Origin of the sequence: Variovorax sp. W1I1, from assembly GCF_030815625.1 — a bacterium.
GTDB lineage: Bacteria > Pseudomonadota > Gammaproteobacteria > Burkholderiales > Burkholderiaceae_C > Variovorax > Variovorax paradoxus_C.
Window position 1 is genome coordinate 2,187,319 of the sequence record NZ_JAUSWZ010000001.1, and the last position, 54,492, is coordinate 2,241,810.

Below are 54,492 nucleotides of genomic sequence, written 5' to 3' on the forward strand. Positions count from 1 at the left end.
TCGCGCTGCAGGTCGAGCATGAGGTTGACGATCTGCGCCTGAATGGACACGTCGAGCGCCGACACCGATTCGTCTGCCACCACCACCTTCGGGTTGAGCGCGAGCGCGCGCGCAATCGCGATGCGCTGCCGCTGCCCGCCCGAGAACTCGTGCGGATAACGCTGCGCCACTTCAGGCGGCAAGCCGACCTTCTGCAGGAGCCAGTCGACGCGCTGCTGCGCCTCGGCACCCTTGGCGATGTTGTGGATGAGCAGTGGCTCCATGATCGAGAAGCCCACCGTCACGCGCGGATCGAGCGAGGCGAACGGGTCCTGGAAGATGAACTGGATGTTTCGGCGCAGCGCCTGCAGCTCGCGCGTGGGCAAGTCGCGGATGTTCTGGCCGCCGAACTCGATCGCGCCGCTCTGGCTTTCGACCAGGCGCAGCAGCGAGCGGCCGGTGGTCGATTTGCCGCAGCCCGACTCGCCGACCAGCGCCAGCGTCTCGCCGGGGTACAGGTCGAAACTGATCTTTTCCACCGCATGCACGCGGCGCTTCACGCGGCCGAAGATGCCGCTGCGCACGTCGAAGCGCGTCACGAGGTCGCGCACGCGCAGGATCGGGCCGGCGTCGTCGCGTACGGTGGTCTGCGGCGTGGTGGGGGTGGAGGGCGCCGCCTCGGGCGTGCCCTCGGTGCGCAGCAGTTCGAACTTGGCCGGCAGGTCCGTGCCCTGCATCGCGCCGAGCTTGGGCACAGCCGACAGCAGCGCCTTCGTGTAGGGGTGCTGCGGTGCGGCGAACACGGTTTCGGAGGCGCCCGCTTCGACCTTGTCGCCGCGGTACATCACGAGCACGCGGTCGGCAATTTCGGCCACCACGCCCATGTCGTGCGTGATGAAGAGCACGCCCATGCGCATCTCCTTCTGCAGCTCGCGGATGAGCTGGAGGATCTGCGCCTGGATCGTCACGTCGAGCGCGGTGGTGGGCTCATCGGCGATCAGCAACTGCGGCTTGCAGGAGAGCGCCATCGCGATCATCACGCGCTGCCGCATGCCGCCCGAGAGCTGGTGCGGAAAGCGGTCGAGCACGTTGCGCGCTTCGGGAATGCGCACGAGTTCGAGCATGCGCAGCGCCTCGGCGCGCGCGGCCGCGTTGCTCTTGCCCTGGTGGATGCGGATGGCCTCGGCGATCTGGTCACCCGCGGTGAACACTGGGTTCAGCGAGGTCATCGGCTCCTGAAAAATCATCGCGATGTCCGCACCGCGGATGCCGCGCATCGTGCTGTCGCGTGCCTGCGCGAGGTCGAGCACTTCGCCGTTGCGGCGGCGAAACGCCATGCTGCCGCCGAGGATGCGCCCGCCGCCGTGTTCCACAAGCCGCATCAGCGCGAGCGAAGTGACCGATTTGCCCGAGCCCGATTCGCCCACCACCGCGAGCGTTTCGCCATGGTCGACGTGGAAGGACAGGTGCTTGACGGCATCGACGGTGCGCTCGGAGGTCGAGAAGCGCACGGTGAGGTCGTCGACGGCGAGAACGCGGCCGTCCGGCAGGTTGAGGGCAGGGGAGGACATGGGTATGCGAGAGAAAGAGGGGGCGTGCAGCGTCAGGCGAAGATGGCTGTGATCGGCGCTTCGTCGCCGCGCGCGTGGCCGCGGTACATGCCTTCGGTGTTGAAGGCGAGGCTCAGGTTGCCGTGGCGGTCGACGGCGATCAGTCCGCCGGTGCCGCCGATGGCGGGCAGCGACTGGTGCACCACGGCGTGCGTGGCCGCTTCGAGCGTCGCGCCGCCGTAGGCCATGCGCGCGCAGATGTCGTGGGCCGCAGCGACGCGGATGAACATTTCGCCGCTGCCGGTGCAGGAGATGGCGGCGGTGCGGTCGTCGGCATAGGTGCCCGAACCGATGAGCGGTGAATCGCCGATGCGGCCGACGCGCTTGTTGGTCATGCCGCCCGTCGAGGTGGCGGCGGCGAGATGGCCGTGCATGTCGAGCGCGACCGCGCCGACGGTGCCGAACTTCTTGTCTTCATCGAGCGGCGGCGTCATCGCCGCGCCTTCGTGGTCGGTGACCACGCGGCCGGTGTCGCGCACGCGGTAGAGCTGCTGGCGGCGCGCCTCGGTCGAGAAGAAGAAGGGCTCGACCATTTCGAGCCCGCGATCGCGCGCGAAGGCTTCGGCACCCGCGCCGGCCAGCAGCACGTGCGCGCCGTCTTCGAGCACGGCACGCGCAGCGCGCACCGGCCGGCGAACGTGGCACACGCCGGCGATGGCACCGGCGGCGAGCGTCGCGCCGTCCATCACGGCGGCATCGAGCTCGTGGGTTTCCTCGTGCGTGAAGACCGCGCCGTGGCCCGCGTTGAAGAGCGGGCACTCCTCGAGCAGTTCGACCGCGAGGCAGGTGGCGTCGAGCGCGGAGGCACCCTTGAGCAGCGCGGCTTGCGCGGCGCGCACGATGTTCTGCAGCGCGTCGTGGTACGCCTGCGCCTGCGCGGTGCTCGTCGTGGCGGCGCTGATGGTGCCGGCACCGCCGTGAATGGCGATGACGGGCGTGGTGTTCTTCATCGGGAAGCTTTCTTCTTTTTCTTGGCCGTGCCGTTCAGGGCGGCGGCGTCGGATGTGGCGGCAGTGCGCGCGGCGATGCCGTCGATGCGCGGCAGCCCGTTCGCGCCGTGCAGCCAGGGCCGCAGCACCTGCAGCGTGCGGCGGGCGGACTGCACCGGGTCGGGCGCCCGCAGCGCGACGGCGCTGGTCAGCGCCTCGACCAGCGCAAGCACGCTGGTCTCGCAGTTCGGGCGGTAGTTGGTTTCGGTCTGGCAATAGAGCGCCACGTCGGCCAGCGGCGCCATCGGCGAGGTAGGCCGGTCGGTGAGCGCGATCACGCTGCAGCCTTGTTCGCGCGCGATCTGCGCGAGCATCACCGTATCGGTCAGGTAGCGCGGAAAGGTGAGGCCGATGAACACGTCCTCCGGCCCCGCGTGCATCAGCGCGCGGGCCGCATGCGTGACGCCGCTCACGCCCGGCAGCAGGCGCACGTCGCGGCAACTGCTGTCCAGCCCGTGCTGCAGCAGGCCCGCGAGCCAGCCGCTCGCGCCGAAGCCCGCGATGTAGACCGAGCGCGCCTTGCCGATGTGTTCCACCGCGGCTTCGCAGGCGGCGTAGTCCAGCGTCTGGCGCGTGGCTTCGATGTTGCGGCGGCTCTCGTCGAGCGCGGTCGCGAACACCTCGGCCACCGTGCTCGGATGCTCGAGGTTGCCGCGCAGCCGCTCCACCGGCGCCACCAGCGACTCGAAGCCGCGCACGAGCTCGGCGCGGAACGTGGCGTAGCCGTCGAAGTCCAGCGCGCGGGCGAACCGATTGGCCGTGGCCACGGAGACGCCCGCGGCGGTTGCGAGCTCGTCGATGGGCAGCGTGGCGACCTGCAGCGGGTGCTCCAGCACGTAGTCGGCCACCTGCCGGTGCGAACGCGTCAGCCGCGGCAAGGCCTGCGCAATGCGCTGGGCCACGGTGGTGCCTGGGGTGTCGACAGGGGTGCTCATGAAGGTGCGGAGGAGCCCGAAAGTGTGCGGTTTTTGAAAACTGGTTTACAAATATAAGTCAGGACGGAAAATTTTCTGTCATTTTTGATCGAGTTCGCAAGGAACGGGCCAGCGGCGCAGAAGGCATGGGAAGGTGACGCCGGCACCTTTTCCCCTCTGGGAAGGCGTGTTCGAACTTCGCCGGTGGATCGGCTTCTAGGTGTTTCCCCGGGGGTGTGCGTTGGACGGGGCAATGAAGACGCGGGGCGCCGCGCCGAGTCGGCCTACGGACCGTTCATGCGATGCGCAAAGCGCTACCGGCACATCGAATACCCGCCCGTCTCCAGATGAAAGTGGTCCCTGTGCGCCGCGTTGTAGTCGGGACCCAGCACGCCATCGAAGAACCGGCAGGCACCGCGATGCGCATCGCGCAGCAGCAGGTCTGCCGGGTCGCCGTTGCCGGACCAGTCCCGCCGCACCGTGATGCGGCGGCCATCGGCGAGCGTGAGGCCGGCTACATCGAACGCATCCGCCGTCGCGTGCCGGCTGCGCGAGGCGCCCGGCACCGCGCCTTCGCCGCGATTCACGTTGCGGCACGCATAGCTCCCCAGATGCTCGATGGCCACCACCGGCTCGCCGAAGCGCTGCTTCGCGGCCGGCTGCAGCGCGTGCTTCTCCCACATGAAGAAGGACAGCGCCATCGGGCAGCTCAGCGAGGGTGATGTGCCCAGGCGCACACCGGCCGAGCGCAGGCGAACGGCGTTCTCGAAGCCGCAGCCTTCGCCGGTCACGCGATCGGGCAGCAGGTCGTATTGCATGCCGGTTCGTGCGAGCGCCGCGAGGCAGCGCGTCGGCTCGCGGCGGGCGCGTGCGAGCTTGAAGCCGGTGAGCCAGTCGGGCTCGGCCGCCACGTCGAGGGGCGCCCATGGATTGAAGCGCTCCGGAATGTCGACTGCGCCCGTCAGCACCGCCCACGCGCCCGCTGCAAGCGCTGCGCACAACGACAGGCCGGCCCACAGGCCGCGGCGCGATGAAGGCGCGGAAGGTGCGGGCAGGGGCTGCCTTCAGTAGCCGGCCGGAGGTCCGCGTCGGACGCCCCGGAAAGTGCCCGCTATCGACGGGCGGCCGTCGGGGGCGCCGCCGAACTCGGCGCGGCCGCCGTGCGCGCGGGCAATGCCGTGCAGCAGCAGCCGGCGGCGCACGCTAGAGAGCGCCGTGTCGGGCCGGTCGCTGCCGTGCGATTCAGGCGATGCGCCGCCCGCGCAGACCGCGACGCGGAACAGGTCGCCTGCCACCTCGCTGACGACGATCACCCGCGCCGGCAGCCCCGAACCGGCGAGTTCCTCGAACGCGAGGTTCAGGAACTGCGCGATGCGCGCCGGGTCGCCGCGGCAGTCGCCGTCGCCCAGCCGGTCGTGCTCGAAGACCGTGCTAGCGGCAAAGGGCGCTTCGGCGGCGTCGATCGCCTGCCGGACCACCTCGTGCAGCGAAAAACGCTGCGTGGCGATCACGAGGTCCTTGCCCGCCGCGATCCGGCAGACGTCCGCCAGTTCCTCGGACCGCTCGATCGCACGGTCCGCCGCATGGTCCACATGGGCGAGCACCGCGTCGGGCTGCTGCCGATCGCCCCGGCGCGCAAGCAGCTCGATGCCCAGGCGGATGGCGGACAGCGAGTTGCGCACGTCGTGTACCGCAGCGCCGATCAAGCGATCGAAGTCTTCCGTCGGCAGTTGCGGCGCCTGGGCAGGCCCCGGCCGCAAAGGTCTCAGCGCATGCGCCGGAGCGGACCAATTCGACAGCGCCCATTCGACCGTCGACTGGCGCATGCCGACAGCGCGAGAGGGTGCCGGCGGCGCGCCGGGCGTGCATGGGATCAAGCGCGAATCCTCGTGCGGCGGCGTGTCAGGCATGGCGTTTCTCTGCGGGCCGTGGGGTGGTTCCGGAGCGCCGTCGCCGGCCGGTCCGTGGTATCGAATGCCCGGACGGCAGGGGCCAGCGCATCGAGGCGCCATGGTGCTTGCTCGGCTGCCGGCGCGATGTCAGGTTTTGCAACACCGCTTGTAGGCGCATGCCGCGCCTGGGCACGGCGGCGTCATGCCGCGTCCTTCTGCATGAAAACACTCAGCGGATCTTCCGGATACCGCCCGAAGCGCTCGCGCCGCGCGTAGCCCGAGCGCGCATAGAACGACAGCGCCGCCGGTTGGCTCACGCCCGTCTCCAGCCTGAACACCGCGCAGCCCCGGGCCATCGCTTCCCCTTCGAGAAACGCCAGCAACTTGTCGGCGATGCCTTGCCCACGGTTCTCCGGCCGCACGTACATCCGCTTCAACTCGCCATAGTCAGGCTCGATGACGATGGCCGCGCAGCCGATGGCCGTGCCTGCTTCATCGCGTGCCACCGCGAACAGCACATTGGCCGCCGACAGCGCCGCAATGTCGATGCCGTAGTGGCTCTCCGGCGGATACAGCGGTTTCTGGTACGCATCGAGGTCGTCGATGAGCTGGATCACGTCGGGCTGGCCGGGGTTTTCAATGGCGATTTGCATCGGCCGATATTACTTAGCCGAATTCGACAAAGCCCGACGCGCAAAGGGGTTCAATGCCCCGGCGAAGAATGACCCAACGGCGTGCCGGTCGGCGCGTCGCTTCATTCATTCTTCGAAGGAGTAGCACTTTGGAATACCGTCATCTGGGCAAATCGGGCCTCAAGGTCCCCGTGTTGAGTTTCGGCACCGGCACGTTCGGGGGCAAGGGCGAGTTCTTCAGCGCCTGGGGCAGCACCGACGTGGCCGAGGCGCGCAAGCTCATCGACATCTGCATCGACGCGGGCGTCACCATGTTCGACAGCGCGGACATCTACTCCGACGGCGCCGCCGAATCGGTGCTCGGCGAGGCCATCAAGGGCCGCCCGCGCGACAAGCTCATCCTCTCGACCAAGGCCACGTTCCGCAACGGCCCGGGAGCGAACGAGGCGGGGTCGTCGCGCCACCATCTCGTGCGGGCGGTCGACAGTGCATTGAAGCGCCTGGGCACCGACTACATCGACCTGTTCCAGCTACACGGTTTCGACGCGAGCACGCCCGTCGAGGAGACCGTGTCCACGCTCGACGACCTCGTGCGCGCGGGCAAGCTGCGCTATGTGGGCGCGTCGAACTTCTCTGGCTGGCATTTGATGAAGTCGCTGGCCGTGTCGGAGCGCTACGGCTACGCGCGCTACGTGGCGCACCAGGCGTACTACTCGTTGATCGGCCGCGAGTACGAGTGGGAGCTGATGCCGCTCGCACAAGACCAGGGCGTGGGCGCCGTGGTCTGGAGCCCGCTGGGCTGGGGCCGGCTCACCGGCAAGATCCGCCGCGGCCAGCCGCTGCCCGCCAACAGCCGCCTGCATGTGACGGCCGACATGGGCCCGCCGGTGGCCGACGAGCTGCTGTACCGCGTGGTCGATGCGCTGGAAAAAGTCGCCGGGGACATCGGCAAGACGGTGCCGCAGGTCGCGCTCAACTGGCTGCTGCAGCGGCCGACGGTGTCGAGCGTGGTTGTTGGTGCGCGCGACGAAACGCAGCTGCGCCAGAACCTCGGCGCGGTGGGCTGGAACCTCACGCCCGCGCAGATCGCCGAACTCGATGCGGCCAGCGCGGTGACGCGGACCTATCCCTACTGGCACCAGCAGGGGTTTCTGGAGCGCAATCCGAATCCGGTCTAGGCAGGATTCAAACCGAGCACCCACTGTTTGAAGTGCTCGAGCGCCCCGGAGGCCGAACGGCCTTCGGGGTACGCGAAGTAATAGCCCTGCGGCACGTCGAGGTGCCGGTCCACGGGAATCACCAGCTCGCCGGTGCGCAGCTCGTGCTCGATGAGGATGCGCGGCGCAAGGCCCACGCCCATGCCCGCAGCCGTCGCCGCAACCACCATCGTGAAGAGCTCATAACGCGGCCCGCGCGAAGCGTGCACCGTGTAGCCCCAACCCTGCTGCGCATACCAGTCGCGCCACGCATGCGCTCGCGTGCTCAGGTGCACATGGCGGCAGCGCTCGAAACCCGCTTCGTCCCACGGGCCGTTGGCATCGCGAAAGGCCGGGCTGCAGATCGGCACCATCTCGCCCTCTGCAAAGATCAGCCCGCCGCGCGTGTTCGGCCAGAACTGGTCGCCGAAATAGATCGCCGCGTCGTACGCGTTTTCCTGGAACGAGAAGGGCTGCGAGCGCGCCGACAGGTTCACGGTGATGTTCGGATGCAGCCGGCTGAAATCGGGCAGCCGCGGAATGAGCCATTGCGTTGCAAAGGTCGGCACCACGGCAAGCTCCAGCACGAAGCCCATGTCGTGGCCGGCGCTGATCTCCAGCGTGTCGCGGCGGATCTGGTCGAGGTGCCGGCGGATGCGCGCCGCGTACTCGCGGCCCACGTCGGTGAGCGTGAGGCGCCTGCGCACGCGCGAGAAGAGGGGCACGCCGAGCCGTTGCTCCAGCATCGCCACCTGCCGCCCGACCGCGCTTTGCGTGAGCGCCAGCTCGGCCGCCGCGCGGGTGAAGCTCCCCAGCCGCGCCGAAGCCTCGAAAGCCTGCAGCGCGCCCAGGTTGGGAATGTCTTTTCTCATCGGTTGCCTGTTGTCTCTTCTGTGCTGCGTGGCGCATGCATCTGCCGTGCCCGGCGTCTCGTTGTCGCGGTCCTTCCGGCGCTGCACAACGTTGTGCGTATTTAGCGTTTGTTCCGCATGCCGCCGCGATCCTATTCTGCGTCCCGACCCCCGCCAACGATATGAGGAGACTTCCGATGATTGTTCTGCGCACCCGTCGCACTGCCCGGTCCACCGCCCTCGGCATTGCACTGGCTTCCGTCCTGGGTCTGCCCACCGCCGCGCTAGCGCAGGCCGAGCAGACCGTCACCATCGGCCACGCCGGCCCGCTCACCGGCGGCGCGGCCCACTGGGGCAAGGACAACGACAACGGCGCGCGCCTCGCGGTCGAAGACCTCAACAAGCAGGGCCTCGTCATCGGCGGCAAGAAGATCAAGTTCGTGCTGCAGTCCGAGGACGACCAGGCCGACCCCAAGCAGGCCATGGTGGTGGCCAACAAGCTGGCCGACATGGGCGTGAAGGGCATGCTGGGCCACTTCAACTCGGGCGCCGCGATTCCGGCCTCGGCCGTCTACAGCCGCGCGGGTCTGCCCGATGTGTCGACCGCCACCAACCCGACCTTCACCAAGCAGGGCTACAACAACGTCTTTCGCATCCTCGCGAGCGACGACGACGTGGGCATGGCCATCGCCGACTTCACGGTGAAGGATCTGAAGGCCAAGAAGATCGCGGTGATTGACGACCGCACCGCCTACGGCCAGGGCGCCGCCGAGGTGTTCACGCGCGGCGTGAAGGGCCTGGGCGGCACCATCGTCGCGCAGGAGTTCGGCAGCGACAAGGCCACCGATTTCATGGCCATCCTCACCAGCATCAAGGCCAAGCAACCCGACGTGGTGTTCTACGGGGGCATGGACGCGCAGGGCGGCCTCATCGCGCGACAGATGAAGCAGCTGGGCATCACGGCCAAGCTGCTGGGCACCGATGGCCTCTGCACCAACGAGGTCGCGAAGATCAGCGGCGGCGCGGTCGACGACCTCCTGTACTGCACGCGCGGCGGCAAGGAGATCGAAAAGACCAGCAAGGGCGCCGAGTTCGAGCAGCGCTACAAGGCCCGCTTCGGCGTCGAGGTGCTGACCTATGCGCCGTACCTCTACGACGCCATGATGGCGCTGGCCGCCGGCATGCGCGCGGCCAACTCGGTCGAGCCCGAGGCCTACCTGCCGGCGATGCGCAAGGTGAAGTTCGATGGCGTCACCGGTGCCATCAGCTTCGATGCCAAGGGCAACCTGCAGAAGCCGGACTTCACCGTCTTCACCTACAAGGACGGCAAGCGCGTCCGGGTGGCCGGCTCCTGAACGCCCGCATGCGGACGCTCGATGCGGCGGAGACGGCGGCGGCGCTGCCTTACGGGGCGCTGGTCGAGGCGCTGCTGCAGATGTTCGAGCGGGAGCGCCGGGGCGAGGCGCATGCGGCCACGCGCACCTCGGTGCCGCTCGCGGGCGGCGGCGTGCTGCTGCTGATGCCTGCAGCGGGTGCGCGCTTCGCGGCGATCAAGACGGTGACGGTGCATGCCGGCAACGCAGCCGTCGGGCTGCCGGTGGTGCAGGGCGAAGTCACGTTGATGGACGCCGTCACCGGCACCCGGCTGCTCGCGATGGATGGCAATGTGCTGACCGCCCGACGCACCGCGGCGCTCTCGCTGGCCGGTGCGGCAAGAGCAGGGCGCGAAGTTGGCGGCCGCATGCTGCTGATCGGCGCGGGCGTGCAGGCGCGTTCGCATGCCGAGGCATTTGCGGAAGTCGCGGGCGTGCGCCATCTGTGGATTCACGCGCGAACGCAAGCCCATGCCGAACATTTGGCGCAACACATGCGAACGCTCGGCGTGGACGCCACTGCGATCACCGATCCTGCGCAGGTCAGCGAAGAAGCCGACGTGATCGTCGCGACGACCAATTCTTCGACGCCCGTCATCCCACCGAAGGTGCGGCCGGACGCAACGGTGATCGCCGTCGGCGCCTACCGCCCCGACATGGCCGAAGTGCCGCCCGAACTCGTGCGCCGCTGCACCGTGTTTGTGGATACGCTGGAAGGTGCGCGCAGCGAGGCGGGCGACCTGATCCAGGCGGGCATCGACTGGTCCACCGTGCAGGCGTTCGCGAACGCGGAGCCAACAAGGCAAGGCCGGCCGGTGTTCATCAAGACCGTGGGCCATGCGCTGTGGGACCTCGCGGCGGCGCAATTGGCCTACACGCATCTGCAGCAACGATGAAGCAAGGAAAGCATTCATGCGTCGAGTGGTGATCATCGGCGGCGGGGCCATCGGTTCGGCCATCGCCTATTTCTTGACCAAGGACCCGCAGGCCGAGCCCTTCGAGGTCACGGTGGTCGAGCGGGACTTCTCGTACAAGCAGGCCTCGTCGGCGCTGTCGGCCAGCTCGATCCGCCAGCAGTTCTCCACCGCCATCAACATCGAGATGTCGCTCTACGGCATCGACTTCTTCCGGCACCTCGGCGAGACCTTGCGCGTCGGCGACGACGTGCCGGACATCGGCCTGGTCGAGCCCGGCTACCTGTACCTGGCCTCTGCGGCGGGCGTCGATGTGCTGCGCGAGAACCATGCGATGCAGAAGGCGCATGCGGTGGACGTGGCGCTGATGACGGCCGAAGAGCTGAAGGCGCGCTTTCCGTGGATATCGACGGAGGGCATCGAACTCGCATCGCTGGGCCTCTCGGGCGAAGGCTGGTACGACGGCTACAGCCTGCTGCAGGCCTTCCGCAAGAAGGCCGCATCGCAGGGCGCGCGGTACATGCAGGCGCACGCGACCGGATTGCGCCGCAAGGGCAGCACCGTGACCGGCGTGCAGCTCGACACCGGCGAAACGCTCGATGCCGACATCGTCGTCAACGCCGCCGGCGCCTGGGCCGCGAAGGTGGCCGGGTGGGCCGGCATCGACCTGCCGGTGCGCGGCCGCCGCCGCAGCGTGTTCAGCTTCTCGTGCCCCGAGACGCTGCCCGGCTGCCCGCTGGTCATCGACACCTCCGGCATCTGGCTGCGCCCCGAGGGCCGTCAGTTCATCTGCGGCTTCGCGCCACCGGAAGACCAGGACCCCGACGACGCGCCGCTCGATGTCGAGTACGCCGCGTTCGACGAACTCATCTGGCCCGCGCTCGCCGAACGGATTCCCGCTTTCGAAGCCATCCGCATGACCGGCGCCTGGGCCGGCTATTACGAGATGAACCTGTTCGACCACAACGCGATCCTCGGCCTGCACCCGGACTGCGACAACCTGTTCTTCGCCAACGGCTTCTCGGGCCACGGCCTGCAGCAATGCCCGGCGGCGGGGCGCGGCATCGCGGAGCTGATCCGCTTCGGCGAGTACCGCAGCCTCGACCTCTCGCCGGTTTCGTTCGCGCGCATCCTCGAGAACAAGCCCTTGCTGGAGAAGAACGTGATCTAGCTGCGAGCGGGGCGCGGGCGTACCATGCCCGCCAGAAAGGTGCCCCAATGACTGCACAGACACTGATCGATACCGCACAGGCGCTGGTCGCCGGCGACAAGGGCCTGCTCGCAATGGACGAGAGCAACGCCACCTGCAACAAGCGCTTCGCCGCGCTCAACATCCCGCAGACCGAGAGTGCGCGGCGCGACTGGCGCGAGCTGATCGTCACCGCGCCAGGCCTCGCCGACAGCATCAGCGGCGCGATCCTGTTCGACGAAACCATCCGCCAGACCACCAACGCCGGCAAGCCGTTCGCCAAGGCGCTGGCCGATGCGGGAATCATCCCCGGCATCAAGGTCGACATGGGCGCGAAGCCGCTGGCGGGCCATCCGGGCGAGACGGTCACCGAGGGGCTCGACGGCCTGCGCGAACGGTTGGCCGAGTACGTCGGCATGGGCGCCCGTTTCGCGAAGTGGCGCGGCGTGATCGCCATCGGCGATGGTCTGCCCACGCGGGCCTGCATCGACGTCAATGCCCATGCGCTCGCGCGCTATGCGGCGCTGTGCCAAGAGGCGTGCGTGGTGCCCATCGTCGAGCCTGAAGTGCTGATGGATGGCGACCATTCGCTGGCGCGGTGCGCCGAGGTGACCGAAGAAGTCCTGCGCGAAGTGTTCGTTCAACTGAACGCACAGGGCGTGCTGCTCGAAGGCATGCTGCTCAAGCCGAACATGGTGCTGCCGGGGCAGGGCAGCCAGACGCAGGACAGCGTCAATGCGGTGGCCGATGCGACGGTGACGTGCCTCTTGCGCACGGTGCCGGCCGCGGTGCCGGGCGTGGCGTTTCTCTCGGGCGGTCAGTCGGCGCAGCTGGCTTCCGCGCGGCTCAACGCGATGAACGTGAAGTTCAAGTCGCGCATGCCCTGGGCGCTGACTTTCTCGTTCTCGCGCGCGGTGCAGCAGCCGGCGCTCGATCTCTGGAAAGGCCAGGCCGCCAACGTCGCAGAGGCGCAGAAGGCGCTCGTGTTCCGCACCGGCTGCAACAAGGCCGCACGCGGTGGCCGCTACGACGCGCAAGCCGACGCGCCGCGATAAGCAGAAAGCCAGAAAGAGCGAATGACCGTCCAGGACCTCTACGCGAAGAAGCGCGTTTCCCCCGCCGATGCCGTGCGTCTGGTGCGCAACGGCGATCTCATCGTCGTGCCGACCGGCGTCGGCGAGCCGCCGTCGTTGCTCACGGCGCTCTCCGAGCAGCGCCGCGATTTCCGCGACGTCAAGGTCGCGCAGATTCTTGCGATGCGCAAGTACGCCTACATCGACCCCGAAACCGTGGAGCACGTGCGCCATGTCGCGCTGTTCTTCGGCGGCGCCACGCGCGCGGGTGGGCAGGAGGGCTGGATCGATTTCATCCCCAACTACTTCTCGGAAATCCCCGCGCAGATCGAGCGCGGGCAGATTCCCGCCGAGGTGGTCTTCAGCATGGCCTCGCCGATGGACGCGCACGGTTATTTCGCCGTGAGCCTGGGCGCGGACTACACGATGGCCGCCATCGCCAAGGCGCGCGCCGTGGTGCTGGAGGTGAACCCGAACGTGCCCTTCGCGCACGGCAACTGTCACGTTCACATCTCGCAGGTGGCGGCGTTCGTCGAAAGCGATGCACCGGTCATGGAGGTCGGCCTGCCGAAGATCGGCCCCGTGCAGGAGGCCATCGGCAAGCACGTGGCCGACCTCATCGACGACGGCTCGACGCTGCAGATCGGCTACGGCGGCATTCCCGATGCGGTGGTGATGCAGCTCACGCACAAGCACGACCTGGGCATTCACACCGAGATGATCGGCGACGGCATCCTGACGCTGGTGGAGAGCGGCGCCGTCACCAACCGGCGCAAGAACTACCTGCCGGGCAAATCCGTCGCGACCTTCGCGCTGGGGTCGGCCAAGCTGTACCGCTTCATGGACCGCAATCCGTCGCTGGAAATGCATCCGGTGAACTTCACCAACGACCCGGCGCTCGCGGGCCTGAACGACAACCTCATCGCCATCAACGCGACCATGCAGATCGACCTGCTGGGCCAGTGCGGCTCCGAGAGCCTCGGGCATGCGCCGTATTCGGGCACGGGCGGGCAGTCGGACTTCGTGCGTGCCGCGAACCGGTCACTCGGCGGCAAGGCGTTCATCGTGCTGCCCTCGACAGCGAAGGGCGACACCATCTCGCGCATCGTGCCCTCGCTCTCGCCCGGCACGCATGTGAGCACGAGCAAGAACGACATCAACTACGTGGTCACCGAATACGGTGTGGCGCAGTTGCGCGGCAAGTCGGCCAGGCAGCGGGCGCAGGAGCTGATTGCGATCGCGCATCCGGATTTCCGGGCGGAGCTGACGGAGCAGGCCCGGCGATCGAAGTTGCTGTAATTCAGCGGCTGGCTTGACCGGGGCTCGCATGCGCGAGGCGCCGACATCCGTGAGCCGTCAACGCGTCGGCGTAGCTCGACGCTTCAACCGGCGGTTTCGAGGAAGTCGCTGAGTTCCTGCCGCGTCGGCAGCGTGCTCTGCGAACCGAAGCCGCGAACCGCCAGGGCCGCCACGGCGCAGGCCCGCCGCATTGCCTCCGGGATACCGAGTGACCAATGGACGGCCAGCGCTGCGGCGAAGGCGTCGCCGGCACCGGTCGTGTCGAGCACCGGAACGTGGAAGACCGGCTGCTCATGGAGCGTGCCGTGCGCATCGACGTGCGCCGCGCCTTCGCTGCCGCGCGTCACGACGATGCGGCCCGGCCACCTCGCCAGCAGGGCACGCCAGTCGTCGCCGCCCTCGACGTTGCCATCTCCATTTCTATCTCCATCGCCATCGCCGAAGGCCGCCCTCAGTTCGTGCTGGTTGGCCAGGAAGAGATGCACGCGCCGCGCGAGCTCCGGCGGTACTGCGCCCGCCGGGGAGGGCGTCAACAGGAAGGGCTTGCCGAAGCGGTGCGCGAGTTCGGCGGCTTCCATCGCGGCCGAGCTCGGAATGCCCAGCTCGGCGAGCACCACGTCGCTCTGGGCGAACAGCGGTTCGGCGGCGCGCACATGGGCGGCAGTCAGGCGGTGGTTGGCACCCGGCACCACGGTGACGGCGCTTTCGCCCCGGCATGCGAACACGGCGGCGGCGCCGGTGGGCGCCTCGGATGTCATCGCCACGTGATCGGTACGCACGCCCTCGGCGCACAAATGTGCGAGCAACTCGCGCCCTTCGGCGTCGTCGCCGGCGCAGCCGACGAGCCAGGTTTCGGCGCCCAGGCGCGTGGCCGCCACCGCCTGGTCGGCGCCCTTGCCGCCGGGCGCGCGCCGAAAACTCTGCCCGCCCAGCGTCTCGCCATTGCGCGGCAGGCAGGGCGCCTCGAACACGTAGTCCATGTTGATGCCGCCTACGACCAGCAAGCGAGTCATGCCTGTCTCTTCCTTTTTTCTTTGCATCGCGGATTCGCAAGGCGCGGCAAGTATGCAGCATCCAATACGAACATAAACGGACAAATAAAGAGGGATTTCCCTGAGGTTATTTTCGAATTTGTGCGAATTGAAATGTTCGAATGAACAATAGAATCCTGTCCGTTCAACCGAACGAACGCACGCTGGCCTTCAGCGCGCACCTTCAGCAAGAGCATTCAAAAGGAGACCGATCCATGAAGAAGTCGATGACTCGCTGCGTTGCAGCCGCCACCCTCGCACTGTTGGCAGGCCACGCGCTCGCCCAGGACAAGCCGCTCAAATCCATCGGCATCACGCTGGGCGACATGGCCAATCCGTTCTTCGTGGCCATCGGCCGCAGCGCGGAAGCCGAGGCCAAGAAGATCAACCCGGCGGTGAAGGTGACCACCGTGTCGAGCAAGTACGACCTCAACACCCAGGTCGACCAGATCGACAACTTCATCGCCAACAAGGTCGACGTGATCGTGCTGGGCGCCGCCGATTCGAAGGGCATCGCGCCGGCCGTTCGCAAGGCCCGCGCCGCCGGCGTGATCGTGGTGGCGGTGGACGTGACGGCCGAAGGGGCGGACGCCACGGTGATGTCCGACAACACGATGGCCGGCGCCGAGTCGTGCAAGTTCCTGGCCGAGCGCATCGGCGGCAAGGGCAACTTCGTGATCGTCAACGGCCCGCCGGTGTCGTCGATCATGGACCGCGTGAAGGGCTGCAAGGCGACGCTGGCCAAGTACCCGGGCATCAAGCTGGTGTCGGACAACCAGGACGCCAAGGGCAGCCGCGACGGCGGCCTCGCGGCCATGGCCAACATCCTGACGGCGCAGCCGAAGATCGATGCCGTGTTCGGCATCAACGACCCGACGGCCATCGGCGCGGAACTCGCGATCCGCCAGGCGCGCCGCACCGACATCAAGGTGACCGGCGGCGTGGACGGCTCGCCCGACGGCGAGGCCGCGCTCAAGGCCAAGGACTCGCTGTTCGTCGTCACGCCCGCGCAGGACCCCAACGAGATGGCCGCCGAGAGCGTGCGCGTTGCCTACGGCCTGCTCAACGGCCGCAAGCCCGCCAAGACCATGAACCTCATGGCAACGCCGCTCACCACGCGCGACAACATCGCCGGCTACAAGGGCTGGGTGCGTTGAACGCGCAAGCCGTCATGAGCGAGGCCGGCGAGGTTGGCACGGCGGGGGAGTTCGTGCTGGAGATGTCCGGGATCCACAAGCGCTTCGGCGCGACCCGGGCGCTGCACGACATGCACCTGCAGGTGCGCCCCGGCGAGATCCACGCCCTCATGGGCGAGAACGGCGCGGGCAAGAGCACGCTGATGAAGATCCTCTCGGGGGTCTACCAGCCCGACGCCGGGCAGATCCGGCTGGCCGGCGAGCCCGTGGCCATCCGCAGCCCCGCCCATGGCCAGCGCGCGGGCATCAACCTGATCTACCAGGAACTGAGCATCGCGCGGCATCTCACGGTGGCCGAGAACGTGTTCATGGGCAACGAGCCGCGCGCGGCGCTCTGGCTGGTCGACCGCGCGCGGATGCTGCGCGAGACCGAGCGCGTGCTGCAGCAGCTCGGTGCGCAGTTCGGCGCCGACTGGCCGGCCGGGCGGCTGTCCATCGCCGAGCAGCAGCAGGTGGAGATCGCGCGGGCGCTGGTGCACAAGGGCCGCATCCTGATCATGGACGAGCCGACGGCCGCGCTGTCCGACCGCGAGACGGCGCACCTCTTCCGGGTGATGCGCCAGTTGCGCGACGCCGGCATCGCGATCATCTACATCAGCCATCGCATGGCCGAGGTCACGGCGCTGGCCGACCGCGTGACGGTGCTGCGCGACGGCTGCCACGTGGCCGACCTGGCGCGCGACGAAATCGACGAGCAGCGCATCGTGCAGATGATGGTCGGCCGCGCGCTCACCGACTTCTACCAGCACCGCGGCCAGCGCAAGCCCGGCCGTGTGATGCTGGAACTGCGCGATGTGAGCGGGCCGCGCAACCGCCCGAGCAGCCTCAAGGTGCATGCGGGCGAAGTGCTCGGGCTGGCCGGGCTGGTCGGTGCCGGGCGCTCCGAACTCGCGCGGCTCGCGGTGGGTGCCGATGCGCGCACCGGCGGCACGATCCTGGTCGACGGCAAGCCGGTGGATGTGCGCCGTCCGCTCGACGCCATCCGCCTCGGCCTGGGCTATGTGCCCGAAGACCGCAAGGGGCAGGGCCTGTTCCTGCAACTGAGCGCGCTCACCAACGTCGCGATCAACGTGCTGCCGAGGCATGCGGTCGCTGGCGTGCTGAACCACGGCGCGCTCGACCGCCTGACGCGCCAGGCCATCGCCCGTCTCAACGTGAAGATCTCGGGGCCGCAGGGCATCGTGGGCGCGCTGTCGGGCGGCAACCAGCAGAAGCTGCTGCTGGCGCGCTGGCTCGAGATCCAGCCGCGCGTGCTGATCCTCGACGAGCCGACGCGCGGCGTGGACGTCGGCGCCAAGAGCGAGATCTACAAGATCATCGGCGAGCTGTCCGAGGCCGGCGTCGCCGTGGTCGTGATCTCCAGCGAGCTGCCCGAGATCGTCGGCGTGTGCGACCGCGTGCTCGTGATGCGCGAAGGCGCCATCGCGGGCGAACTCGCGGGCGATCGCATCACCCAGGAAAACATCATCCAACTCGCAGTCAACGCTCCCGAGCCGGAGCGGCACATCGCATGAACGCAACGAACCCTTCTTCTTCCTCTTCTTCGTCGCTGCAGGCGGTGGTCTTCGACATGGACGGCGTGCTGATCGACACCGAGATCGTCTGGCAGCGCGTGCGCGAAGATTTCGCACAGAGCATCGGCGCGCGCTGGACCACCGAGGACCAGGAGTCGACGATGGGCACCAACACCGCGGCCTGGTCGCGCATCATGGTCGAGCGCCTGCAACTGCGCGAGCGCAACGGCATGGACGAAGCGGCGATCGCGCGCGAGATCGTGGGGCGCATGCTGGCGCAGTACCAGCGCCATCTTCCGCTGCGTGCCGGCGCCATCGAGGCGGTGCGCATGGCCGCGCGCTCGCATGTGGTGGCGCTGGCCACCGGCTCGCCGGCCGAGCTCGCCCGCTACGTGCTGGAAGCCAGCGGCCTCGCGCCGCTGATGCAGGCCGTGGTCTGCGGCGACGACGTCGAACACGGCAAGCCCGCGCCCGACATCTACCTGCTCGCGCTGTCGCGCATCGGTGTCGCGCCGCATGCGGCCGTGGGCATCGAGGACAGCGCCAACGGCCTGCGGTCGCTCAAGGCCGCGGGCATGGCGGCGATTGCCGCACCAAGCCCGGACTATCCGCTGTCGGCCGAGGCGCTCGCGCTGGCCGACCTGCGCATCGACACCATGCAGGCCCTGACGCCCGAACTGCTGCAGCAGGCGCATGCGAATTCGGCGCGCACGCCGCGCTGATCCCGCGCGCCGCATCACACACCTTCACGAGACCACCATGTCCAAGACCCTCACTTCCACAGCACCCCCGGCGGCGTCCCCGCCGACCAGCGCGCCTGCCCGCACCGGCCGCGCAGCCGGCGTCCTCCAGCGCCTGGGCATGCTGCCCGCGCTGCTGATCCTCTACGTCGTCTTCTGGGGCCTCACCGTGTACGTCTCGGGCGACGGCGGCTCGAACTTCGCGACCACCGCGAACACGATGAACATCCTGCGTCAGGTGTCCATCAACCTGGTGCTCGCGGCCGGCATGACCTTCGTGATCCTCACCGCCGGCATCGACCTCTCGGTGGGCTCGATGCTGGCCGTGTCGGCGGTGCTGGGCATGCTGACCTCGCTCACTTCCCATGCGGGCCTGTCGCTGCCGGTGTTCCTTGCCGCGGGCCTTGCGATGGGGCTCATCAACGGCACGACGGTGGCGCTGCTGAAGATCAACCCCTTCATCGTGACCCTGGGCACCATGACCGCGCTGCGCGGCGCCGCCTACCTGTTCGCCGATGGCACCACGGTGCTCAACAGCGAGATCCCCAGCTTCGGCTGGATCGGCAACGAAGACTTCCTGGGCCTGCCCTGGCTGGTGTGGATCGCCGCCGGCGTGACGCTGCTGTCGTGGGTCATCCTGCGCAAGACCATCCTGGGCCTGCACATCTACGCGGTGGGCGGCAACCCCGAGGCAGCGCGCCTCACCGGCATCGGCGTGGGCGGCGTGCTGCTCTTCGTCTATGCGATCAGCGGCCTGTTCTCGGGTCTCGCAGGCGCGATGTCGGCGAGCCGGCTGTTCGGCGCCAACGGCAACTGGGGCACCGGCTACGAGCTCGATGCGATCGCGGCGGTGGTGCTGGGCGGCACCAGCCTCATGGGCGGCGTGGGTTCGATAGTCGGCACCGTCATCGGCGCGCTGATCATCGGCGTGATCAACAACGGCCTCACCATCATGGGCGTCTCGTCCTTCTGGCAGTACGTGGCCAAGGGCGCGGTGATCCTGCTCGCGGTGATCATCGACAGATGGCGCCAGAAGCAAGCGCAGCACTGAGGGCCATGATGACCAGAACCCATGTCATCGGCGTCGACTTCGGCTCCGACTCGTGCCGCTGCGTGATCGCGGACGCCGCCACCGGCGAGGAGCTCGCCAGCGCGGTGGCGGCCTTTCCGCGCTGGGCGGCCGGCCTGTACTGCGACCCCACGCAGCGCATCTTCCGCCAGCATCCGCAGGACCATCTCGATGCGCTGACCCAGGTGGTGCGCGCCGCGCTGTCGCAGGTGTCGCCCGAGGTCCGTGCGAGCGTGCGCGGCCTGTCGATCGCAACCACCGGCTCGACCTCGGTGCCGGTCGACGAAGCGGGCTGCCCGCTCGCGCTGCGGCCGGCCTTCGCCGACAACCCGAACGCGATGTTCCTGATGTGGAAGGACCACAGCGCCACGCTCGAAGCCGAGCAGATCACCGACGCCGCCCGCACCTGGGGCGGCGTCGACTACACCGCGCACATCGGCGGCGTCTATTCGGCCGAGTGGTACTGGGCCAACCTGCTGTGGGTGTTCCGGCACGACGCACAGGTGCGCGAGGCCACCGCGAGCTGGGTCGAGCATTGCGACTGGCTGCCGGCCGAACTCACCGGCACCACCGCACCAGGCAGGCTGCGCCGCAGCCGCTGCGCCGCCGGCCACAAGGCGATGTGGAACGAGGGCCATGGAGGCCTCCCGTCGCAGGCTTTCCTCAGCCACATCGACCCGCTGCTCGACGGCATTCGCGACCGGCTCTACGAAGAAACCTGGACCGCCGAAACCCCCATCGGCGCGCTGACGCCCGCCTGGGCCGACCGGCTGGGCCTGCCCGGTGACGTGGTGGTCGGCGTGGGTGCCTTCGATGCCCACATGGGCGCCGTCGGCGCGGGCATCCGCCACCACACGCTGGTCAAGATCATGGGCACCTCGACCTGCGACATCGTGCTGGCGCCGACCGACGACATCGCGGACCGCGTGGTCGAGGGCATCTGCGGGCAGGTCGATGGCTCGGTGATGGCCGGGGCCATCGGCCTGGAAGCAGGGCAGTCGGCGGTTGGCGACGCCTTCGCATGGTTCGCGCGGGTGCTGGAATGGCCGTTGCCCGAGGGGCCGAACCGCGAGGCGCTGCGCGCCGATCTGCTGCCGCGGCTCGAGCGCGCCGCCGCGCTGGAACCACCGGGCGCGCACGGCGTGGCCGCGCTCGACTGGCTCAACGGGCGCCGCACGCCCTATGCCGACCAGACGCTGCACGGCGCGCTGTTCGGCCTGTCGCTGGGCAGCTCGGCGCCGCAGCTCTACCGCGCGCTGGTCGAGGCCACGGCCTTCGGCGCGAAGGCCATCGTCGACCGCTTCACCGCGTCGGGCGTGCGCATCGACGAAGTGCTCGCCATCGGCGGCGTGGCGCGCAAGTCGGCGTTGCTGATGCAGATCCAGGCCGACGTGTTCGACCAGCCCATCCGCGTGGCGAAGTCGGACCAGGCGGTGGCGCTGGGCGCCGCCATGTGCGCGGCCGTCGCTTGCGGCATCCACGCCGACATTCCGGCCGCGCAGCGGGCCATGGCCTGCGGCTTCGACCTGGTCTACGAGCCGCGGCCGGCGGAGGCCGAGGCCTACCGCGCGCTGTTCCGGCGCTATATGGAAATGGGCGCCCTGGTCGAGGGCATGAAGAAAGAGAAGGCGATCCATGACGCTGCATAAAGAACTCAAGCGCGAGGCCTACGAGGCCAACCTGGAAATCCCGAAGCAGGCGCTGGCGCTGTACACCTTCGGCAACGTGAGCGCCTTCGATGCGCGGCAGGGCGTCTTCGCGATCAAGCCCAGCGGCATGCCCTATGACGAGATGACGGCCGACGACATGGTGGTGGTCGACCTCGACGCGCGCGTGGTCGAAGGCACCCTGCGGCCCTCGAGCGACACCAAGACCCATGCGGTGCTCTACCGCGCCTTCGAAGGCATCGGCGGCGTCTGCCACACGCACTCGGTGCATGCCGTGGCGTGGGCGCAGGCGCGGCGCGCCATCCCCATCTACGGCACCACGCATGCGGACCACCTCACGGTGGCGGTGCCGGTCACCGAGGTCATCAGCGACGAGGCCGTGGCGCGCGACTACGAGGAAGAAACCGGCCACCAGATCGTGCGGCGCATGCAGGGCATCTCGCCGCAGGAGGTCGAGATGATCGTGGTGTCGTGCCACGGGCCGTTCACCTGGGGCAAGAACGCGATGAAATCCGTGTACAACGCTCGCGTGCTCGAGGAGCTGGCGCAGATGGCCTACCTCACGCAGTCGATCGACCCGCTGGCGCGCGAATTGCCGCCCGCCGTGATCCGCAAGCACTACGAACGCAAGCATGGTGCCGGCGCCTACTATGGGCAGGCCCGATAGACAAACAACCTCGCGATGACCCGAAACGCTTCCCGCCCCGCACCGATGGCCTCCGAGGCTCCCCCCGATCCGTCCCGGCAAGAAGCCTTGCAGGCGACGACGGCGGAGCATCGGCACATGCTGATCCTGAAGGTGCTCGCGCAGGAGGGCGCCTGCCGGGTCAGCGACATGGCGCGCCGCTTCACCTTGTCGGAAATGACGCTGCGGCGCGACCTGCAGGAGATGCACGATGCCGGCCTGCTCAAGCGCGTGCACGGCGGCGCGCTGCCGCTCGGCCGCGACACCGAGTTCGGCGTGCGCATCCAGGAGGGCTCCTCGCAGAAGCAGCAGATCGGCGCGGCGGCGGTGGGCCTCATCCAGGACGGCTGGTCGATCTACCTCGATGCCGGCACCACCTCGATGGAAGTGGCGCGCGCGATCCTGCAGGGCCTTCCGAACGTGAAGCGGCTGGCGATCGTCACCAACGGCATCAACATCGCCGCCGAGCTGGTGGGCCGCACGCCTTACGACATCTATGCGATAGGCGGCGAGATCTACGCCACCGGCGTGAGCGCCGTGGGCCCGATGACGCTGGCGCAGGTCGCGAACTTCCATTTCGACCTCTTCTTCATGGGCGCGCGCGGGGTCGATGCCGAGGTGGGCTGGACCAACACCAACCACCTGGAAACGCAGGTCAAGCACGCGGTGATGGAGCGCAGCCGCCAGGTGTGCGCGATCGTGGACAGCAACAAATGGGGCCAGCGCGCGCTGGTCTCGGTGGTGCCCTTCGGCGCGGTGACGCACTGGGTCTGCGATGCGCAATTGCCGCAGGACGCGCGCGATGCGGCCAAGGACCAAGGTCTCGAACTGGTCATTGCCCGCGACTGAGCCGGCGGCCGGGCCCAGGAACACCGCATCGCGCCGAATCGACTATCCGGCCTTCGCGCCACGCACCAGCGACGGCGTCGCCTTGTAGCTCTCCGGGAACAGCTTCTTCAAATCGTCGATCTTCGGCATGTCGTTGATCGCGATGTAGGGCTGGCTCGGGTTGAGCGTGAGGTAGTCCTGGTGATAGTCCTCGGCCGCATAGAAGGGCTTGGCCATTTCGATGGTGGTCGCGAGCGGCTTGCCGAAGGTCTTGGCCTGGTTCAGCTGCGCGATGTATTCCTTGGCGATGCGGGCCTGCTCGGCGTTTTCCGCAAACACGGTGGAGCGGTATTGCGTGCCGGTGTCGGGGCCCTGGCGATTCAGCTCGGTGGGGTCGTGCGCTACCGAGAAGTAGATCTGCAGCAGCTTGCCGTAGCTGATCTGTTTCGGGTCGTAGGTGATGCGCACCGATTCGGCATGGCCGGTGCGGCCCGATCCCACTTCGTCGTAGCGCGCGGTCTTCGCATCGCCGCCGGCGTAGCCCGACACCGCGTTGCTCACGCCCTTGACGCGCTGGAATACGCCCTGCACGCCCCAGAAGCAGCCGCCTGCGAACACGGCGGTTTCGGTTTTTGCAGCGGCTGGTGCGGCCAGGTCGGCGGTGGGAGCGGGCACGCGTTTCGCCGGTTCGGCGAACGACGGCACCGCATACCAGACGAGGGCCGCGGCAGCCAGTGCGCCGGCAGTGAGTGCGAGGGATTTCATGGTTTGTCCTTGAGGGGTGCGCTGAATGCAGAAAGCCGGTGGCGGCGACATTGCCGCCGAATCCACCGGTCGTCAATGGCGCTTGCCTTACTTCTTCATCTCGTCCTTGCCCATGCTGTCCTTCTTCATGGCGTCCTTGGACATCGAGTCCTTGGCCATCGAATCCTTCTTCATGCCGTCTTTAGCCATGGAATCCTTGGCCATCGAGTCCTTCTTCATGCCGTCCTTCGACATCGAATCCTTGGCCATGCTGTCTTTCGCCATGGTGTCCGCGGCGAAGGCCGAGGCGCCGGCGAAGGCCATGCAGGTTGCGAGCAGGGTTGCGGTGAGCTTGTTCATTGGAAGTCCTTGAGTGAGTTGAGGTTGAGTTGAGGTTTTTGCTTTCGCGCTTTTCATCGGCAGTCGAGTTGTCATGAAGACGCCTCAGCTCCCTCCGAACCAGTTGTAGCCCTGGTCTTCCCAGTAGCCACCTGTGTAGGTGTTGGTGACGAACATCGCCTTGATGTGCTTGGGGTTCTTGTAGCCAAGCTTGGTGGGCATGCGCAGCTTCATCGGGAAGCCGTACTTCGGCGGCAGCGTTTCGCCGTCGTAGGTCAGCGCCAGCAGCGTCTGCGGGTGCAGCGCGGTGGGCATGTCGATGCTGGTGTAGTAGTCGTCGGCGCACTTGAAGCCGACGTACTTGGCGGTGGTGTCCGCGCCGATGTGGCGAAGGAAATCCGCGAAGCGCACGCCGCCCCACTTGCCTATCGCGCTCCAGCCTTCCACGCAGATGTGCCGCGTGACCTGGTCGTGCTGCGGCATCGCGCGCAGCTCCGGGAGCGTCCAGCTGCGCTTGTCGGCGACCATGCCGGTCACTTCGAGCTTGTAGGTGGCTTCGTCGACCTCGCGGATCTCGTCTTCGCCGTAGTAGGCGTTGAACGGAAAGGGCCGCGTGATCATCGATTCGGGGTACGTCTCCGCGAGTTGCGTGGGGCTGAAGATCAGGCCCTGCACCTTGTCGTTGAAGCGCGAGATCTTCGAGAGCGCGGCCTCGACATGGCTGTCGTCGCTGATGCTGCATCCTGTGAGCAGCGAGAGCCCGCCCAGCGTGAGCGAGCGCTGCAGGAAGGCGCGGCGCGCGGGCTGGTCGAGGTTCTTCGCGATCAGCGTGCGGGCTTCGCGCACCACGGCATCGCCATCGACGCCGGTCATCTTGGGGGCTTTGAAGATTCTCATGTCAGGCTTTGGGCGCACGGCCGCGGATCATGGTGAGGAGGGTGCGGGGCACGAGGGCGACCATCACCAGGTGCAGGGCCACGAAGGCGACGAGCGAGGCCATGCCGAAGAAGTGAATGCGGCGCGCGAACTCATAGCCGCCCAGCAGGTCGCGCAGCACGGCGAACTGCACCGACTTCCACAGCACGAGGCCCGAGAGCACGATGACGACGATGTCGAGCATCACGAACAGGTAGGCCAGGCGCTGCACGCTGTTGTAGCGGCGCGGGTCGGCATGCGAGAGCTTGCCCTTGAGGGCGGCCAGCGCGTCGTGCCAGATGCCGGCCGGCGTGACCGGGAAGAACTTGTGGGCCAACCGTCCGCTTGCGATGTTGATCGCCAGGTACACGAAGCCGTTGAACACCAGCAGCCACATCGCCGCGAAGTGCCATTGCAGCGCACCGCCGAGCCAGCCGCCCAGCGTGGCCCCGTTCGGAAAGCTGAAGGGAAAGAACGGCGCCGCGTTGTAGATGCGCCAGCCGCTGGTCACCAACACCAGGATCGCCAGGGCGTTGAGCCAGTGCGTGATGCGCATCCACAGCGGGTGGATGGGGCGGGCATCGGGTGCAATGCTTGTGAGGGCGGTGCTGTTCATGGGCTGGATTCTTGGGCGCACCCCATGGCCGATTCATCACGCAAAGTTCAATTAATCGTGATAACTCGAAAATCCGTATCGCGGGACAATCGGCGCCATGGACACCCCCAAACGCGTGCTGATCGTCGAGGACGACGCCCACATCGCCGAACTGCTGCGCATGCACCTGCGCGACGAAGGCTATGCCATCGAACACGCCGCCGACGGCCATGCGGGCCTGCGCGAACTGGAGCGCGGCAACTGGGACGCGCTGGTGCTCGACCTGATGCTGCCCGGCGTCGATGGCCTCGAGATCTGCCGCCGCGCGCGGGCCATGGCGCGCTATACGCCGATCATCATCATCAGCGCGCGCTCGAGCGAAGTGCACCGCATCCTCGGGCTGGAGCTGGGCGCCGACGACTACCTGGCCAAGCCTTTCTCTGTGCTGGAGCTGGTGGCGCGCGTGAAGGCGCTGATGCGGCGCACCGATGCGCTGGCGCGCAATGCGCGCATGGAGTCGGGCAGCCTCACGCTGGGCAACCTGGACATCGAACCGCTGGCGCGCGAGGTGCGCGTGGACGGCAAGCTCATCGAGCTCACGCCACGCGAGTTCGACCTGCTGTACTTCTTTGCGCGCAACCCCGGCAAGGTGTTCTCGCGGCTCGACCTGCTCAACCAGGTGTGGGGCTACCAGCATGACGGCTACGAGCACACGGTCAACACGCACATCAACCGGCTGCGCACGAAGGTGGAGACCGATCCGGCGGAGCCGAGGCGCATCCTTACTGTGTGGGGGCGGGGCTACAAGCTTTCGCCGACGGGCGCGGGCGAAGAGGGCGCGACATGATGGCTTGGGCCACGCTTTCTCGCCGTCTCTCGATGGTGTTCGCTGTGCTGCTGCTGGCTTGCTACGGCGCATCGGCGTGGCTTCAGATGCGATCGAGCGGACTGCATGAGCAGGAGGTGGTGCAGCGCCTGTCGGGTGGGCTCGCCGCGCACATCGCCGAGAACTCCGAACTGATGCAGCCCGGTGGCTTGAACCAGGCCGCGGTGAAGGATCTGTTCGACAAGCTGATGGCCGTGAACCCCAGCGTCGAGGTTTATCTGCTGGGCCTGGACGGCCGCATCGAGGCGCAGGCCGCGCCGCCCGGGCACATGAAGCGCGAGCGCGTGGCGCTGGAGCCGATCCGCAAGCTGCTCTCGGGTGCGCCGCTGCCCATCCTCGGCGACGACCCGCGCAGCGCCGATGCGGCCAAGGTGTTCAGCGCCGCACCGCTGAAGATGGGCGGCCGCGATGCCGGCTATGTGTACGTGGTGCTGCAGGGTGAGGACTACGACGCGCTCGCGGCCAACGTCGCGACCGACAACGTGCTGCGCACCACGCTCTGGTCGATGGCGCTGGTCGCGCTGCTCGGGCTGATCGCGGGACTGGCGGCGTTCAGGCTCATCACGCGGCCGCTGCGAGAGCTGACGAAGGCGGTCAAGCGCTTCGAGACCGAGGGCATCGCTTCGCTCGAAAGCGAAACGCCCACGCTGGAGCGGCTTTCTCACGGCACCGACGAGATCGCCTTGCTGGGCCAGGCCTTCACGCAGATGACGCGCCGCATCGCCGAGCAATGGCGCGAGCTCACGCTTTCGGACCAGCAGCGCCGCGAGCTCTTCGCCAACATCTCGCACGACCTGCGCACGCCGCTCACCTCGCTGCACGGCTATCTCGAAACCCTGCTGCTCAAGGCCGGCACGCTCAGCGACGAAGAGCGCCGCCGCTACCTGGAGATCGCACTCGGCCAGAGCCGCAAGGTGGGCCGGCTCGCGCAGGAGGTGTTCGAACTCGCGCGGCTCGAGTACGGCGTGGTCAAACCCGAGAAGGAAAACTTCGCGCTCGCCGATCTCGTGCAAGACGTGTTCCAGAAGTTCGAGCTCGCGGCCGAGGCCCGGCACCAGCAGCTCAGGCCCGACATCGCGCCGGGCCTTCCGGTGGTGTCGGCCGATCTCGGAATGATCGAGCGCGTGCTGACCAACCTGCTCGACAACGCCATCCGCCACACGCCGGCCGGTGGAGAAATCGAAGTGCAATTGCGCGCCGCGAACGCAGGCGTGGCGGTGCAGGTGAGCGACACGGGCCCCGGCATTCCGGGCGAGCTGCAGAAGGGGCTGTTCGTGCGGCCCGTGTTCATGAGCGGCGCGCGCAGCGACGGCTCGGGCAGCGGCGGACTGGGGCTGGTGATCGTGCAGCGCATCCTGCAACTGCATGGCAGCGACATCCGGCTGGTGCCGCAGGCGGGCAAGGGGGCGGTGTTCCGCTTTCAGTTGGGCGGAGCGGCGGGGGCCTGACGCGATTCGGGTCTCCGGGCCGGCGTGACGGTTCAGCCGCTCGATGCGGTCACCGCGTGGTACTCCCCTCGGACTCCCCCTGGGTTTGCCTGTGCCGGCCGGCGCGGGCGCGATGCTACAAAAGCAGCGCGACACAACCCAAGGAGACACAAGACCATGCCCGCCTTCAAGACCGTCCTGATCGACAAGGACCCGCAGCATCCGCGCATCGCGCGCCTCGTGCTCAACCGCCCCGAGAAGCTCAACGCCATCGGCGACACCACGCCTTCGGAAATCCGCCAGGCGGTCGAATGGGCCGAAGCCGACGACGAGGTGCACGTCATCGTGGTCGAAGGCGCGGGCCGTGCGTTCTGCGCCGGTTACGACCTCGGCGACTACGCCGAAGGGCACGGCCGCGAAGGCGAGGCCGACCACCCGTGCCGGCAGGAGAAAACGCCCTGGGACCCGATGCTCGACTACGCCGCCATGAAGCGCAACACCGACGACTTCATGGCCCTGTGGCGCTGCCGCAAGCCCACCATCGCCAAGGTACACGGCTACGCGGTGGCCGGCGGCAGCGACATCGCGCTGTGCTGCGACCTGCTGACCATGGCCGACGATGCGCGCATCGGCTACATGCCCACGCGTGTGTGGGGCTGCCCGACCACGGCGATGTGGACCTACCGGCTCGGCGCGATGCGTGCGAAGCAGCTGATGTTCACCGGCGACACCATCCCCGGCACGCAGGCGGCCGAATGGGGCCTCGCGAATTTCTCGGTGCCGGCCGACCAGCTCGACGACGCCACGCTGAAGCTCGCACAACGCATCGCGGGCGTGCCGCGCTCGCATCTGATGATGCACAAGCTGGTGGTCAACCAGGTCTGGCATTCGATGGGGCTGGAGCAGACGCAGATGTTCGCGACGGTGTTCGACGGCATCACGCGGCACAACCCCGAGGGGATGTGGTTTCGCCGGCAGGCGGAGGCGGAAGGGTTCAAGAGCGCTGTCGCATGGCGCGACAGCGGCCGGGATATTCCGGAAGGCGACGAGGCGAGGGCGCTCGTCGCTGAATTGGAGGCGAAGCTCGCGGCGGCGCGGGCGGCGCTGCCGCCCGCGCGCTGATTACTCCCTCGTCGCTCAGGGTGGGCAGGGACGTGCCGCTGCGGCGCCCGGACGCGTCGCTTTGCTCGTGCCGCTTTCATCGATTGCGCCGAGCGGCCGCGTGAACGTGCACCCGTAGGCGGGCGCCGCCACCGTCGCGGCCGTGACCACGTCGTCGCCCGCCGGCTTCACGCCGTCGCGTTCCCACTTGACCATCGCGTCGAAGGCTTCGACCTGCTCGGCGATGGTGAAGTCGCAATGCGAGATGCCGCGAACCGCGCGCTGCACCAGCCAGCCGCTGTTGCCCTTGGCCGCCACGCGCTTGTTGTAGATCTGTTCCATGCTGAACGGCACGTACAGGTCGCCCAGCGTGTGCAGTGTGACGACCGGGATCTTGAATTCGCCGTTGGCCTTGGGAATCCAGCGCAGTCCGTCGGTGCGCAGGCGGTTGGCGTCGGCGGCTGCGGTGAGCTTGATCACCGAGCCGTTCAGCGCCGTCGAGCCCGGCGCGTCGCTGTCGATGGTGTAGGTGAAGCGGTTGGTGTCCAGCGTGTTCCTGTTCAGGATGCCGTTCACGGTGCCATCGCTTCCGAACACGCCCCACACCGCCGCGAATGAACCGCCGGCGGCGAGACCGAGGTCGAACATCGGGCGCTCGCCGCCGGTGAGGTTCTTCACGACCGAGGCGAACTTCAGGCCCGTGGCCGTGGGCGTCGAGGGAAAGGTGGTGAACAGCGTGCTGGTGACCTGCGCGGAGATGTCCGACCAGTTCGGCGTCGGGTATTTCGGCAGGCCCGCCAGCGCTTGCGCCGTGACCTGCGCGCCGGCGAAGTAGTCGAACAGTTCGGTGTCGCCGACCACGCCGCACATCGGCACCGCGCCGTTGTACTTCACCTTGTGGTTGGCGGTGGCGAAGGCCTCGTCCTCGATCGCCGCCGCGGTGATGTGGCCGCCCATGGAGTGGCCGGTGATGTAGGTCTTCGTCGGCGCAGCGAGCTCGCGGCCGTTGGCCTTGGCGATCTTGTTGAACTCCAGCGCCAGCGCGTTGGTATCTTCCACCCCCACACGCACGTCATAGAAGTTCTTGCTGTAGCTCGATGCGGCCCAGGCGTAGCCGTTCTGGATCAGGAAGCGGCGGATCGACGGGGCGGTCACCGACAGCACGTTGGTTTCGCCGGCATAGCCGTGCGCATACATCACGAGCTTGCCGTTCCAGGCGGCCGGCACTTCGACGTGGTACTGGGCGCCGCCCAGCATGCCGGCCCAGCGGCTGGTGGTGGTGTTGTCGATGACGTCGCTGCCGTCGGCCGCGAGCGCCGCGAAGGTGGTGGCCGAGGGGTCGGCTGGCGCGAAGGAATTGCGGGTGTCCTGCACGCGCGTTTCCTCGGGGGCTGGCGGCGGTGCGGGCGGAGGCGGCGCTGGCGGCGCGGGCGCGGGAGCCGGCGGCAGCGGCGTGAAGGCAAAACCGTTTCCACCGCCCCCACCGCCGCAGGATGCGACGGCAAGGCTGGTGGCGAGGGCAAGGAGTGTCAGGCGCGCGGAATGCATGGGATGTCTCTCTCCGTTTCTTCTGGGTTCTTGGTTGAAGATCGCCGGCGCAGCGCTGCCCGGACGGCCATGAAGAACGACCGTGCTATTTCGCTGACCGGCGGCGCAGCGTAGGGGCGATGCCGGGCGCATCGGCCCGGGCTTTCCCGTAGCTGCTATCTCCTGCGCGACACCGTGCGCGACACCGACGCAGAACCCTGGGGAGAGATCAGCCCTTGCGGCGGGTGACCACCACCGTGGCATCGAGGCCTTCGTACGCCTCGGCATCGCCATACCAACTGCCCGAGATCGGCGCAGCCTGCGCCGGGTCGCGCGTGACGCCCACGCGGATGAGCTGCCCGCTGCCCATCAGGTTGTTGGTCGGATCGAACGCCAGCCAGCCGATGCCCGGCAGGTACGCCTGCAGCCAGGCGTGCGTGGTGCCGGCGCCGGTCATCGATTCGCCGGGCGCCTGCGCTGCGCGGTCGAGTGCGGCGTCGTAGAGGTAGCCCGAGACAAAACGGGTGGCGATGCCCAGGCGGCGCGCGGCTTCCATCATCAGCAGCGCGTAGTCGCGGCAGCTTCCGCTGCCGAGCGCGAGCGTGGCCAGCGGCGTCTGCGTGCCTTCCTCGTCGCGCGCCTTGTATTCGAGGCTCTGGCCAATGTGCGCGTTCATGCGCGTGAGCACTTCGCGCGTGTTGTTGGGCTTGTCGCTGTGCAGGAACTGGTGGGCCCAGCGGATCAGCGTGCCGCTGGCATCGTCTTCGTGGTGCGGGCGCAGGTAGTGTTCGAGGTCCAGGCGCTCCTGCACCGAGTAGGCGAAGGGCAGGAATTCGGCGGCCGGATCGAGCGCGAGCTGGTCTTGCTGGGCCGGCACATGCTCGATGGTGAACGAGCACACGATGCGCAGCTCGGTCGCCTCGCCCATCGGCTGCACCAACGCGACGGAGTTGGAATGCGGGTCTTGAATCAACCGCGTGAAAGCCTGGGGACTCACCTGCAGGTCGGTGGCGAGCACGCGCAGGTCGTGGCTGTCGCGGGGCCGGAACATCACCCGGTGCAAACCGAAGGTGACCGGCTTGTTGTAGCGATAGATGGTGGTGTGCGTGATGTCGTACTGAATGGCCATGGGGCATTCTCGTGCGTTCGCGGCGTGCGCAGTGGCTTGTTCTTGTGGGCGAATGCCGCAGAATCGGCGCCCGCTCGATCTTCGGGCGCCTTTTCTCTTTCTTTGTCACAGGGATTCCGGCCGCCATGTACTCCGCCACCTTCATCTTCGCCAAGAAGCAGTTCGACGACGAATTCCATCGTCTCGACCAGACCATCGCCGCGGCCGCGAAATCACTGCCCGGCTACCTGGGCGAGGAAACATGGGAGAACACGGGCAACGGGCTGGTGTCGAATGTCTACTACTGGGATTCGCTCGACAACCTGCAGGCGCTGATCCGTCATCCGGTGCACCAGCAAGCCAAGGCGGCGCAGGCGAACTGGCTGGATGGCTACAAGGTGGTGATCTCCGAAGTGGTGCGCACCTATGGCGACAGCCGGATCGACCATCTGCTGGCACCTCCGCCTTCCGGCGCGACGCCCTCCTAGAGCCGCTGGGTCCCGAGTGCCTTGGCCAGCGCTGCGGGCAACGGCAGCGGTTCGCCATGCCACTGCGCGGCCAGGAGTTCGGCGCAGATGGCCGCGAAGCTGAGTCCGCGCGAACCCAATGCGGTGCAGGCCCAGAGGCCATTCGCCCCCTCGGTCAGCGGACCGACCAGCGGCCGACGATCGCCCGAGGCGCAGCGCACACCGACCCAGGCGTTGACCTCGCCGCGCTCGAAGGCCGGCGCCAACGCGGCCGCGGCAGCGGGATGCAGCCGCGTGAGGCGGTCGCGGTTCGCGGCGCTGTCATCGGTATTCGGAGCGAGATCGGTGCTGTCGCGGTCGAAGGTCGCACCGGCCAGCCAGAGCAGGGCGCCTTCGGCATCGGGCACGTTGGCGATCAGGTGGCCGTCGCCGTTGAGCGGCTTGGCTGGAAGGGCGCTGTCGTTGACGTGGCCCCACGCGACCTGTCCGCGCACCGGCTGCAGCGGCAACTCCGGAGCGAAGCGGCCCGATTCGAAGCCGGCGGCGACGACCACGCGGTCTGCATCGATCAGCAGTTCGTCCGCTGCATCGAACAGTTGCCAGCCGTCGGCGTTTCGCGTGACGCGCGCCACGGATGCATTGCCGCGGAATTCGACACCTGGCTGACGCAGCCAGGCCTCGATCAACCGTGACGGGCGCACCCAGCCGGCACGCGCATGCCAGATGGCAGGCGCATCGGCCGGCAAGCCGGCTGCGCTCAACTGATCGGCGCTTGCCGGCCACGATTCGTTGGGGCCGTTGTCGCTCCAGCCGGCAGGCACACGCACGTCGCCTTCGGGTCGCCGTTCCAGCACGCCGCTGGCGCGCCAGTCGCGGCCTTCTTCCAGCAGTCGTTCCAGTTCGAGCCAGGTGGCACGGATGCCCGCTCGCGTCAGGCGCGAGAGCAGGGCGTCGTCAGGCGACACATGGGGCGCCAGCACGCCGACCGGCAGGCCGGAAGCGCCCGAGGCAGGACGTGAGGCCGCATCGAGCACCGTGACCTGCCATCCGCGCCGCGCGAGGCTCGCGGCCACGGCTGCGCCCGCGAGGCCGGCACCGATCACGGCGCAGCGGCCCGGCGCCTCGATCCGCTCGGGCGCTGGCCCGCGGCGCCGCACCGTCCAGGCCGGCGCGAAGACGCCGCCAAGGCAGTCGCGCCTGGGCGGCAGGCCAGGGCGCCTTTCGAGCTGGAAGCCGTTCTGCGAGAGCGCATCGCGCACCTCAACTGCATAGGTCCAGGTGGCAAGGCCCGTGCCTTGGCGGGCGAATCGCGACACCGCCTTCAGCGTGTCGGGCGACCACATCGCCGGATTCCGCTCGGGGCTGAAGCCGTCGAGGAAGATGCTGTCGGCCTCGAAGCGCTGGCCGCGCAGCATGGCCTGCACGTCGCCGATGCACAGGGTGAGCAGGACGCGGCCTTCGTCGAAGGCGAGGCGGTGAAAGCCCGGCAGCAGTCCGTGCCACTGTGCGACCAGCTCGCCGGCCAGCGAGGCCAGTTCCGGATACGCCTCGGCAGCCCGCAAGAGATCACCGGCTCCGACCGGATATGCCTCGACCGAGACGAAGTGCAGCATCCGCGGCCGGCTGGCGTCTGCACGCCACGCCTGCCAGGTTGTCAGGAAATTGAGGCCCAGCCCGAAGCCGGTTTCGAGAATCCGCCATTGCGGTTGCCCGGCCCAGGCTTGCGGCAGTCCGCAGCCGTCCAGGAACACATGGCGAGCCTGCGCCAGCGCCCCGGTTTCGGTGTGATAGATGTCGTCGAAGCGTTCGCTGCGCGGGACGCCGTCGGCGGGCCAGGCCACCGGCTCAGCGGTCACGGCGGGCAGGAAAGTTCAGGCCGCTGGAGGAGGAACGTAGCCTTGCGCCACGTCGGCGCCTTCGCCGAAGAAATGCTTTTCCATCTGCCGCGCCAGGTACTGGCGGGCGCGCAGATCGGCCAGGTTCAGCCGGTTTTCATTGACCAGCATGGTCTGTTGCTTGAGCCAGGCGGCCCAGGCTTCCTTGCTGACGTTTTCCCACAGGCGCTTGCCCAGGTCGCCGGGGTAGGGCGGGAAGTCGAGCCCTTCGGCCTCTTTGCCGAGCTTGATGCACTGAACCATGCGTGCCATTTTTTTGCCTCTTGGGTGGGGTAAGCGTGTCGCTTAGTTGATTTAGCTATTTAGAACTGAAAACTTGGTCGTTCCAGTTTCTATATGTCGTATTGAGAATACGCAGCTTCATTGATATGCCTTTTTAGAGCAAGACACCATGAGCTTTCGCCGCGACTTTATCAAGCTTTCCCTGGGCGCCGGCGTGGCCGGTGCCTTGGCCCTGTCGGCGTTGCCGACGTTTGCCCAAGGAACTGCGGCCGCCAAGGGCCCCGTGACGCTGCTGAACGTCTCGTACGACCCGACGCGCGAGCTCTACGTGGACTACAACCAGGCCTTCGCCAAGTACTGGAAGGGCAAGACCGGCCAGGACGTGACGGTCAAGCAATCGCACGGCGGCTCGGGCAAGCAGGCCCGCTCGATCATCGACGGCATCGATGCCGACGTGGCCACGCTGGCGCTCGGCGGCGACATCGATGCGCTCGTCACCCACGGCGGCCTCGTCAAGGCCGACTGGCAGAAGCGCCTGCCGCTCAATTCGGCCCCCTACACCTCGACCATCGTGTTCCTGGTGAAGAAGGGCAACCCCAAGGGCCTGAAGGACTGGGACGACCTGGTCAAGCCCGGCGTGCAGGTGATCACCCCCAACCCCAAGACCTCGGGCGGCGCCCGCTGGAACTACCTGGCCGCATGGGAGTTCGCCAAGCGCAAGTACGGTGGCGACGCCAAGGCCAAGGAATACATCGGCAACCTGTTCAAGAACGTGCCCGTGCTGGACACCGGCGCGCGCGGCTCGACCATCACCTTCGTGCAGCGCGGCGTGGGCGACGTGCTGCTGGCCTGGGAAAACGAAGCTTTCCTGGCGCTGAAGGAATTCGGTCCGGATAAGTTCGAAATCGTCGTGCCGTCCATTTCCATCCTGGCCGAGCCCAGCGTGGCCGTGGTCGACAAGGTCGTCGACAAGAAGGGCACCCGCGCCGTGGCCGAGGAATACCTGAAGTACCTGTACTCCGACGAAGGCCAGGACATCGCAGGCCGCAACTTCTACCGCCCCACGTCCGAAAAGGCCAAGGCCAAGTACGACAAGCAGTTCCCCAAGCTGACGCTGGTGACCATCGACCAAGCCTTCGGCGGCTGGGCGAAGGCGGACAAGGAGCACTTCGCAGACGGTGCTTCGTTCGACCAGATCTACACAACCAAGCAGAAGTAATCCGCGCTGCAGAGCCGGTTGTGATGGCGCCCGTTTCGCGAGCGCCGCGACCCGGCACGCCCTGAATTTCCGAAGAAAACCGAAAGCCTCCCGTGTCCGTTCTCCTGATTGCCGGCAGCCCCTCGGCCCCGTCCCGCTCCACCGCCTTGCTCGAGGCCGTGGGCGAGCGGTTGGCCAAACGCCATGCCCGCATCGAGCGGCTCGCGATCCGCGACCTGCCGGCACAGGCGCTGCTGCTGGCCGAATGGAACCATCCGGCCATCGAGCGGGCCATCGCCCAGGTGGCGGCGGCCCGCGTGATCGTGGTGGCCACGCCGGTCTACAAGGCGGCCTACAGCGGTGTGCTGAAGGTCTTTCTCGATCTGCTCGCGCAGAACGCGCTCAAGGGCAAGACCGTGCTCCCGCTGGCCACCGGCGGCAGCCCCCATCACATGCTCGCGCTCGACTACGCGCTGCGGCCCGTGCTGCAGTCGCTGGCGGCGCGCCACATCCTGCCGGGCGTCTACGCGAGCGATTCGCAGATCGTGCTGACGCCCGAGAACGCCTACCAGGTGCACAACGACCTGGCCGAGCGACTCAACGAGGCCGTCGAGGTGCTTGCGACCGAAGGCCTGAAGCTGCCCGCAACGCACGGATTCGAACCCGTACCGTTTTCTCGCGTGCGATGTAGCGTCTGACGACCGGGCTCACCATCGAGCCCGAGTTCAGCCAGACCCATCCCCGTCCCTTTTTCAAAGCCGCCTGTGTGTGGCAAGGGGACAGCTTTGCCCAAAAGTTTTGCACCAAGGAATCCCCGCATGAACCCCGTCGCCACCGAAGACTCCGCCCTCGAAACGCCGCCGCGTTCCTTCTGGCACGCGCTGGGCGATCTCGTCGTCAGCGCCATCGTCGTCAGCGCCATCGCGCTGATCGTGAGCTTCATTTCCGCCGCGTGACCGCGTGGCGCCCCAACACCCCAGGACAGCCATGAACCGTATTTCCATTCCTCGCCGCCGCCTGATCCAGGGCGCAGCCGCAGCCATTGCGCTGCCTTCGTTCGCCGCACTGGCCCAGGCGCCCACGCGCCAGTTCCGCATCGGCAACCAGAAGGGCACGCTCAACATCCTCAAGGGCCGCGGCACGCTGGAGAAGCGGCTCGCGCCGCTGGGCGTCACGGTCAAGTGGACCGAGTTCACGGCCGGCCCGGTGCAGCTCGAAGCGCTGAACGTCGGCTCGATCGACTTCGGCGATGTCGGCGAAGCGCCGCCCATCTTCGCGCAGGCCGCCGGTGCACCGCTGGCCTACGTGGCCGCTACGCAGCACCGCCCGCAGACCGAAGCCGTGCTGGTGCCCAAGGGCTCGGCCATCAAGACCGTGGCCGACCTCAAGGGCAAGAAGATCGCGCTCAACAAAGGCTCGAACGTCCACTACTTCATCGTCAAGCTGTTCGAGAAGCACGGCCTGTCGTACGCCGACCTGAACCTGGCCTACCTGCCGCCGGCCGATGCGCGCGCCGCGTTCGAAAAGGGCTCGGTCGATGCGTGGGTGATCTGGGACCCGTTCCTCGCAGCCGCGGAGAAAACGCTCGACGCGCGCATCCTCGCCGACGCCACGGGCGTGGTGGGCAACCGCGCCTACTACTTCTCGTCGCTCGACTACGTGGCGAAGAACGCCGACGTGATCGCCATCGCGGTCGAAGAGATCAACAAGGTCGAAGCCTGGGGCTCCGCGAACAAGGGCGACCTGGCTGGCGAACTGGCCGCCTTGTGGGGCCTGCCCAAGCCGGTGGCCGACATCACCACGGCCCGCACGCCCTACGGCATCACGCCGATCACCAAGGCCATCCTCGCCGAGCAGCAGAAGATCGCCGACACCTTCTTCGAACTGAAGCTGATCCCCAAGAAGATCAACGTGCTCGAAGCCGCCGGCGCGGGAGTCGCGTGATGCAGATATTCTGGTTCCTCCCCACGCACGGCGACAGCCGCTACCTCGGCACGAGCGAAGGCGCGCGCCCCATCGACCTGGCCTACCTGCAGCAGATCGCGGGTGCAGCCGACAACCTCGGCTACGAAGGCGTGCTGATTCCCACCGGCCGTTCGTGCGAAGACCCGTGGGTGATCGCCTCCAGCCTGATCGGCTCGACGAAGAAGCTCAAGTTCCTGGTCGCTGTGCGGCCGGGCCTGCACCAGCCCAGCCTCGCCGCGCGCATGGCCGCGACCTTCGACCGGCTCTCGGGCGGACGCCTGCTGGTGAACCTCGTGACCGGTGGCGACCAGGCCGAGCTCGAAGGCGACGGCGTGTACCTGGATCACGCATCGCGCTACGAGCAGTCGGCCGAGTTCATCCGCATCTGGCGCGAGATTCTCACGCGCAGCCACGATGGCCAGGGCTACGACTTCGAAGGCAAGCACCTGAGCGTGAAGGGCGCCAAGCTGCTGTATCCGCCGGTGCAGACGCCGTACCCGCCCGTGTGGTTCGGTGGCTCGTCGGCCGCTGCGCATGACCTCGCGGCTGAGCAGGTCGATGCGTACCTGACCTGGGGCGAGCCACCCGCCGAAGTCGCCAAAAAGATCGCCGACGTGCGCGCCCGCGCCGAGAAGCAGGGCCGCCGCGTCGAGTTCGGCATCCGCCTGCATGTGATCGTGCGCGAGACCGAAGACGCCGCGTGGAAGGCGGCTGAAGAACTGATCAGCCGTGTGGACGACGACACCGTCATCCGCGCCCAGGCCGCCTTCGCGCGCATGGACTCCGAAGGCCAGCGCCGCATGGCCGCGCTGCATGCGGGTGGCGCGAAGCGTTCGCGCGCCGAGCTGGAGATTTCGCCGAACCTGTGGGCCGGTGTCGGCCTGGTGCGCGGTGGCGCGGGTACGGCCCTCGTGGGCGACGCGAAGACCGTCGCGGCGCGCATCGAGGAGTACGCAGCGCTCGGTCTCGACAAATTCATTCTCTCGGGCTATCCGCACCTCGAAGAGGCTTACCGCTTCGCCGAACTGGTGTTCCCACTGCTCTCGCGCAAGGCGAAGAAGCAACTGGCCGGTGGCTCGTTGAGTGGCCCGTTCGGCGAGGTGGTTGCGAACCTCGATGCACCTTCGCGCCTCGTCTCGCAAAGCTGAACCCAAAGGAATCCTCATGACTGAACAAGTACAGGAGCTCCCGGTGGCTTCGACCGATTCCGATGCAGCGTCCGGCAACGCCCTCAAGGCCTTCGGTCTCAACGTTCTGGGCCGCCTCGTTCCCTGGCTCGTGCCGGTGGGGCTCATCGTGTTCTGGCAGATCGCCTCGTCGCTCGGCTGGCTGTCGACGCGCGTGCTGCCGGCACCGGTCGATGTGGTCAAGGCCGCGTGGTCGCTCACCGTGTCCGGTGAACTCTGGACGCATGTGAAGGTCAGCGCGGGCCGTGCGCTCGCGGGCCTGGCCATCGGCGGCGGCGCCGGGCTGGCGCTGGGCCTGCTCACCGGCTCGGTGAAGTTCGCCGAGACGCTGCTCGACTCGACCATCCAGATGGTGCGCAACATCCCCGCGCTCGCGCTGATTCCGCTCGTCATCCTGTGGTTCGGCATCGATGAATCGGCCAAGCTGTTTTTGATCTCGGTGTCGGTGTTCTTTCCGATCTACCTCAACACCTTCCACGGCATCCGCAACGTCGATCCGCAACTCATCGAGATGGGTCGCACCTACGGCCTCACGCGCTGGCAGCTTTACCGCGAGGTGATCCTGCCGGGCGCGCTGTCGTCGATCCTCGTGGGGCTGCGGTTTTCGCTGGGCCTCATGTGGGTGATCCTGATCGTGGCCGAGACCATCTCGGCGCAGGCCGGCATCGGGTATCTGACGATGAACGCCCGCGAGTTCCTGCAGACCGACATCGTGCTGGTGGGCATCCTGCTGTATGCGCTGCTCGGCAAGCTGGCCGACCTGTTCGCGCGCGGCCTGGAGCAGTGGTGGCTGCGCTGGCACCCCGGTTATCAGAAGAAGCCGAAGTGAGGGCAGGGCAAATGAACCATTCCATGTCCCGCCGCACAGCCATTGCGACGCTGGGTGCGCTGAGCGCAGGTGCCGTGCTGGCGCAAGGCGCCGCACCGCGGCCCGTTACCGTGCGCTTCGGCTACCAGAAGTCATCGACGCTGACGGCACTGCTCAAGGCCCAGGGCACGCTCGAAAAGCAGCTCGCGCCGCTCAACGCCACGTTGAGCTGGCACGAGTTCACCAGCGGCCTGCCTCTGCTCGAGGCGTTGAACCTGGACAACCTTGACATCAGCGCCGACGTGGCCGACACGGTGCCCGTGTTCGCGCAGGCTGCCGGTGCCGAGCTGACCTTCATCGCGCAGGAAGCGCCTTCGCCCGCCGCACAGGCGATCGTCGTGCGCGAAGACTCACCGATCACGACCGTGGCCGACCTGAAGGGCAAGAAGGTCGGCTTCGCGAAGGCGGCCGGCGCGCACTACCTGCTGATCGCTGCGCTGGAGAAGGCTGGCCTCTCGTTCAAGGACATCGTGCCCGCTTACCTCACGCCCGCTGACGGGCGCGCCGCCTTCGAGAAGGGCGCGATCGACGCGTGGGTGGTCTGGGACCCGTTCCTCGCCGCCGCGCAGCGCCAGTCGAAGGTGCGCATCCTGGCCGATGGTGCGGGCATAGCGTCGTACCAGCGCTACTACCTCGCGAGCACCAAGTTCGCGAAGGCGCGGCCCGACGTGCTGCGCGTGGTCTACGCCGAACTCGAGAAGACCGGCAAGTGGGTCAAGCAGAACCCGAAGGAAGCCGCGGCGCTGCTGTCGCCCGTGTGGGGCCTGGACGCCGCCACCATCGAGCAAGCCAACAGCCGCCGCAGCTACGCGGTGCGCCCGGTCGTGGCCGATGGCCTCGTCGAGCAGCAGCGCATTGCCGATGCCTTCTTCGGCGAAAAGCTGCTGCCCAGAAAACTCAATGCGCTCGACGTCGCGCTGTTCAAACCCGGAGCCTGAAGCCCATGAGTGCCGTTCTGAAAGACATCCAACCCCGGGCCCAAGCCCAGGCCATTGCCGGCGGCGTGCGCCTCGAAGCGCGCGGCCTGCACAAGCGCTATGGCACGCGAGACGTGCTGCGCAACACCAAGCTCACCATCGAGCCCGGCCAGTTCATCGCCATCGTGGGGCGCAGCGGCTGCGGCAAGAGCACGCTGCTGCGGCTGATCGCGGGGCTCGAAGAGGCGACCTCCGGCGGCCTTTACACCGACGGCAAGGCCGTGAACGGCCTGCACGACGACACCCGCATCATGTTTCAGGAGGCGCGCCTCCTGCCCTGGCGCCGCGTGCTCGACAACGTGACGCTGGGTTTGTCGAACGACGCCAAGCCGCGCGGCAAGGAGGTGCTCGCGCAAGTCGGTCTGGCCGACCGCGAGAACGAATGGCCGGCGCGCCTGTCGGGCGGACAGCGCCAGCGCGTGTCGCTTGCACGGGCGCTGGTGCATCACCCGCGCCTGCTGCTGCTCGACGAGCCGCTGGGCGCGCTCGACGCGCTCACCCGCATCGAGATGCACCGGCTCATCGAGAACCTATGGCAGCGCCATCGCTTCACCGCCTTGCTGGTGACGCACGACGTGCAGGAAGCCGTGGCCCTCGCAGACCGCGTGATCCTGATCGAAGACGGCCGCATCGCGCTGGACGAAAACATCGCGCTCGCCCGCCCGCGCTCGCAGGGCGACCCGGCCTTCGCGGCCATCGAAAAACGCATCCTCGACAGGGTGCTGCAAAAGCCCGGAACTCCCGAAGAGGCTGATAGCAGCGCCGACGCCAGCTGGCTTGGAACTCCCGCGCACGCGTTGCGCTGGGCGATCTGAGTCTTCCTTCTTCTTGTCCCGAAAGGCAGTCCCCATGTCGCAGAACTGGAAATTCGAAACCCTGTCGGTCCACGCCGGCTACTCGCCCGAACCGACCACGCGCGCCGTCGCACCGCCGATCTACCAGACGGTCGCCTACGCGTTCGACAGCGCGCAGCACGGCGCCGACCTGTTCGACCTGAAGGTGCCGGGCAACATCTACACCCGCATCAACAACCCGACACAGGACGTGCTGGAGCAGCGCGTGGCCGCGCTCGAAGGCGGCATCGCGGCGCTCGCGCTGGCCTCGGGCCAGGCGGCCGTGACCTACGCGATCCAGACCATCGCGGAGGCTGGCGACAACATCATCAGCAGCACGGCGCTCTACGGCGGCACCTACAACCTCTTCGCGCACACGCTGCCGCAGTTCGGCATCACCACGCGCTTTGCGGACCACCGCGATCCGACGAGCTTCGAGAAGCTCTTCGACGACAAGACCAAGGCAGTGTTCGTCGAATCGTTGGGCAACCCCGCCGGCAACGTGACCGACATCGCCGCCATCGCCGAGATCGCGCACCGCCACGGCGTGCCGCTGATCGTGGACAACACCGTGCCTTCGCCATACCTGAGCCGGCCCATCGAGCACGGCGCCGACATCGTGGTGCATTCGCTCACCAAGTACCTGGGCGGCCACGGCACCAGCATCGGCGGCGCGATCGTCGATTCGGGCAAGTTCCCGTGGGCCGAGCACAAGGCGCGCTTCAAGCGCCTGAACGAGCCCGATGTGAGCTACCACGGCGTGGTCTACACCGAGGCGCTCGGCCCGGCCGCCTACATCGGCCGCGCGCGTGTGGTGCCGCTGCGCAATACGGGCGCGGCCATCTCGCCGTTCAACGCCTTCCTCATCTTGCAGGGCATCGAGACGCTGGCGCTGCGCATGGACCGCATCAGCAGCAATGCGCTCAAGGTGGCGCAGCACCTGAAGACGCACAAGGCCGTGAATTGGGTCAACTACGCGGCGCTCGAAGACCATCCCGACCATGCGCTGGCGCAGAAGTACTTCGGCGGCAAGTCCAGCGGCGTGCTGACCTTCGGCATCGGCAGTGGACGTGAAGGCGGCGCGAAATTTCTCGATGCGCTGAAGCTCTTCACACGCCTCGTGAACATCGGCGACGTGCGATCGCTGGCGACGCATCCGGCCTCGACCACACACCGGCAGCTCTCGCCCGAAGAACTCGCCAAGGCCGGCGTGACGGAAGACACCGTGCGCCTGTCGGTCGGCATCGAGCACATCGACGATCTGATCGCGGATCTCGACGTGGCGCTCGCAGCCGCGTCCTGACCGCTCCGATGAACGGAAAACCATGACAACACTCAACGCCATTCCCGAAGCGGCGCTCGACCAGCTGTTCCGCAAGGCGCGCACCGTGCACGCCTTCAAGCCGGTGCCCGTCACCGACGAGCTGATCCACAAGCTCTACGACCTCGTGAAGTGGGGACCGACCGCCTACAACGCGCAGCCCGCGCGCTATGTGTTCGTGCGCAGCGAGGAGGGCAAGGCGAAGCTGAAGCCCGCGGTCTCGTCCGGCAACACGGCGCAGACGCTGGCTGCGGGCGTGACGGTGATCGTGGCGCACGACACGCGCTTCTACGAGCACCTGCCCACGCAGTTCCCCGCCTACGACGCCAAGCCCTTTTTCGAGAAGAGCGCCGAGGCTGCAGCGGCCACGGCCTTTCGCAACAGCAGCCTGCAGGGCGCCTACCTGATCCTGGCGGCGCGCTCACTCGGCCTCGACGTGGGGCCGCAGTCGGGCTTCAACGCGGACCTGGTCGACAAGGCCTTCTTCCCCGATGGCCGCTATCGCGCCAACTTTCTCGTGAACCTCGGCGTGGCCGACCACGCCGGTACGTTCGAGCGCGGGCCACGGCTCGCGTTCGAAGAGGTGGCGGAAATCGTCTGATCTCCCTCCCTCCGATCAATCCCATCCTTTTTTGCTTTATTTCTTCAATCTGAAAGAGAAACCATCATGTCCATCCAAGCCATCAACGTGCGCAACCAGTTCAAGGGCAAGGTCCGCGAAATCATCCGCGGCGACGTCGTCTCCGAAGTCGATGTCGAAACCGCCTGGGGCATCGTGACCTCGGTCATCACCACGCGCTCGGTCGACGAACTGCAATTGAAGGTTGGCTCCGACGTGGTCGCGCTCGTGAAGTCGACCGAGGTTTCGATCGCGAAGCTCTGACGGACCCTCGGGCGATTGCGAACAACCCGGTGTCCTAGTGACGCCGGGTTTTTTTACGTCAATGCAGCTTCGGCAGGAACGACGTCTCCATGTGATAGCGCTTGGGGTTGTTCCGATCGATGTAGACCGGAATCCATTCCTGCACGTAGTCCGTCGGATCGAACCAGAGGTTGGCGCTGCGGAACACGTGCAGGCGGTTGTTCGATGTGTCGTGCCATTTGGCGACGATGCGGTAGGGGTGCTCGCCGTTCACCTCGATGCTGCCGTTCTGCTCGACCTCTTGGAACTCGGCCTCGATGAGCTGGCCGTTCTGGCGCAGGTCGGCTTCCTTCTGTGCGCTCCAGCGGCCGAAGGCGATGATGCCGCCGCCGATGCTCGCGAAGATGACGCCCATGATCGTGAGAGCCAGCTTGGCCTCGGGGTCCACGAAGATGGCGCCGACCAGGAGCAGAAGCCCGATGGCCAGGAAGAGCCACTTGATGAGGGTGATGACTTTGTGATCCATCGCGCGACTTTGCCTTTGTTTCGCACAGGTCGATATAGCCAACATGGCTTAGTCGAATGGGGCATGAGGAACTGCGAACAGCTTCGTTCCGGCCCGGGAAGGCGCCTCACAGAATCTTTGGAATCAACCCCAAAGAGGACCTTCGATGAGCGCTGTTCTTTCTTCCCCCGTCGTTGCAGAAGACAACAACAACAACGAACTCGATATCGTCCGACACGCCGGCCACATCGGTGCCGAGGTGCGCGGCGTGCGGCTCTCGGGCGAGCTGCAGCCGGAGGTGTTCCGGTCGATCAAGGCCGCGCTCCTCAAGCACAAGGTGCTGTTCTTCCGCGGCCAGCAGCACCTGGACGACGCGCAGCAGCAAGCCTTCGGCCGCCTCTGGGGCGAGCTGGTGCCGCATCCGACCGTGCCCTCGAGGGACGGCACGAAGCTGCTGGAGCTCGATTCGCGCCACGGCGGCCGCGCCAACTCGTGGCACACCGACGTGACCTTCGAGGTGGCGTATCCGCAGGTGTCGATCCTGCGTGCGGTCGTGATTCCGGCTTACGGCGGTGACACCGTCTGGGCGAACACCGTGGCGGCCTACGAAAGCCTGTCGGACGACCTGAAGGCGCTGGCCGACCGGCTGCGCGCGGTGCATGGCAACGACTACGACTACGCCGCCTCGCGGCAGCCCGCCGACTTGGCCGATGAGGGCGTCACGCGCTACAGGGAAGTGTTCACGCGCCGCCTGCTCGAAGCCGAACATCCTGTGGTGCGCGTGCACCCCGAGACCGGCGAGCGCAGCCTCGTGCTCGGCCACTTCGTGAAGCGGCTGGCCGGCCATTCGACTTATGACTCCCAGCATCTGCTGAGCGTGCTGCAGAGCCACGTGCACCGGTTGGAGAACACGGTGCGCTGGCGCTGGACGCAGGGCGACGTGGCGATCTGGGACAACCGGGCCACGCAGCACTACGCGATCAACGACTACGGCGACCAGCACCGGGTGGTGCGCCGGGTGACGGTCGCGGGCGACGTTCCCTATGGCGTGGACGGTGCAAGGAGCGTGGACCTGACGGCGCCCGCCGTACGCGCGGCCGAGGCGGCAACCGCTGCATAGAACACAGAACATCGCGCTATACAACGTCCGGTTGTTAGGAATCGACTTTTCAGTCGTTTGAGGTTCTGGGCGGCGCTCCTAAAGTGGTGGTTATCGCCATCAACGGCGAATTCCAACGCACAACAGGAGCCGCACAGCATGTCAGTGGAAGTTGAAGAAGAACTCGTCTTGCCAGAAGCACTGGAACAGACGCGCGCCAAGGCCGCCGAAAACAACTGGCCCTATGCCGGCGGCGTAACGCCGACGGTGGCCTGGAACTTGGTGCAAAAGGGCCAGGCCGTGCTGGTCGACGTGCGCTCGGGCGAGGAACGCAAGTTCGTCGGCCATGTGCCCGAAAGCCTGCATGTGGCCTGGGCCACCGGCACCGCGCTCACGCGCAACCCCCGCTTCGTGCGCGAGCTGGAAGCCAAGCTCGCCAAGGAGGGCGGCAAGGATGCCGTGGCGCTGCTGCTGTGCCGCAGCGGCAAGCGTTCGGCGCTTGCCGCGGAGGCGGCCGCGAAGGCAGGCTTCACCAACGTCTTTAATGTGCTCGAAGGCTTCGAGGGCGAGATCGATGCGCATCAGCACCGCGGCGGTGCGGACGGCTGGCGCTTCCACAAGCTGCCTTGGGTGCAGGACTGACTGCGCGCCCCACAGAAGAACTCATACAGAACATTCAGGGAGAAAAAACACATGGCCCATTTCGAGGTAGGCGACATCGTGCGCGCGCTGCATGGCGTGCGCGACGAGTGGCGCGATTCACAACGGCGCTCGCGAGAGCCCGGCGCGCGCGAGTTTCCGTCGCGCGACGCGCTCACGCAGATCGTGGAGTCGCTGAAAGGCGCGCTCTTTCCGATGCGGCTCGGCCCGCCGGACCTGCGCCACGAGAGCGAAGACTTCTACGTCGGCCACACGCTCGACGCCGCATTGCAGGCGCTCCTGGTGCAGGCACGGCTGGAACTCAATTTCAATGCGCGCCTGGAGCCACGCGCGGCGAGCGAGATCGATGATGCGGCCACCGAAGCCGTGCGCCAGTTCGCGAACGCGCTGCCGGGATTGCGCCGACTGCTCGACAGCGACGTGCTCGCGGCCTACCAGGGCGACCCGGCCGCGCGCAGCGTCGACGAGGTGCTGCTGTGCTATCCGGGTGTGCTCGCGATGATTCATCACCGCCTCGCGCACCAGCTCTACAAGCTCGACCTGCCGCTGCTTGCGCGCATCGTGGCCGAACTCGCGCATGGGCAGACGGGCATCGACATTCACCCCGGCGCGCAGATCGACGCGGGCTTCTTCATCGACCACGGCACGGGCGTCGTGATCGGCGAGACGGCCGTCATCGGCAAGCGCGTGCGGCTCTACCAGGCCGTGACGCTCGGCGCCAAGCGCTTTCCCACCGACACCGAGGGCAACCTGCAGAAGGGCCTGCCGCGGCATCCGGTGGTGGAAGACGACGTGGTCATCTATGCGGGCGCGACCATCCTCGGGCGCGTGACGCTGGGGAAGGGTGCCGTCATCGGCGGCAATGTGTGGATCACCGACGACGTGAAGCCGGGCGCGAGCGTGACCCAGGCCAGTTTGCAGAACGCACCGAAAGCGAGCGCACCATGAAAGCCTTTGTCGAAGATTTCGGCGTCGCCGTGCGCCAGCTGCGCGAGGCGAACGGCTGGTCGCAGGAGCAGCTTGCGGAGCGCTCGGATCTCAATCGCTCGTATGTGGGCGAGGTGGAACGCGGCCGCGTGATTCCGTCGATCGTCACCGCGCAGAAGCTCGCGACGGCGCTCGGCATCAACATCGTGAACCTGCTTGCGCGCTGCGAGCAACTGGAGCAATCGCGCCTTGCAAGGCGGATCAACTTGGCGGCTATAGCCTGTTGAGGGGAAACCCTTGGCGCCCGGACACTGGCGACCAATTTCTTCTTACCCCCTGCCCATCTTTCACGGAGTTTTAATACATGAGCGCAACAGTCGGTGGTACCACCGCCCTTGGCGACAACGCCGCACGCCAACTAGCCAATGCCACCAAGACAGTTCCCCAGCTCGAGACCATCAGCCCGCGCTGGCTGACGCACCTCCTGCAATGGGTGCCGGTGGAAGCGGGCATCTACCGCGTCAACAAGGTCAAGAACCCCGAGTCGATCAAGGTCACCTGCACCTCGCGCGAAGAAGAAAACCAGCTGCCGCGCACCTTCGTCGACTACGAAGAAAACCCGCGCGAGCACTACCTCAATGCCGTGAGCACCGTGCTCGACGTGCACACCCGCATCTCCGACCTCTACAGCAGCCCGCACGACCAGATCAAGGAGCAGCTGCGCCTCACGATCGAGACGATCAAGGAGAACCAGGAGAGCGAGCTCATCAACAACCCCGACTACGGCCTGCTGGCCCAGGTGACCGACGAGCAGCGCATCTTCCCGCTGACCGGCGCGCCCACGCCCGACGACCTCGACGAGCTGCTGACCAAGGTGTGGAAGGAGCCCGCGTTCTTCCTCACGCACCCGCTCGCCATTGCCGCCTTCGGCCGCGAAGCCACGCGCCGCGGCACGCCGCCGCCCACCGTGAGCCTCTTCGGCTCGCAGTTCATCACCTGGCGCGGCATTCCGCTGATTCCGTCGAACAAGGTGCCGGTGGCCGACGGCAAGAGCAAGATCCTGCTGTTGCGCGTGGGCGACAAGCGTCAGGGCGTGGTGGGCCTGTTCCAGCCGGGCCTCTCGGGCGAACAGAGCCCGGGCCTGTCGGTGCGCTTCATGGGCATCAACAACCATGCGATCGCGTCGTACCTGATCTCGCTGTATTGCTCGCTCGCGGTGCTGACCACCGACGCGCTGGCGGTGCTCGACGATGTCGAGATCGGCAAGTACCACGACTATCCCGACACCTACAAGTAAGCCGCGGTGAGTACACCCACGATTCCGGGCGAGGCGCCGTTCGATCCGGCCATCCTCGCGCGCATGGCCAGCGCCATGTTCTCTGCGTTGCCGGGCACGGCACCTGCCTATTTATCGGGCACGTCGCCGACCTCGTTGCCCGGCGTGGCGAGCGGGTTGGTGCCGGGTGCGCAGTTTCCCGCCAACATCGCGCCGCCGGGCTCGCCGCTCGTGAGCCCTGCCGGCTTCGGGCCGAGCGTGCCGGGCACGCCGATTCCGCAGGGGCAGATTCCGGGCGCCAACGTGCTGCCCGCATCGCCGACCCAACTGCCTTCGCTCGCGAACCGCGCGCCGGCCTTGCTGCCGCATGCGGTAGCGGGCAATGGCGTGCCGGACAACGTGCTGTCGGTGGCGCCGGCCTTCGAGCCGCGCCTGGGTGGCACGGTGCTGGGCGTGCCGCAGCAGGTCGGTGCGCCTCTTGCGCCCTCTGCGCCGCAGACGGCAGCGGCATCGCCGTTCTACTTCCTGAATAACAGCTACGGACATCCGACGGCCGGTGCCAGCGATGGCTTCGCGATTCATGATCCGTTCGCAGGCTTGGCGGCACCGACTGCTCAACCCGCGCTGCCGCCGAGCCCGCCTTCGGCACCAGCGGGCCGTGATGCGCAGTTCTACTTCGTCGACGCGGTGCGCTTGCCCAACGGCTTCGTCACGCCGGCCAAGCCCGATCCGCGCGGCCCTGACGCGGTACCGCTCGCCGGCAGCGGCCAGCATCCGCCGTTCGATGTCAACGCCGTGCGCCGCGACTTCCCGATCCTTCAGGAACGCGTGAACGGCAAGCAACTCGTGTGGTTCGACAACGCGGCCACGACGCACAAGCCGCAGTCGGTCATCGACCGCATTGCGTACTTCTACGAACACGAGAACTCGAACATTCATCGCGCGGCGCATGAGCTTGCTGCGCGTGCGACCGATGCGTACGAAGGCGCACGGGAGCGCGTGCGCAAGTTCATCAACGCGCCGGAAGTCGAGGAAGTGATCTTCGTGCGCGGCACCACCGAGGCCATCAACCTCGTGGCCAAGAGCTGGGGCGGGCAGCACGTGGGCGAGGGCGACGAGATCATCGTCTCGAACCTCGAGCACCACGCCAACATCGTGCCGTGGCAGCAGCTCGCCGCCGCCAAGGGCGCGAAGCTGCGGGTGATTCCGGTGGACGATTCGGGCCAGGTGCTGCTTGACGAGTACCGCAAGCTGTTGAACGACCGCACGAAGATCGTTGCCGTCACGCAGGTCTCCAACGCACTGGGCACCGTGGTGCCGGTGAAGGAAATCGTCGAGCTCGCGCACCGCGCCGGCGCCAAGGCGCTGGTCGACGGCGCGCAGTCGGTCTCGCACATGCGGGTGGACGTGCAGGACCTCGGTGCCGACTTCTTCGTGTTCTCGGGCCACAAGGTGTTTGGCCCGACCGGCATCGGCGTGGTCTGGGGCAAGCGCGAAGTGCTCGAGGACATGCCCCCGTGGCAGGGCGGCGGCAACATGATTGCCGACGTGACCTTCGAGAAGACCGTGTTCCAGCCGATCCCGAACAAGTTCGAGGCCGGCACCGGCAACATCGCCGATGCGGTGGGCCTGGGCGCTGCGATCGACTACGTCAACAAGGTCGGCATCGAGAACATCGCGCGCTACGAACACGACCTGCTCGTGTACGGCATGCAGAAGCTCGGTGCGATCCCGGGCGTGCGGCTGATCGGCACGGCGGCCGACAAGGCGAGCGTGATGTCCTTCGTGCTCGACGGCTACACCACCGAAGAGGTGGGCCATGCACTGAACGACGAAGGCATCGCGGTGCGCACGGGCCACCACTGCGCGCAGCCGATCCTGCGGCGCTTCGGTGTCGAAACGACGGTGCGACCCTCGCTCGCGTTCTACAACACCTTCGACGAGGTGGATCGCCTGATCGCCGTGGTGCGGCGTCTTGCAGGGCAGCGACGCGCAGGCTGAGCGAAGCTCGCTTCCCCGATACGGCGGCCTTCATGGCCGCCGTTTCTTTTGTTGCTTTGCCAACGCGGTGTTTCGTTCGGGAAATCGCAAGCGCATTTGCACGGGGCCTGTGCCCGAGCGGAGGGCGTTATGCTGCTCAGCCTTGTAAAACGAGTTGTATCGCCTGAATGTCTTCGACTGAAGTCTCCTCCGCCGGCCCGCATACGGACGAATCCTGCGACGTGATCGTGATCGGCGGCGGCCCCGCCGGATCGACCGCTGCGGCGCTGCTGGCGCAACAGGGCCGCAAGGTGGTGCTGCTGGAGAAGGCGCACCACCCGCGCTTTCACATCGGCGAATCGCTGCTGCCCGCGAACGTGGAGCTGTTCGACAAGCTCGGCGTGCGCGACCAGGTCGAAAAGATCGGCATGCCGAAGTTCGGCATCGAGTTCGTCTCGCCGGAGCACGAGCACCGCAGCTACGTGGACTTTGCCGAGGGCTGGGACAAGTCGCTCGACTCCGCCTGGCAGGTGCGCCGCTCGGAGCTCGACGAGCTGCTGTTCCGCAACGCCGCCACGCGCGGCGCAGAAACCATCGAAGGCTGCAAGGTGCGCGATGTGGCGTTCGACGCCGACGGTGCGACCGTCAAGGCCGAGATGGACGACGGCACCAAGCGCAGTTGGCGCGCCCGCTTCGTGGTCGATGCCACCGGCCGCGACACGCTCCTGGCCAACAAATTCCGCTGCAAGGAAAAGAACCCCGACCACAACAGCACGGCAGTCTTCGGCCACTTCACGAACGCCGAGCGGCTGGAGGGCAAGAAGGAAGGCAACATCAGCATCTGCTGGTTTCCGCACGGCTGGTTCTGGTTCATTCCGCTGGCCGACGGCACCACCAGCGTGGGCGCGGTCTGCTGGCCGTACTACCTGAAGACGCGCGACAAGCCGCTGAAGGATTTCTTCTACGACACCATCGCGCTGTGCCCCGTATTGGCGGACCGCCTGAAGAACGCCACGCTGGTCGACGATGCGGTGCATGCCACCGGCAACTTCTCGTACTCGAGCACGCACGCGACGGGCGACCGCTACCTTTTGCTGGGCGACGCCTTCACCTTCATCGACCCGATGTTCTCCTCGGGCGTGTACCTGGCGATGCACAGCGCCTTCGACGGCGCCGAGCTCGTGGCCACCGCGCTCGACCAGCCGGCCGAACTGGCCGCCGCGCGCCAGGGCTTCGAGGCCATGATGCGCAAGGGCCCGCGCGAGTATTCGTGGTTCATCTACCGCGTGACGAACCCGACCATCCGCGACATGTTCATGCACCCGGGCAATCCGTTCCGGGTGAAGGAGGCGCTGATGTCGCTCCTGGCCGGCGACATCTACAAGGGCACGCCGATGTGGGGAGCGCTGCGGATGTTCAAGGTGCTGTATTACGGTATCTCGCTCGCGAACTTCCGCCGCACCTGGGCGGGGTGGAAGCGGCATCGCTTCAACACGCGGGACATGGGGACGCTGAAAGGGGAGACGATCCTCAAGTCGGAGTAGCGGCCGGCTTGCCGATTCAGGCGCCCGACATTTCACCAATGAGCCGTGCGTTCTGCCGCGCGAGCGTACGGAACGCCGCAGAGATGCGGTCATCGGTTGCAGCGGTTTGCCAAAACAAGCTTGCCAGTTGTCGAGCACGGGGCCACTCCTGCAGGGTTTCGACTGTCGGCTGCAATCCTGTGGTCGCCAATTCGCGCGGCGGTAATTCGCCGCTCGTGGGCGCATACAGCGTAGGAAGCACATCGTAGGCTGGAGCGAGCCGCCAGTCGCTGCCTTCGATGAGCAGCGAGATGTTGCCGTAGTGGCGGTCGGTGTTGCCGATGAGCCGGCCGAAGGCCTCGAGGAACCGCAAGCGCTGTGCATCGTCGGCGAGCAACAGGCCGCGCGAGGCCATCCGGTTGGCGGTAGCCGCCCAGTTGTCGATCTTGCCGACGTATTGGGAGTCGTACGCCATCAGCGACACCATGCCGATGCGGCCTCGCGCCGAGCGGTCGAAGCGTTCGACTTCCAGGAACACGCGGCCGCCCTCGATGAAAAGGCGTGTCGCAGCAGCGGCCACGCCGGCCTCGGCGAGTGCGGACAGCGCCAGGTGCTCGCAGACGAGCAAATCGCGCGAACGACGGTCGACCGGCGATGCGCCGGCCGGCGAGAACTTGACGATGACCTGCTTGCCATCGCGCACCGTGCAGAACTTCGGTTGCTCCCCGCCTGCTGACGACCCCGGCAGCGTGCCTTGCATCGCGCTGTCTGCCATGGACGGGTAATCGGCGACGGAAACTTCGTGCGCAGGTTGCGCTGCCATGGCGTGAAAGCGACGGAACGATTCCGCTCTGACGACCAAGTTGCCGGGCAGGTCTTCACCGCACAGGGTGAGGGCCTGAAGTACGTCGTCGTCGTTCCAGTGCTCGGGGTTCGCAGGCAATCCCAGTTCGGGGTGACCCTGGGCGAATGCGCGGCCGATGAAACCCTGGGGACGCATGTCGGACAGGAACCAGGGCAGGCCGTCATGCAGCGCGCTGCGGCCCTCCTGCTCGTCCATCCAGCAACGGCCGCCCTGGAGGGGAACGATGCGGCCGAATGGCAAGGCGTTGCCCGCGGCATCGATCTTGACGACCGGCACTTCGGTGCCGACGCGCTCGACATGCCGCGGAACCACATACATCTGGGAGCGTGCGGCGCCCACCTTGAGCATTTCCGCGCTGCGGATCAGCGGTGCCAAGGTTCGCGAGGCAGTCGCCTGGCTGACACCGAGGTGAGCCTGTATCTCGGCGCTGGTGACCGCACCCTGTGCGCGGACGAACGCAAGCACGGCGGCGGCGTTCTGGGATGGTGCGGGGAGAGGCATTGAATATCAAAGTGAATAGATAAATTATCCTATTCCTCGTTGAAGTATTCAAGTCATATGAATATTTTTATGAATAGATACTCGAAGCCATCACGGCGCATTAATGGTACTGAGATTCCACGCAGTGCCCGACGCCCGCAGCGTTGCCACCGCATGCGCAACGCCCAACCCCGGGCTGCTGAGCACATCGATGCCGAGGTCGGCAAGGAGCGGCGTCACTGGCGCCATCGAAGCCTGCGCCAGCACGACGACATCGGCCTTGCCGACCGCCCCGCGGATCGCGGCTGCCAGCGTCTCCACATAGCGGCCGGTATCGCCGGCCTGGAAGTGCGTCCACGCCTCATCGACGAGCAGTGCGCTCGGCCGTGTGCCGACGCCGGCCTGCGTCGCCGCCGAGAGGATCAGCGCCGTCGTCGGCTCCAGCGTGCTTTCGACGGCCGCGACGATCAGCACGCGCGGGCCGGTGCGCACCGCGCGGTCGGCCATGGCGCGGTCGATGCGCAGGGCCGAGAAGGCGCCGCCGGTGGCGGTTTTCTCGGCGATGCCGCCGATGGTCGAACAGGTGCACACGACCACCGCGGCGCCGTCCGACGCCGCTTCGCGCATGGCTTCCTGCACGCGTCTGACCAGCGCCGCGTTGTCGACCCCCACGACGCGGGCATCGTCCAGAAGCTCTTCCATCACGAGGTGGCGCACCTCCAGTTCGGGCGCCATCTCGTGGACCAGGCGTCCGAAGGTCTGCACATGCGACTTTGCCGTGTGGAGGAAGGCGAGCGCGTCGGCCATGGTCGGGTGAGTCGGGTGGGCGTGGGATCGCGGGTTCGGGATCAGCCGGCCTCGCGGGCGCGGCGGGCCTCGTAGGCCTTGAGGTGGACGTACGCGGTGCGCAGCACCGTGGGCACGGGCGAATCGCTCCTGGGCGCACGGCCGAGGAGGTCGCCGACGATGTGGTCGGCCTCGACCGCCGCGCCGCGGACCATGTCCTTGTACATCGATGCCGTCATCGGCGAGCCGGCCGTCGTTACTACCGCGCGGCCGCGCTGGATGGCGGCGGGGCGCGGGGCGAAGCCGTTGTGCGCGGCGATGGCGCAGCACTCGTCGAAGATCGAGAGCGCCACGTCCTGGCCGCCGGCCGCGACGATGTCGCCGATGGAGGCGCGCATCAGGCTCGTGAGGCCGGCCGCGGAGGCGATGAAGACCCACTTCTCCCACATGTCCTGCGCGATGGTTTCGCTCGCGGTGGCGTCGAACTTCGCGCCTGCGAACTGGGCCGCGATGGCATCGACGCGCGCCGAGCGTCCGCCGGCGCGCTCGCCGTAGCTCAGGCCGTGCATGTCGTTGAGATGGAGCACGCGGCCTTCGTCGTCCAGCGTGGCCGAGATCATGCAGAGGCCGCCGAGCACGCGCTCGTCGCCGAAGCGTTCGACCAGTTGGTCGATGTGTTTCATGCCATTGAGGAGCGGGAGGATCACGGTGTTCGGGCCGACCGCGGGCGCGAACGAATCCATGGTCGATGCAAGGTCGTAGGCCTTGCTGCCGACGACCACCACGTCATAGGGGCCGTCGATGTTCTCGGCCAGCACATGCTTCGGTGCCGGAAGTTCGAGGTTGCCGAAAGGGCTCTGCACCATGAGCCCGGTCTTCGCGAGCTGGGCCGCGCGGCGCGGACGAAGAAGAAAGGTCACATCGCACCCGGCCTCGAGCAAACGGCCGCCGAAATAACCACCGAGTGCACCGGCACCCACCACCAGGAATCTCATCGCGCATCGCTCCAGAAATCAAAAAAAGGATCTGGAACGATGATGCCCGCGTTCGAGCCGGGCCGCTCTAGGCAGTTTCCTTCTCCTTCAGCAGGCGCTGGCGGGCAAAGGGGCGCAGGTCGAGGCCGTGGGACATGGCGCGGCCGAGCACCTGGTCGGCGATCGCTTCGCCCAGGCCGGCCGAATGCTTGCTGGGTCGTGGCCACCAGCATCTTTCAGGGTGCGGCACGGCACAAGAGCTTTTCCAGAAAAGGTCATGGGCGATTCGCATAATCGCTTTCGTCCTTCGGACCTTCCCTCCAGATCTCTCATTCACAC

At 67.2% G+C, this 54,492-nt stretch carries 56 protein-coding genes (1 of these 56 only partly in view); 35 read left to right on the top strand and 21 right to left on the bottom strand.

The window, feature by feature from the left end; translation table 11 throughout:
- The 6 genes from QFZ83_RS10370 to QFZ83_RS10395 all read right to left on the bottom strand — a co-directional run.
- On the bottom strand, positions 1-1,550 hold the 5' portion of the coding sequence (locus QFZ83_RS10370; RefSeq protein ID WP_307505764.1) for a dipeptide ABC transporter ATP-binding protein. 328 nt of this gene lie to the left of the window's left edge; the window shows 1,550 of its 1,878 coding nt (coding positions 1-1,550); the start codon lies at positions 1,548-1,550; its stop codon lies beyond the left edge, outside the window.
- Positions 1,551-1,582: 32 nt separating this feature from the next.
- The gene (locus tag QFZ83_RS10375; RefSeq protein ID WP_013541055.1) at positions 1,583-2,539 is read right to left on the bottom strand and encodes an isoaspartyl peptidase/L-asparaginase family protein; all 957 of its coding nucleotides are present in this window, start codon (positions 2,537-2,539) and stop codon (positions 1,583-1,585) included.
- Positions 2,536-3,513: a MurR/RpiR family transcriptional regulator gene (locus QFZ83_RS10380; RefSeq protein ID WP_307505768.1), complete on the bottom strand. Its 978-nt coding sequence runs from the start codon at positions 3,511-3,513 to the stop codon at positions 2,536-2,538. Before QFZ83_RS10380 ends, QFZ83_RS10375 begins: the two co-directional genes overlap by 4 nt.
- Positions 3,514-3,806: 293 nt before the next feature.
- A complete protein-coding gene (locus QFZ83_RS10385; protein WP_307505773.1) occupies positions 3,807-4,460 on the bottom strand; it encodes an extensin family protein in 654 nt (217 codons plus the stop codon).
- Positions 4,461-4,556: 96 nt separating this feature from the next.
- Positions 4,557-5,402 carry a hypothetical protein gene (locus QFZ83_RS10390; RefSeq protein ID WP_307505776.1) on the bottom strand — a complete coding sequence of 282 codons (846 nt, stop codon included), beginning with the start codon at positions 5,400-5,402 and terminating at the stop codon, positions 4,557-4,559.
- A 182-nt stretch (positions 5,403-5,584) separates the two neighbouring features.
- Positions 5,585-6,037 carry a GNAT family N-acetyltransferase gene (locus QFZ83_RS10395; protein ID WP_307505779.1) on the bottom strand — a complete coding sequence of 151 codons (453 nt, stop codon included), beginning with the start codon at positions 6,035-6,037 and terminating at the stop codon, positions 5,585-5,587.
- Between the two features lie 128 nt (positions 6,038-6,165).
- Here QFZ83_RS10395 and QFZ83_RS10400 point away from each other — a divergent pair, with 128 nt between their 5' ends.
- Positions 6,166-7,194 carry an aldo/keto reductase gene (locus QFZ83_RS10400; protein WP_307505781.1) on the top strand — a complete coding sequence of 343 codons (1,029 nt, stop codon included), beginning with the start codon at positions 6,166-6,168 and terminating at the stop codon, positions 7,192-7,194.
- Here the strand turns inward: QFZ83_RS10400 and QFZ83_RS10405 are convergent.
- Entirely contained in the window at positions 7,191-8,084 is an 894-nt protein-coding gene (locus tag QFZ83_RS10405) for a LysR substrate-binding domain-containing protein (RefSeq protein WP_307505784.1), read from the bottom strand. The genes QFZ83_RS10400 and QFZ83_RS10405 overlap by 4 nt on opposite strands.
- Positions 8,085-8,260: 176 nt before the next feature.
- Here QFZ83_RS10405 and QFZ83_RS10410 point away from each other — a divergent pair, with 176 nt between their 5' ends.
- Genes QFZ83_RS10410 through QFZ83_RS10430 form a run of 5 tightly spaced genes read left to right on the top strand, consistent with a single transcriptional unit; the run spans position 8,261 to position 13,911 of the window.
- Positions 8,261-9,418 (top strand): branched-chain amino acid ABC transporter substrate-binding protein, encoded by a 1,158-nt coding sequence (locus tag QFZ83_RS10410; protein ID WP_307505787.1) that lies wholly within the window; start codon positions 8,261-8,263, stop codon positions 9,416-9,418.
- An 8-nt stretch (positions 9,419-9,426) separates the two neighbouring features.
- Positions 9,427-10,332, top strand: coding sequence for a delta(1)-pyrroline-2-carboxylate reductase family protein (locus tag QFZ83_RS10415; protein WP_307505790.1), 906 nt, complete (start codon positions 9,427-9,429; stop codon positions 10,330-10,332).
- Between the two features lie 16 nt (positions 10,333-10,348).
- Entirely contained in the window at positions 10,349-11,521 is a 1,173-nt protein-coding gene (locus QFZ83_RS10420) for an FAD-binding oxidoreductase (RefSeq protein WP_307505793.1), read from the top strand.
- A 47-nt stretch (positions 11,522-11,568) separates the two neighbouring features.
- Entirely contained in the window at positions 11,569-12,594 is a 1,026-nt protein-coding gene (locus QFZ83_RS10425) for a class I fructose-bisphosphate aldolase (protein ID WP_307505796.1), read from the top strand.
- Positions 12,595-12,615: 21 nt separating this feature from the next.
- Positions 12,616-13,911: an acetyl-CoA hydrolase/transferase family protein gene (locus QFZ83_RS10430; protein WP_307505799.1), complete on the top strand. Its 1,296-nt coding sequence runs from the start codon at positions 12,616-12,618 to the stop codon at positions 13,909-13,911.
- Positions 13,912-13,994: 83 nt separating this feature from the next.
- Here the strand turns inward: QFZ83_RS10430 and QFZ83_RS10435 are convergent, their stop codons facing one another.
- A complete protein-coding gene (locus QFZ83_RS10435; protein ID WP_307505802.1) occupies positions 13,995-14,924 on the bottom strand; it encodes a ribokinase in 930 nt (309 codons plus the stop codon).
- A 233-nt stretch (positions 14,925-15,157) separates the two neighbouring features.
- Here QFZ83_RS10435 and QFZ83_RS10440 point away from each other — a divergent pair, with 233 nt between their 5' ends.
- The 7 genes from QFZ83_RS10440 (at position 15,158) to QFZ83_RS10470 (ending at position 22,662) form a co-directional block, all read left to right on the top strand.
- Positions 15,158-16,099 carry an ABC transporter substrate-binding protein gene (locus QFZ83_RS10440; protein WP_013541077.1) on the top strand — a complete coding sequence of 314 codons (942 nt, stop codon included), beginning with the start codon at positions 15,158-15,160 and terminating at the stop codon, positions 16,097-16,099.
- 14 nt (positions 16,100-16,113) lie between these two features.
- Positions 16,114-17,652: a sugar ABC transporter ATP-binding protein gene (locus tag QFZ83_RS10445; RefSeq protein WP_013541078.1), complete on the top strand. Its 1,539-nt coding sequence runs from the start codon at positions 16,114-16,116 to the stop codon at positions 17,650-17,652.
- Positions 17,649-18,374 (top strand): HAD family phosphatase, encoded by a 726-nt coding sequence (locus QFZ83_RS10450; protein WP_307505806.1) that lies wholly within the window; start codon positions 17,649-17,651, stop codon positions 18,372-18,374. Before QFZ83_RS10445 ends, QFZ83_RS10450 begins: the two co-directional genes overlap by 4 nt.
- Before the next feature lie 37 nt (positions 18,375-18,411).
- Complete coding sequence (locus QFZ83_RS10455) at positions 18,412-19,443, top strand: ribose ABC transporter permease (protein ID WP_306879090.1); 1,032 nt, start codon at positions 18,412-18,414, stop codon at positions 19,441-19,443.
- 8 nt (positions 19,444-19,451) lie between these two features.
- The gene (locus QFZ83_RS10460; RefSeq protein WP_307505808.1) at positions 19,452-21,110 is read left to right on the top strand and encodes a ribulokinase; all 1,659 of its coding nucleotides are present in this window, start codon (positions 19,452-19,454) and stop codon (positions 21,108-21,110) included.
- A complete protein-coding gene (araD, locus tag QFZ83_RS10465) occupies positions 21,097-21,795 on the top strand; it encodes an L-ribulose-5-phosphate 4-epimerase AraD (protein WP_013541082.1) in 699 nt (232 codons plus the stop codon). Before QFZ83_RS10460 ends, araD begins: the two co-directional genes overlap by 14 nt.
- Positions 21,796-21,912: 117 nt before the next feature.
- A complete protein-coding gene (locus QFZ83_RS10470) occupies positions 21,913-22,662 on the top strand; it encodes a DeoR/GlpR family DNA-binding transcription regulator (protein ID WP_307505813.1) in 750 nt (249 codons plus the stop codon).
- A gap of 42 nt (positions 22,663-22,704) precedes the next feature.
- Here the strand turns inward: QFZ83_RS10470 and msrA are convergent, their stop codons facing one another.
- From msrA to QFZ83_RS10490, 4 genes are all read right to left on the bottom strand, one after another.
- Positions 22,705-23,406 (bottom strand): peptide-methionine (S)-S-oxide reductase MsrA, encoded by a 702-nt coding sequence (gene msrA / locus QFZ83_RS10475; protein WP_307505815.1) that lies wholly within the window; start codon positions 23,404-23,406, stop codon positions 22,705-22,707.
- 87 nt (positions 23,407-23,493) lie between these two features.
- Entirely contained in the window at positions 23,494-23,745 is a 252-nt protein-coding gene (locus QFZ83_RS10480; RefSeq protein ID WP_013541085.1) for a pentapeptide MXKDX repeat protein, read from the bottom strand.
- An 84-nt stretch (positions 23,746-23,829) separates the two neighbouring features.
- Positions 23,830-24,621 carry a molybdopterin-dependent oxidoreductase gene (locus tag QFZ83_RS10485; RefSeq protein ID WP_307505818.1) on the bottom strand — a complete coding sequence of 264 codons (792 nt, stop codon included), beginning with the start codon at positions 24,619-24,621 and terminating at the stop codon, positions 23,830-23,832.
- 1 nt (position 24,622) lies between these two features.
- Complete coding sequence (locus tag QFZ83_RS10490; protein WP_307505823.1) at positions 24,623-25,255, bottom strand: cytochrome b/b6 domain-containing protein; 633 nt, start codon at positions 25,253-25,255, stop codon at positions 24,623-24,625.
- Positions 25,256-25,352: 97 nt separating this feature from the next.
- Between QFZ83_RS10490 and QFZ83_RS10495 the strand changes: the two genes are divergently transcribed.
- The 3 genes from QFZ83_RS10495 to QFZ83_RS10505 all read left to right on the top strand — a co-directional run bounded on the left by QFZ83_RS10495 (position 25,353) and on the right by QFZ83_RS10505 (position 28,669).
- On the top strand, positions 25,353-26,081 hold the full coding sequence (locus QFZ83_RS10495) for a response regulator transcription factor (protein WP_307505826.1): 729 nt from the start codon (positions 25,353-25,355) through the stop codon (positions 26,079-26,081).
- Complete coding sequence (locus QFZ83_RS10500) at positions 26,078-27,568, top strand: ATP-binding protein (protein WP_373457501.1); 1,491 nt, start codon at positions 26,078-26,080, stop codon at positions 27,566-27,568. The genes QFZ83_RS10495 and QFZ83_RS10500 overlap by 4 nt, the downstream gene beginning before the upstream one ends.
- Positions 27,569-27,724: 156 nt before the next feature.
- On the top strand, positions 27,725-28,669 hold the full coding sequence (locus tag QFZ83_RS10505; RefSeq protein WP_307505828.1) for a crotonase/enoyl-CoA hydratase family protein: 945 nt from the start codon (positions 27,725-27,727) through the stop codon (positions 28,667-28,669).
- Between the two features lie 15 nt (positions 28,670-28,684).
- Here the strand turns inward: QFZ83_RS10505 and QFZ83_RS10510 are convergent, their stop codons facing one another.
- Positions 28,685-30,196 carry an alpha/beta hydrolase gene (locus QFZ83_RS10510; RefSeq protein ID WP_307505830.1) on the bottom strand — a complete coding sequence of 504 codons (1,512 nt, stop codon included), beginning with the start codon at positions 30,194-30,196 and terminating at the stop codon, positions 28,685-28,687.
- A gap of 208 nt (positions 30,197-30,404) precedes the next feature.
- Positions 30,405-31,304 (bottom strand): transglutaminase family protein, encoded by a 900-nt coding sequence (locus QFZ83_RS10515; protein WP_013541092.1) that lies wholly within the window; start codon positions 31,302-31,304, stop codon positions 30,405-30,407.
- A 125-nt stretch (positions 31,305-31,429) separates the two neighbouring features.
- Here QFZ83_RS10515 and QFZ83_RS10520 point away from each other — a divergent pair, with 125 nt between their 5' ends.
- A complete protein-coding gene (locus tag QFZ83_RS10520; protein WP_307505833.1) occupies positions 31,430-31,771 on the top strand; it encodes an antibiotic biosynthesis monooxygenase in 342 nt (113 codons plus the stop codon).
- Here QFZ83_RS10520 and mnmC read toward each other — a convergent pair.
- Complete coding sequence (mnmC, locus tag QFZ83_RS10525; protein ID WP_307505836.1) at positions 31,768-33,606, bottom strand: FAD-dependent 5-carboxymethylaminomethyl-2-thiouridine(34) oxidoreductase MnmC; 1,839 nt, start codon at positions 33,604-33,606, stop codon at positions 31,768-31,770. The two genes, QFZ83_RS10520 and mnmC, sit on opposite strands and share 4 nt — an antisense overlap.
- Positions 33,607-33,621: 15 nt before the next feature.
- Positions 33,622-33,897: an oxidative damage protection protein gene (locus tag QFZ83_RS10530; protein ID WP_013541095.1), complete on the bottom strand. Its 276-nt coding sequence runs from the start codon at positions 33,895-33,897 to the stop codon at positions 33,622-33,624.
- Between the two features lie 139 nt (positions 33,898-34,036).
- Between QFZ83_RS10530 and QFZ83_RS10535 the strand changes: the two genes are divergently transcribed.
- The 11 genes from QFZ83_RS10535 to QFZ83_RS10585 all read left to right on the top strand — a co-directional run bounded on the left by QFZ83_RS10535 (position 34,037) and on the right by QFZ83_RS10585 (position 43,099).
- Positions 34,037-35,086, top strand: coding sequence for a sulfate ABC transporter substrate-binding protein (locus QFZ83_RS10535; RefSeq protein ID WP_307505841.1), 1,050 nt, complete (start codon positions 34,037-34,039; stop codon positions 35,084-35,086).
- A 92-nt stretch (positions 35,087-35,178) separates the two neighbouring features.
- Positions 35,179-35,763 carry an NADPH-dependent FMN reductase gene (gene ssuE, locus QFZ83_RS10540; RefSeq protein WP_176657204.1) on the top strand — a complete coding sequence of 195 codons (585 nt, stop codon included), beginning with the start codon at positions 35,179-35,181 and terminating at the stop codon, positions 35,761-35,763.
- Positions 35,764-35,883: 120 nt separating this feature from the next.
- On the top strand, positions 35,884-36,021 hold the full coding sequence (locus QFZ83_RS10545; RefSeq protein WP_307505846.1) for a hypothetical protein: 138 nt from the start codon (positions 35,884-35,886) through the stop codon (positions 36,019-36,021).
- A gap of 31 nt (positions 36,022-36,052) precedes the next feature.
- Positions 36,053-37,009, top strand: coding sequence for a sulfonate ABC transporter substrate-binding protein (locus tag QFZ83_RS10550; protein WP_307505849.1), 957 nt, complete (start codon positions 36,053-36,055; stop codon positions 37,007-37,009).
- Entirely contained in the window at positions 37,009-38,178 is a 1,170-nt protein-coding gene (ssuD, locus tag QFZ83_RS10555; protein WP_307505852.1) for an FMNH2-dependent alkanesulfonate monooxygenase, read from the top strand. Before QFZ83_RS10550 ends, ssuD begins: the two co-directional genes overlap by 1 nt.
- 16 nt (positions 38,179-38,194) lie before the next feature.
- Positions 38,195-39,046, top strand: a complete 852-nt coding sequence (gene ssuC / locus QFZ83_RS10560) for an aliphatic sulfonate ABC transporter permease SsuC (protein WP_307505855.1) — start codon at positions 38,195-38,197, stop codon at positions 39,044-39,046.
- Positions 39,047-39,057: 11 nt separating this feature from the next.
- Complete coding sequence (locus QFZ83_RS10565; protein WP_307505858.1) at positions 39,058-40,023, top strand: aliphatic sulfonate ABC transporter substrate-binding protein; 966 nt, start codon at positions 39,058-39,060, stop codon at positions 40,021-40,023.
- A gap of 5 nt (positions 40,024-40,028) precedes the next feature.
- Positions 40,029-40,877, top strand: coding sequence for an ATP-binding cassette domain-containing protein (locus QFZ83_RS10570; protein WP_307505860.1), 849 nt, complete (start codon positions 40,029-40,031; stop codon positions 40,875-40,877).
- 34 nt (positions 40,878-40,911) lie between these two features.
- On the top strand, positions 40,912-42,198 hold the full coding sequence (locus tag QFZ83_RS10575; RefSeq protein WP_307505863.1) for an O-acetylhomoserine aminocarboxypropyltransferase/cysteine synthase family protein: 1,287 nt from the start codon (positions 40,912-40,914) through the stop codon (positions 42,196-42,198).
- Positions 42,199-42,220: 22 nt separating this feature from the next.
- Positions 42,221-42,817: a malonic semialdehyde reductase gene (locus QFZ83_RS10580; protein ID WP_307505868.1), complete on the top strand. Its 597-nt coding sequence runs from the start codon at positions 42,221-42,223 to the stop codon at positions 42,815-42,817.
- Between the two features lie 66 nt (positions 42,818-42,883).
- Complete coding sequence (locus tag QFZ83_RS10585; RefSeq protein ID WP_007829250.1) at positions 42,884-43,099, top strand: molybdopterin-binding protein; 216 nt, start codon at positions 42,884-42,886, stop codon at positions 43,097-43,099.
- Positions 43,100-43,157: 58 nt separating this feature from the next.
- Here the strand turns inward: QFZ83_RS10585 and QFZ83_RS10590 are convergent, their stop codons facing one another.
- Positions 43,158-43,604: a hypothetical protein gene (locus QFZ83_RS10590; RefSeq protein ID WP_307505871.1), complete on the bottom strand. Its 447-nt coding sequence runs from the start codon at positions 43,602-43,604 to the stop codon at positions 43,158-43,160.
- 145 nt (positions 43,605-43,749) lie between these two features.
- On the opposite strand from QFZ83_RS10590, the gene QFZ83_RS10595 reads away from it, so the two are divergent.
- The 7 genes from QFZ83_RS10595 to QFZ83_RS10625 all read left to right on the top strand — a co-directional run bounded on the left by QFZ83_RS10595 (position 43,750) and on the right by QFZ83_RS10625 (position 51,069).
- Positions 43,750-44,703 (top strand): TauD/TfdA family dioxygenase, encoded by a 954-nt coding sequence (locus tag QFZ83_RS10595; protein WP_307505875.1) that lies wholly within the window; start codon positions 43,750-43,752, stop codon positions 44,701-44,703.
- 138 nt (positions 44,704-44,841) lie between these two features.
- Entirely contained in the window at positions 44,842-45,324 is a 483-nt protein-coding gene (locus QFZ83_RS10600; protein ID WP_307505877.1) for a rhodanese-like domain-containing protein, read from the top strand.
- Between the two features lie 51 nt (positions 45,325-45,375).
- Positions 45,376-46,290 carry a serine O-acetyltransferase EpsC gene (epsC, locus tag QFZ83_RS10605; protein ID WP_307505879.1) on the top strand — a complete coding sequence of 305 codons (915 nt, stop codon included), beginning with the start codon at positions 45,376-45,378 and terminating at the stop codon, positions 46,288-46,290.
- Complete coding sequence (locus QFZ83_RS10610) at positions 46,287-46,556, top strand: helix-turn-helix domain-containing protein (RefSeq protein ID WP_307505882.1); 270 nt, start codon at positions 46,287-46,289, stop codon at positions 46,554-46,556. The genes epsC and QFZ83_RS10610 overlap by 4 nt, the downstream gene beginning before the upstream one ends.
- Positions 46,557-46,633: 77 nt before the next feature.
- Positions 46,634-47,566, top strand: coding sequence for a family 2A encapsulin nanocompartment shell protein (locus QFZ83_RS10615; protein ID WP_013541112.1), 933 nt, complete (start codon positions 46,634-46,636; stop codon positions 47,564-47,566).
- 63 nt (positions 47,567-47,629) lie between these two features.
- Positions 47,630-49,546, top strand: a complete 1,917-nt coding sequence (locus tag QFZ83_RS10620) for a family 2A encapsulin nanocompartment cargo protein cysteine desulfurase (protein WP_307512682.1) — start codon at positions 47,630-47,632, stop codon at positions 49,544-49,546.
- Positions 49,547-49,713: 167 nt separating this feature from the next.
- On the top strand, positions 49,714-51,069 hold the full coding sequence (locus QFZ83_RS10625; RefSeq protein ID WP_307505885.1) for an NAD(P)/FAD-dependent oxidoreductase: 1,356 nt from the start codon (positions 49,714-49,716) through the stop codon (positions 51,067-51,069).
- Between the two features lie 16 nt (positions 51,070-51,085).
- Here QFZ83_RS10625 and yjjJ read toward each other — a convergent pair whose 3' ends face one another.
- The 4 genes from yjjJ to QFZ83_RS10645 form a co-directional block, all read right to left on the bottom strand.
- The gene (gene yjjJ, locus QFZ83_RS10630; protein ID WP_307505888.1) at positions 51,086-52,414 is read right to left on the bottom strand and encodes a type II toxin-antitoxin system HipA family toxin YjjJ; all 1,329 of its coding nucleotides are present in this window, start codon (positions 52,412-52,414) and stop codon (positions 51,086-51,088) included.
- Between the two features lie 90 nt (positions 52,415-52,504).
- Positions 52,505-53,200, bottom strand: a complete 696-nt coding sequence (locus tag QFZ83_RS10635) for an aspartate/glutamate racemase family protein (protein ID WP_307505890.1) — start codon at positions 53,198-53,200, stop codon at positions 52,505-52,507.
- A 41-nt stretch (positions 53,201-53,241) separates the two neighbouring features.
- Positions 53,242-54,174, bottom strand: a complete 933-nt coding sequence (panE, locus tag QFZ83_RS10640; RefSeq protein ID WP_307505893.1) for a 2-dehydropantoate 2-reductase — start codon at positions 54,172-54,174, stop codon at positions 53,242-53,244.
- Positions 54,175-54,241: 67 nt separating this feature from the next.
- Entirely contained in the window at positions 54,242-54,445 is a 204-nt protein-coding gene (locus tag QFZ83_RS10645; RefSeq protein ID WP_307505896.1) for a hypothetical protein, read from the bottom strand.
- Between the last annotated feature and the right edge of the window lie 47 nt (positions 54,446-54,492).

Bases quoted from the DNA above. Each gene is read 5' to 3' on its own strand.
- QFZ83_RS10390 (WP_307505776.1), bottom strand. From the start codon at position 5,402: ATGCCTGACACGCCGCCGCACGAGGATTCGCGCTTGATCCCATGCACG.
- panE (WP_307505893.1), bottom strand. From the start codon at position 54,174: ATGAGATTCCTGGTGGTGGGTGCCGGTGCACTCGGTGGTTATTTCGGC.
- QFZ83_RS10645 (WP_307505896.1), bottom strand. From the start codon at position 54,445: ATGCGAATCGCCCATGACCTTTTCTGGAAAAGCTCTTGTGCCGTGCCG.
- QFZ83_RS10610 (WP_307505882.1), top strand. From the start codon at position 46,287: ATGAAAGCCTTTGTCGAAGATTTCGGCGTCGCCGTGCGCCAGCTGCGC.
- QFZ83_RS10600 (WP_307505877.1), top strand. From the start codon at position 44,842: ATGTCAGTGGAAGTTGAAGAAGAACTCGTCTTGCCAGAAGCACTGGAA.
- msrA (WP_307505815.1), bottom strand. From the start codon at position 23,406: ATGAAATCCCTCGCACTCACTGCCGGCGCACTGGCTGCCGCGGCCCTC.
- QFZ83_RS10445 (WP_013541078.1), top strand. From the start codon at position 16,114: ATGAGCGAGGCCGGCGAGGTTGGCACGGCGGGGGAGTTCGTGCTGGAG.
- QFZ83_RS10565 (WP_307505858.1), top strand. From the start codon at position 39,058: ATGAACCATTCCATGTCCCGCCGCACAGCCATTGCGACGCTGGGTGCG.
- QFZ83_RS10570 (WP_307505860.1), top strand. From the start codon at position 40,029: ATGAGTGCCGTTCTGAAAGACATCCAACCCCGGGCCCAAGCCCAGGCC.
- epsC (WP_307505879.1), top strand. From the start codon at position 45,376: ATGGCCCATTTCGAGGTAGGCGACATCGTGCGCGCGCTGCATGGCGTG.
- QFZ83_RS10615 (WP_013541112.1), top strand. From the start codon at position 46,634: ATGAGCGCAACAGTCGGTGGTACCACCGCCCTTGGCGACAACGCCGCA.
- QFZ83_RS10495 (WP_307505826.1), top strand. From the start codon at position 25,353: ATGGACACCCCCAAACGCGTGCTGATCGTCGAGGACGACGCCCACATC.
- QFZ83_RS10520 (WP_307505833.1), top strand. From the start codon at position 31,430: ATGTACTCCGCCACCTTCATCTTCGCCAAGAAGCAGTTCGACGACGAA.
- QFZ83_RS10440 (WP_013541077.1), top strand. From the start codon at position 15,158: ATGAAGAAGTCGATGACTCGCTGCGTTGCAGCCGCCACCCTCGCACTG.
- QFZ83_RS10510 (WP_307505830.1), bottom strand. From the start codon at position 30,196: ATGCATTCCGCGCGCCTGACACTCCTTGCCCTCGCCACCAGCCTTGCC.
- QFZ83_RS10625 (WP_307505885.1), top strand. From the start codon at position 49,714: ATGTCTTCGACTGAAGTCTCCTCCGCCGGCCCGCATACGGACGAATCC.
- QFZ83_RS10375 (WP_013541055.1), bottom strand. From the start codon at position 2,539: ATGAAGAACACCACGCCCGTCATCGCCATTCACGGCGGTGCCGGCACC.
- QFZ83_RS10410 (WP_307505787.1), top strand. From the start codon at position 8,261: ATGATTGTTCTGCGCACCCGTCGCACTGCCCGGTCCACCGCCCTCGGC.
- QFZ83_RS10425 (WP_307505796.1), top strand. From the start codon at position 11,569: ATGACTGCACAGACACTGATCGATACCGCACAGGCGCTGGTCGCCGGC.
- QFZ83_RS10635 (WP_307505890.1), bottom strand. From the start codon at position 53,200: ATGGCCGACGCGCTCGCCTTCCTCCACACGGCAAAGTCGCATGTGCAG.
- QFZ83_RS10430 (WP_307505799.1), top strand. From the start codon at position 12,616: ATGACCGTCCAGGACCTCTACGCGAAGAAGCGCGTTTCCCCCGCCGAT.
- QFZ83_RS10480 (WP_013541085.1), bottom strand. From the start codon at position 23,745: ATGAACAAGCTCACCGCAACCCTGCTCGCAACCTGCATGGCCTTCGCC.
- ssuD (WP_307505852.1), top strand. From the start codon at position 37,009: ATGCAGATATTCTGGTTCCTCCCCACGCACGGCGACAGCCGCTACCTC.
- QFZ83_RS10450 (WP_307505806.1), top strand. From the start codon at position 17,649: ATGAACGCAACGAACCCTTCTTCTTCCTCTTCTTCGTCGCTGCAGGCG.
- QFZ83_RS10435 (WP_307505802.1), bottom strand. From the start codon at position 14,924: ATGACTCGCTTGCTGGTCGTAGGCGGCATCAACATGGACTACGTGTTC.
- QFZ83_RS10535 (WP_307505841.1), top strand. From the start codon at position 34,037: ATGAGCTTTCGCCGCGACTTTATCAAGCTTTCCCTGGGCGCCGGCGTG.
- QFZ83_RS10420 (WP_307505793.1), top strand. From the start codon at position 10,349: ATGCGTCGAGTGGTGATCATCGGCGGCGGGGCCATCGGTTCGGCCATC.
- QFZ83_RS10515 (WP_013541092.1), bottom strand. From the start codon at position 31,304: ATGGCCATTCAGTACGACATCACGCACACCACCATCTATCGCTACAAC.
- QFZ83_RS10415 (WP_307505790.1), top strand. From the start codon at position 9,427: ATGCGGACGCTCGATGCGGCGGAGACGGCGGCGGCGCTGCCTTACGGG.
- QFZ83_RS10455 (WP_306879090.1), top strand. From the start codon at position 18,412: ATGTCCAAGACCCTCACTTCCACAGCACCCCCGGCGGCGTCCCCGCCG.
- QFZ83_RS10505 (WP_307505828.1), top strand. From the start codon at position 27,725: ATGCCCGCCTTCAAGACCGTCCTGATCGACAAGGACCCGCAGCATCCG.
- QFZ83_RS10470 (WP_307505813.1), top strand. From the start codon at position 21,913: ATGCTGATCCTGAAGGTGCTCGCGCAGGAGGGCGCCTGCCGGGTCAGC.
- yjjJ (WP_307505888.1), bottom strand. From the start codon at position 52,414: ATGCCTCTCCCCGCACCATCCCAGAACGCCGCCGCCGTGCTTGCGTTC.
- QFZ83_RS10490 (WP_307505823.1), bottom strand. From the start codon at position 25,255: ATGAACAGCACCGCCCTCACAAGCATTGCACCCGATGCCCGCCCCATC.
- QFZ83_RS10380 (WP_307505768.1), bottom strand. From the start codon at position 3,513: ATGAGCACCCCTGTCGACACCCCAGGCACCACCGTGGCCCAGCGCATT.
- QFZ83_RS10460 (WP_307505808.1), top strand. From the start codon at position 19,452: ATGACCAGAACCCATGTCATCGGCGTCGACTTCGGCTCCGACTCGTGC.
- QFZ83_RS10550 (WP_307505849.1), top strand. From the start codon at position 36,053: ATGAACCGTATTTCCATTCCTCGCCGCCGCCTGATCCAGGGCGCAGCC.
- QFZ83_RS10590 (WP_307505871.1), bottom strand. From the start codon at position 43,604: ATGGATCACAAAGTCATCACCCTCATCAAGTGGCTCTTCCTGGCCATC.
- QFZ83_RS10500 (WP_373457501.1), top strand. From the start codon at position 26,078: ATGATGGCTTGGGCCACGCTTTCTCGCCGTCTCTCGATGGTGTTCGCT.
- ssuC (WP_307505855.1), top strand. From the start codon at position 38,195: ATGACTGAACAAGTACAGGAGCTCCCGGTGGCTTCGACCGATTCCGAT.
- QFZ83_RS10595 (WP_307505875.1), top strand. From the start codon at position 43,750: ATGAGCGCTGTTCTTTCTTCCCCCGTCGTTGCAGAAGACAACAACAAC.
- QFZ83_RS10405 (WP_307505784.1), bottom strand. From the start codon at position 8,084: ATGAGAAAAGACATTCCCAACCTGGGCGCGCTGCAGGCTTTCGAGGCT.
- araD (WP_013541082.1), top strand. From the start codon at position 21,097: ATGACGCTGCATAAAGAACTCAAGCGCGAGGCCTACGAGGCCAACCTG.
- QFZ83_RS10545 (WP_307505846.1), top strand. From the start codon at position 35,884: ATGAACCCCGTCGCCACCGAAGACTCCGCCCTCGAAACGCCGCCGCGT.
- QFZ83_RS10485 (WP_307505818.1), bottom strand. From the start codon at position 24,621: ATGAGAATCTTCAAAGCCCCCAAGATGACCGGCGTCGATGGCGATGCC.
- QFZ83_RS10620 (WP_307512682.1), top strand. From the start codon at position 47,630: ATGGCCAGCGCCATGTTCTCTGCGTTGCCGGGCACGGCACCTGCCTAT.
- QFZ83_RS10530 (WP_013541095.1), bottom strand. From the start codon at position 33,897: ATGGCACGCATGGTTCAGTGCATCAAGCTCGGCAAAGAGGCCGAAGGG.
- QFZ83_RS10580 (WP_307505868.1), top strand. From the start codon at position 42,221: ATGACAACACTCAACGCCATTCCCGAAGCGGCGCTCGACCAGCTGTTC.
- QFZ83_RS10575 (WP_307505863.1), top strand. From the start codon at position 40,912: ATGTCGCAGAACTGGAAATTCGAAACCCTGTCGGTCCACGCCGGCTAC.
- QFZ83_RS10585 (WP_007829250.1), top strand. From the start codon at position 42,884: ATGTCCATCCAAGCCATCAACGTGCGCAACCAGTTCAAGGGCAAGGTC.
- QFZ83_RS10395 (WP_307505779.1), bottom strand. From the start codon at position 6,037: ATGCAAATCGCCATTGAAAACCCCGGCCAGCCCGACGTGATCCAGCTC.